We start from the raw sequence: 47,531 nt of genomic DNA, 5'->3' as shown, positions 1-47,531 counted from the left end.
AAAGGGATAAAGAAAAGGGATAAAAAAGGGCAATTTCTTGTTCTAAATCGAACGAGAAATTGCCCTTTTTTTATCTCACCATGTTTACATTTTTAAAAATGCAAGTTTTTCAGTGCCCTCAGTTTCTGCCGGGTTTATTTCACATTTGAAGGTGAAAAAAGGTTCTTTCTATTAAGAAACTATTTCTGACTTTTCATTTACGAGAATAGGTGTTTCCTCTTCAGATACTGCAGATACAGATTCTGATTTCTTAAGAACTTCAACGTAACGAATGTGGTGTTCTTCCATTTCTTTTATGATAAAAGAATAGGTGTCATATTCTAAAATATCACCTTGTTTAGCTTCGTAGTTTTCAGTTAGGATCCATCCACCAATTGTATCGATGTCCTCATCGTCAATGTCTGTTCCTAGCAGGTCGTTCACCTGACTGATAAGAACTTTTGCATCAAATAGGAAATGGTTATCAGCCAATTTTCGTACTTCTGCAATTTCATCGAGATCGAATTCATCACGGATTTCCCCAACAATTTCTTCAAGTATATCTTCAACTGTTACTAATCCTGATGTTCCACCATACTCATCCATTAGAATGGCCATATGAATTCTTTCTTTTTGCATTTTTAACAGTAGATCATGGATGGGCACAGTATCAATAATTCGAATAATAGGACGAATATATGGCTCAATAGGTTGTGAATTGAAGGATTGGTTTGTAAGCATATCAGTGAATAGTTCCTTCACATTGATCATGCCCACTACATGGTCCTTATCTCCATCAATGATCGGATAACGTGTGAACTTTTCTTCCTTTAAAACAGTAAAGAAAGTTTCCATGGTATCTTCTTTTGAAAGAGTTACGATTTCAGTTCGCGGTACCATGATTTCTTTTGCGATACGATCATCGAATTCAAATATTTTATTTACATACTTGAATTCAGATTGGTTAATTTCACCACTTTTATAGCTTTCTGAAAGTATTATTCGTAGCTCTTCTTCAGAATGGGCGATATCATGCTCTGAAGCTGGTTTCAACCCAAACATTCTTGTCACAATTCTAGCTGATCCGTTTAAAACGAAGATAAATGGATACATGATTTTATAAAAAATCATTAATGGCTTAGCCGTCATAAGACTGACTGTTTCCGCTTTTTGAATTGCTAGTGTTTTTGGAGCTAATTCACCAACGACTACATGAATGAATGTAATGAACGCGAATGCGATTGCGAATGTTAGAACGTGCGATACCGATTCAGGGATGTCAAAATTATTGAATACTGGTCTAAGCATGCTTTCGACAGTTGGTTCTCCCAACCACCCCAAGCCTAATGCTGTTATGGTAATACCTAGTTGGCAAGCAGATAAATACTCATCCAAATGTGTGGTTACAATTCTAGCAGACATTGCGCCAGAACGACCTTCTTCAATCAACTGATCAATCCTTGACGATCTAATCTTCACAATGGCAAATTCTGCAGCTACGAAAAATGCCGTAAAAGCAATTAAAATGGCTACAATAACCAAGTTTAATATGTCCAAATAGCTTCCTTATCCCGCACGCTGCGAGAAAGGAGTCACCTCCTGAGGGTTTAAAATCTTATTTGTGTTTTTATTTATATATAAACGTTTTTTTACAGCCCCACTTACATCACCTCTACAAGATTGTAAGATAAAGATAATTATAGAAAATCTTAAACTTTCAGTCAAACATCATAGCCTTGTTGTTTGTCAAGATTACTTCATATATATGGATGAATTTTCATGATTATTAAAGGTTTTTCTAACTATGAAGAGGAATTTATAGATGGGTGAAAATTTTTTGGAAGATAGCTGGTAGCATAAATACGATTTTTAATTTTTACTCAACATAAACTTCATTCATTCTTCACAATTTATGGGTAGAATGTATTTATCAAGTTTAGAAATACAGGAGAGTAAGCATGAATAAACTTTTACTACTATCTATGACATTTTTAGTTATTTTAACTGGATGCAATGGAATAGGAGACAAGAAAGATTCAGAAACAAAAGAACAAGTTGATAAATCTGCCACTCCCATAAAGGCGGAAATACAATTATCAAATCAAGCTAAAACTGGTGAGAAAACAAAAATTGTCGTTGAGGTTTCTCAAAATGATCAGCCGGTAAATGCAAGCGAAGTAGTCTTTGAGATTGTAAAGACAGGGGAAAATACAAAACAAATGATTGACACGAAAAATACCAAGCAGGGAAATTATGAGGCAGAATATATCTTCCAAACTGCAGGTACATATCGAATCACAGCACATGTTACTGCTTCTAATATGCATACTATGCCAGAAGATGAAATAACGGTTGTACAAGCAGGTAATGTTAGTTCCAGTAAAAAGAATACCACTTCAGAGCATCACCATTCACATGTAGAGTTCGAATTCAATCCAAAAGCTGTTCAATCTATAGGAAAGCAAGAACTATTGGTGTCCATCAAAAATGAACATCATCCTTTGGAGAAATCAGAAGTTCAATTCGAAGTTTGGCTGGAGGGTACAGATAAACATCTGTATATTCCTGCTAATGAAATAAAACCTGGATCATATATGGCTGAAATCACTTTTAGTGAAACAGGCATACATAACATTCAAATCCACGTTGTTAAAGATGAAATACACGATCACTCTAAATACCAAGTTAACATTCAAAATTAATAAGAAAATATAGTTTAGTCATTTCAAGAGCTGGGAATAAAAGAAATATCAATTGAAACGTTCGATAAAAAATAAGAGTTTGGGGGATGGAAGCAATGGTTACTGATATTATTTCTAAGTTTCAAAATAAAGGAATCAAAATTGAAAAGACTAAATCACGTCGAGAAGTTTTTCAGCGTGTTTTCCAAACTGACCCTGCTCTAGTCGTTTCAAAGATTAATGAAGCTTGTTCAAATAAGCTTGGAGGCAGTACGATCAACCTAAGTAAAGTTTAATACCCCTTTATATTTTTATTAAAAGGACAGGCCAATGGTTTGTCCTTTTTTTATGCTTTTATTAGTATTCTATATATCCATAGAGTTTATGGTTCTTGTACCTATCGTTCTTGTGTATAATAAATACGGGCTTGTACATAATAAGATCTTTTTTAAGGAGTGCTATATGAAAGATATTATTTTTAACATCTTAATGTTTTTGTCCGATTTAGGATACTTTGGTATAGCAATTGGACTCATGATAGAAATCATCCCGAGTGAGATTGTACTTGGATACGGTGGATTTATGATTTCAACTGGTAAAATTGGTTTCCTTGGAGCCGTAATAGCAGGAACTATTGGCGGAACTTTTGCCCAATTATTCCTGTATTGGGCTGGTTATTTAGGTGGTAGACCATTTCTTGAAAAATATGGGAAATATGTCCTGATTCAGAAAAAACACATTGATGTTTCAGAGCAGTGGTTTGAAAAATATGGGGCAGGTGTCATTTTTAGTGCCCGATTCATCCCGGTAGTCAGACATGCAATTTCCATCCCAGCCGGAATTGCTAGAATGTCAGCATGGAAATTTACAGTGTATACAGTTGCTGCTATCATTCCTTGGACGATTTTCTTCCTATACCTTGGGATGGTCTTAGGTGAAAACTGGGCAACTATTAAAGAAGTTGCAGCTCCTTACGTATTACCTTTGGTTGGAGTTGCGATTGTAATTGCTGGGTTATACTTCTTTTGGAAAAAGAAAAAAACCCCTCCAATTGTGACAGTTAAAAAGTTTCAAGGGAACGAAAAGCGATGATAGCTTTTCGTTTTTTTTTTTGAATATTGAAGGTCATGAGTGAGTGTTTTTCGTACTTGTTTAACGGATATCATTTTGAGTCTTCACCTAAAAAATAAGAATCTTGGATCATTCTATGTTGTGGATTTAACAATAGGTGAGATAACAACTGTTGTGGTAATTGCGGTGTTGGTGAGCATTGGGACGGCAGGGGTGCCTGGTGTGGGGTTAATCATGCTTGCGATGGTTCTTTCATCCGTCCAGCTTCCAGTTGAGGAATTGATTTGATTCTCGGTATTGATCGATTATTAGACAAGTCCCGCACAGCTGTAAATATAGCAGGTGATACCGCATGTTCTCTAATAGTAAATGAGCAAGAATCGAAAATAACAGATAAATTAGAGCGAACTCTTTAAACATATTTCTTCTATATGTGGTCCTTGTAGTAACAAAAGGGCCTTTCATAACATATAGCTTGTCTATATACGATAGAATTAAGAATTGAATATTAGTTCCATTTTTTTCGCAGACTAATAGAACTGTATTTTTTTCCACTTCCTTTGCATACTGGACATTTACGCTTAATAATCCAAAAGGTAGTGACAAAGCCTGTACCTCTGCAATTAATGCAGATTTTTGCTAACTTCATGTCCAACTCCTCCCAACATAATGGTCTACTTACAATATATGAATTTTCACTGTGAAGGATATCAATTTTATTAATGTTATTGAATTGAAATACATAAAATGGAACGGGAACTTTAGCGATTATATTTAATAAAAACACTTCTTTATTAGTTGGGGAAAATGTTATGTTCTTCGATATCCTTATCCTAGGGAGGGAGTATTCGTTTTCGGTTGGGGCATTGGGTACATTTCAGAATTTAGTTGAGGAAGGTTTATTATGAAAGAAATACTTTAGAAAGCTAATAAAAAAGTCTTCCAGTTCCTATGCTGGAAGACTTTTTTATTGATGTACTGGTAACGTTATGGTAAACGTTGTAACCGATTCTGATGACGTACAGCTTAGTGTACCGAAATGTTTAGATATAATTTCTTTACAAACGAAAAGACCCAAACCTGTACCTACCTTTTTCGAAGTGTAAAACGGTTCAAAAATTACATTTATTTGTGCTTTCGGGATCTCTGCTCCATTGTTAGAGAGCTGAATGATAAATTGTTGATTATCATTTTGTAAAGCATTAATCGTTAAGACAGGTTGGTTCACACCGCTAAGAGCGTCTAAGGCATTCAAGATGATATTTAATAGCACTTGTCTAATTTCATCGGAGAAGCCGAATAGCCTAACATCCGGATCTACGTTATGACGGATCAAAACATTACTATCAACGATACTTGGATACAAGAAATCGATGACTTCATCAAATAGATTTTTGAATAGAAAGACTTTCTTTTCTTTTTCCACACTTTCCTTTTTGGATAGCATTAAAAATTGTGAGATTCTGAAATTAAGTTGGTCAACTTCATTTCCAATGATATCTAAATATTTTAAATCAGGATATTCGGACTTTAATAACTGGACAAACCCTTTAATAGAAGTAAGAGGGTTTCGGACTTCATGCACGAAACTGGAAGTCATCTGGCCTAATAAGGTCAATCGATCTTGGTGAGTTTGATTAATCACCTGATTCTGATTAATAATCACCGAGTTCTGTAATTCTGTATAGTGACTTGCAGAATGATGAAGAAAATGATCAAAACAGTCATTCAGTATTTTAATATGCTTTTGAATTTCAGGGTTATAAACATTAAGAGCTACGATTTTGTTAAACACAAGAGTGCGGCCAATACATACATTGTAAATAAAATCGCCAATGTTAACATTAGCTTCAACCCGTTCTGCAGCAATTGTAAAGGCTAGCTGCTTAATATCGTTCATATGTTCTTCCTTAGGATCACGCATCATATTAATGAATAATTTGAACATGCTAAGTCCATTCAAAGGAATTTTTTCCTGTAAAGGGTCCTGTTGGGAGACGATAATGTGTTGACTCCATTCCTCTAGTAACTCTTTTTTGTTGTGAATCAAAAAATCTGCAACAGAATCCTTAATTCCTAGCATAGAATCCTCCAGAATTTTTTCTACTTCCGTAGAACAATTTTATATATCTACTTTCCGCTAAGTACAACAATTCTAATGGTCATATAGTTGTTGTATTCGGTAAATAGAATAGGAAATCCTTCATGAAAAATAGATTTTCTTAAAATTTGATAAGGAAGTATGAAGGAAATTCTTTTGAAAGTAACAAAATCCGACAAAAGATATAAGGATTCGATAAGAAAGCGCACTGAAATTATGCGACTTTCGGTTTAATAAAAGGTTTGTTGTTAATCACTTTTACCCATGTCGTATGGTTCTATATGCAAGATGGCATGTTGAATTTGATGGAGGGTTGAAAGCCTTTCTTCAACATGATCTGTAATATTATGACTCTCGACCACATTTAAATCCTTATCGACTAGGATGGTAGCTTCAAGCAAAATATCGTTACCATGCATTCTAGCTTTCACATCGGTTGTCATCTGCACTCCATCGGTAGTATCGATGGTTTTTTTAATATCCTGAAGCAACTGTTCATCAAAGCCATCTGTCAATGTATGGGAAGCATCTGAAAAAATTTCCCACGCTGTCTTACAGATAATGAATCCAACAGAGAAAGCAGCTGCAATATCCAACCAATCAATGCCAATATAAGTACCAACAATCCCGACGAATGCACCGATACTGACGAGAGCATCTGAACGATTATCTTGAGCGACTGCAAGCAAGGATGCATTTTTGGTCTTCCTGCTTAAAGATAAGTTGTAACGGTATATTATGAACATGAAAGCAGCTGCGATTATAGCCACGACTGCTGTAAGTAGTTCAGGCTTTTCGGTTTCATTATTGAAGTAAGACATAAACGATTGATAAATAACCTGTAAACCAACGCTCATCATAATTAAAGCTGCAACTAGTGAAGAAATGGTCTGTGCTCTTGTATGACCATATCTATGGTTATGATCAGGTGGTATATTAGAGATTTTTAAGCCAATCAGAACAGCGACCGAGGCAATAATATCAGTCGTGTTATTTAATCCATCTGCCCAAAGTCCTTGAGACTGCCCGTAAAATCCGGCTATCAGTTTAACGGCTGAAAGGACCATATAGGAAGCAATGCTGATCCAAGCCCCTTTTTGAGCTAACGTTGTAGAGTTTTGTTCATTCATATTTATGTACCTCCATACACATCATAGCCAAATTAAGATACCAAATGCAAGGTGAGTGGGTCTATAGAAAAATTGTGCTCTAAACCCATTAATATTGGGGTTTGTCATAGTTATTGGTAGTGTATAAAGAAGTTGGGTTAGGTAAAAATAAGGAATTTGAATTTGATATTTTTATTCATTTCATAGTATAATAGTCATTGAAAATTACATTAGTTCCACAGGGGGAGCCTATTGGCTGAGAGTGAACGTAAAAGTTCAGACCCTATGAACCTGTTAGTTAATGCTAGCGTAGGGATGTGGTGATTGGATAATGCGATGCCAGGCAGCCAACACGTCCTTGTATCGTTTTTTTGTTGTCAAAAAATATACAAGAGGCATGATTTTATCCACTTCCATAATCTTTCGACCTTACTTTAACGGGGCAATGGAGCTTTAAAAAGAAAGGAAGATCGATGTTGCAAAACAAAACATTATTTATAGTTGAAGTAGCAGTATTTTCGGCGATGGCATTATTGCTGGACCTAGTTTCAGGCTTTATTTTCTCTAGAATATGGCCGCAAGGTGGATCGGTATCCATTGCGATGGTGCCAATTTTCCTAATGGCTTTCCGTTGGGGATGGAAAGGTGGAGCGTTGACTGGTCTACTACTAGGACTTTTACAAATCATTTCAGGTCAAGCGTGGATTGGCCATCCTGTTCAAGGATTCATTGATTACTTTTTAGCATTTGCCGTTGTTGGGGTTGCTGGTGTCTTTGCTAAACAAATACAAGAAAGTTTCCGATCCGATGATAAAGCAAAAGGCATTCGTCTAAGTGTTATAGCTGTATTACTAGGCAGCTTCCTACGATTCCTATGTCATTTTGTTTCTGGAATTGTATTCTTCGGCTCAAGTGCACCTGAAGGTCAACCTGTAGCACTGTTCTCGGTTATTTACAACGGAACCTACATGCTGCCAAGCTTCATTTTGTCAGCAGTTTTAATCGGAGTTCTATATTCATCGGCATATAGAGTGTTAATTCGAAAGCCAGCTACATTATAATAAAAAAGTAAGCTTGTAGAATATTGATTCTACAGGCTTTTTTAATTAAAAATTAATGGCTGTTTTCGTATACTGTACTCTAGTTACTGGAATTTTTTATCAACCTGAATTAATCTATTATTACTAAATTGTAAGATTATAAGTTAGGGGAGAGAACATGAATCGGGTCGATGTTGTATACACACTTTTACATAATGAAGAAAAGAATGAAGTATTGATTGTTCTTAACAGTAAAAACGGTTTATGGAGTTTGCCTGGAGGAGCTGTAGAACGAGGAGAGACATTAAAGCAAGCAGCTGCTCGTGAAACTCTGGAGGAAACAGGTCACATTGTTGAGATAAAGGACTTAATCACCTTAAATGAAGCGTTCATTGATAAGGATCACGTGTATTTTATGACTTTTAAAGGGAGTATTATTGAAGCTCCGGAGACGATTCCTTATGAATTAAATATAGTGGAAGTACGTTGGGTAAGCATTGAGGAAGCGGATGAGAAAATGATGTACTTACCAGTTCCGGTATCAAAAATGGTAACGGGGGAAGCTAAGAGATATAGTTTACAAGGATAATAAAAAAGGTGCCCAAAAAATATTTGAGCACCTTTTGGTCATTTTGCAATCAAAACACTGCAGTTTGCGTTTTTGGTGATTTTAGAGCTAGTACTACCAAGGAATAGCCTTTCAAGTCCGCTTTTACCACTGTTTCCCACAATAATTAAATCTGCTTGATGCTGGTTAATATAATCACTGATGCTAGTTGCTGCGTTTCCTTCTAGTATCTCAAAATGATGATCTACCCCCTGTCCTTGAAGGAAAGTCCGAACCTTTGCCTGTGCTTTATCAATACTACTTTGAATGATGCTATGAGTACTTGTTTCATTTTGATATTGTTTCAATTCAGATGAAACTGGTGTTACTTGTGTTGGATCGACAAACATTCCATCTGCGGAATATGTGGTGAACCGTGGGGAAGGTGTGACCACACTATTTTCAACCGGTTCGTAATAATCCTCATGAAACACATGTAGAACAGACAATTTTGCTCTTGGAAATGCTCTTACCATTGATGCCCCCCATTCTAGAGCTTTCATTGATTCCTCATTATCATCAAAACCAACAATTATATGATTGATTGCCTGCACCATTGAAACCAGCCCCTTCCTATTTAATTTTTAGCTTTAGTACCCTTTACCCAAATTACATGGATAGAAATCATTAAATTTTTCAAATAGTAAAAAGGACCCCCGGAAATATTCGGAAAAAATCGAATTTAGTATTAGCAATATAAGCTATAAAATATGTAGAATTTTCTAAAAATTTATCGAATTGTGACTATAGTCTAATGTTATCTGTTTCCATATCTTATATGATAAGAAGAAAGAGGTGATTAGTATGCTTCATAAACAACATGATGCAAGAAGACACCCTACAATCGATCGCTGTTTAAAACATCTTGAGGTTTTAGGCACTGATGATAAAACGAAACAAATTGTTTACATGTACATGAAAAATCTTCATCAGGAACTTTTGAAGAGAGATGAAGTAAAATCTACTGGACAAGGACAGCATTTTTAATGATTGTTAAACTATGTTTCTATAGAGCAATGAATTGTTTAAGGCCACTTGCATAAATACTCGGACCATACTTCAGGTTCAAGTGTATGCAAGTGGCCTTTTTAGTTTGTATCCATTTATCTTATGATCAAGGTGAATTTCTAAAGCTCCATAGGTGTAATATGTAGGGTTTCTGGGTATATGAAGAAGGAACTATTCTACTATTACATATTATAAAGAGGGGATTCAATTTGGATCAAATAAAAATCTTGAAAATCGGAGTAGTGTTGTTTTCAGGAATGGCGTTGGCTATTGCTGGGTTTTTTCATTTTTTTAAGCCAGAAACGAACATTGATAATCTAGAAAGTATGCTACAACAACCGACAGTTATCTATGATCAAAATAGTGAAGTGGCTAGTAAAATTTCAGCTAATAAAACAGAGGGTGTACCCATTGAAGATATTCCTGAACATGTAAAGAATGCAGTGATTGCGATTGAAGACCATCGTTTTTACGAGCATAACGGGGTAGATTACCAAGGAATTGCAAGAGCGTTTGTTACTAACCTTATAGCTGGTGATGTTGTCCAGGGGGGAAGTACTATTACCCAACAGCTTACAAAGAACGCATTATTGGATATGGACCGTACTTATAAAAGAAAAGTAGAAGAATTTTTTCTTGCAAGAGAAGTAGAAAAGAGATTCAGCAAGGGCGAGATTTTGGAAATGTATATGAACCAAATATATTTTGGACATGGTGCATGGGGAATAAATAATGCGTCCATGGCGTACTTTGGGAAAAATGTTAAGGATATCACTCCATCCGAAGCTGCTCTATTGGCAGGTTTGATTAAAGCGCCTTCTAGTTTAGATCCTTATAAAAACTATGAAAATGCTATAAAGAGACGAAATATTGTATTAAATGCAATGAAACAACATGGATTATTGGATAACGCACAATATGAGGAAGCGGTTAACCAAGAAATTATCATGGACGAGAAAAAGAGTGGCGATCCATTAAAAGGAAAATATCCTTATTATGTCGACCATGTAATTATGGAAGCAATTCAAAAATATAAAATGAATCAGGATGAGCTTCTGACAGGCGGATATAAAATCTATACAACATTGGATCAAAATATGCAAAAAGCTGCTGAAGAAGTCTATCAGGATGATTCTTTATTTCCAAAAGGAAGTACCGAACAAGAGCTAGTTCAGAGCGGATCCATATTGATGGATCCAAAGACTGGCGGAATCAAGGCGTTGGTTGGAGGTCGTGGTGAGCATACGTTTCTTGCATATAATCGCGCAACAATGTTAAAAAAACAACCTGGATCGACAATGAAGCCTTTGGCTGTATATACTCCTGCTTTGGAAGCTGGTTTTAAGCCAAATGATATGTTGAAGGATGATGAGAAATTAAGTTTTGGGGAGTATAAACCTTCTAATCTTTCAGGAGAATATGCTGGAGAAGTTCCAATGTATGAAGCACTAATGAAATCAATAAATGTACCAACCGTTTGGTTATTAAATGAAATCGGCATCCAAAAAGGAATGGATGCTGCAAAACGCTTTGGAATACCTTTAGATGCAAAGGAAGACCGGGTTCTTGGTTTAGGTCTAGGAGGGTTATCACAGGGAGTTTCCCCTAAAATCATGGCGGAAGCTTTCTCAGCTTTCCCTAATAACGGGGTACGTATAGAAGCTCATGCAATAGTGAAAATTGTGGATCGCGAAGGAAATGAAGTAGTGGCATGGAAGGAAGAGAAAACGAAAGTCATGGGTAAGAAGATTTCTGATGGAATGACGAGTATGCTTTTAGGTGTAGTGAAGCACGGAACAGGAAAAAATGCAGCGGTTAATGGATGGGAGCTAGCGGGGAAGACCGGTTCTACTCAACATGATCAAGTTGAGGGGGCGGTAAAAGACCAATGGTTCGTTGGGTATACACCGACCTTGGTAGGTGCAGTCTGGGCAGGCTATGATCAACCAAATAAAGATAGGTATTTAACGACCCATAGTAGTCAAGGTGCAGCCATCATCTTCCAACGAATGATGACTAAGGCATTAGTCGGAATGGAACCAGTAGATTTTAATGTGGAAGACATAGATACTATAATTGCAAAACAAAAACAGCTAGATGAAGAGCGAGCCCGGCGTGAATTCTGGGAAAACTCCAAGAGTAAACTTCAATATGAATGGAAAAGATGGAAAGAATCATTCAGCGGTAAAAAAGGGAAGGAAGAAGAAAAATCGGAAGCACAAGAAGGAAAAGAAGAAATAAAAAAAGAAAAGAAGGAAGAAGAAGCTGAAAATAAGGAAAACCACAATACAACTGATTCAGACTTAGAAGATAAGGAAACGACTACAACTCCAGTGGAAAATGAAGATAATGGAACAGGAGATGCTGGCGGTGCTGGAAGTGGAGATGATTCGGGATCAGAAAATGATTCAGGCTCCGAAGATGATGGAGAGGATAATGGCTCTGATCCAGGTGCAAATGACTCTGGAACGGATGAAAGTACACCATAAATAAATGAAGAGGGTGCTCATTAGATGTTTTAAGACAATCTAATGAGTACCTTTTTTTATAAAGCAGATTATGTCATTCGAAAGTATTTTTTACGGTTAAGAAAGTATTTTTGGTTTTTCGAAAGTATTTTCAGGTTTTTCGATTGTATTTTTTGTATTTCGAAAGTATTTTTTAATTTTAGATTGTGTTTAATTTGGAAGTATTTAATGGATTTTGAAAATCCACTAACCTAATTGCTTCTAAAAGCAAAAAACCAGCTTTTTGCTGGTTATCAGAATCTAGGTAAAATATAATTAATTAGTAACCATATTATTCCAATAAAGATGATAATATAAGAAAGATACTTAATCAACGTTGCACCGATTAGTCCAGAATTAGTTTTTTCTTCCCTTTGAACTTCAACACGTTTTTCTTTATCCATCTAAGATCACCTCGGGATGCTGTGTTTTTAAAAAAGAAAGTAATCCATAAAGGTGGATTACTTCTTCTTAATTAGAACAGTAAATTAACAATGATTCCGATAACTACAATTGCTCCAACTACCATAAGAATAGTACGTAACATGCCATCACCACCTATTTTGACTGTAAAAAAGATTTATACTTGGACGGAATCTGTTGGGTTTATGAAATAAGCAAGCTTCTGGGATCTTTCAAATGCATGCTCACAAACGGTTTCTAATTGCAGCAGTTTTGCTTGAACATCCTTACCCTCAACTATAATTTTAATGTTGGAGTTTTGTTCAGCCATCATTAAAAAAGTAACCAGCTTAGATAGTTTTTGAGCATTGATAATTTTGTGTTTGTGAAGTAAATATACGTTTCCGTTGAAATTTTTAGTTTCTTGATAAAATGACATGATGTTTTTCATAGTGAACTTATTCGTTAATTTTACATCTGTCGATAGAATCTCATACATAATATATTCTCCTTTTTGAAAGGTTTTGTTAGTTGTTTGATGCTATATATTTACCCGAGTTGAAATGGATAAAACCTATTAATCATAAAAATATCATTATATCGATATATTAATCTAGGTATCGGCGTAAATGTGGATTCCTTCTATTACTGTAATGCTTCTCCGTCTAAAGGATGAGGGAAATACCATCAACAGGCGCTTATGGAAGAAAGAGGAAGGACGTAAGATAAAAACTAATAAAGGATTTGAAATGAGGGAAACACGTTGAAAAAAATGATTAGTGTATTCAAGAATAGGAATTATGCAAGGCTATTCTTTGCTCACTTTACCTCTCAAATGGGAAGTACGATTGGTTTAACTGCTTTTATGTTTTATCTACTTGATCGTTTTACAGATCAACCAACTTACGCCACAGTTACAGAATTAATGTATTCTCTTCCGACTTTAGCTGTATTCTTCTTAGTTGGCGTAGTGGCAGATCGTTTTGATCGACAAAAAGTGGCTATGTATAGTGATTGGATTTGTGGCTTTTTATCGGTGTTGATTATTGGGGCAATCATCATAGATATTATTCCGATTGTTTTTGCCCTGCTGTTCATAAGAAGTGCAGTACAAAAGTTCTTCTATCCAGCGGAATCTTCCATTGTACAAGGGATTCTATCAAAAGATGAATATACAACGGCAGCAGGATTGAACCAATTGGTCATGAGTTTGTTTATGTTGTTTGGTAATGCTCTTGGAATTTTCTTTTATTGGACACTTGGTATCCATGGGGCCATTTTGATTGATGCTGCTACTTTTATCATCAGTGGGATTTTAATCAAATCATGCGTACTTGAAGAGTCCACCATTCTTCCAAACGGTCGTACAAAATGGAAGGAAGTCAATATTGCATTTGTCTTAAAAGATTTCAAGAATGGATTATCATACATCTTGAATAATAAGTTACTCCTTACCTTATTATCTGGGTTTGTTTTATTCGGTATTGTTAACGGAGGTTTTTCCGTGATGCCAGTTTTCATGTTGAAATATAAGCTTCAACCGAATAATTATGAGGAATATTCGATTATAATGGGGATTGTCATCGGGGCGGGTGTCATGATAGGTTCTGTTATTGCATCTATGCTGGCCCAAAAAATAAAATTATATAAACTATTAATTCTTGGGCTAGCTTTATCTGGATTTTTCACTGCGATTTCATCGATGGCATCCAATACGATTATATTTTTTGCCCTATTTTTCATTGGTGGTTTGTTCTTGCCTTTAGTCAATGTCTCAATTGGGGGATGGATGCCTAGTATAGTCGATCCTAAAATGATGGGTCGGGTTCAAGGTTGGATTAGCCCGCTAATGATGTTAGCTCAATCTATTACATTAGGATTTATCGCTTTTGCTTATCCAACGATTATAAAAGTGGAAGGATTGTATTGGATGGTAGGGGGATGTTTAATGATTGTAAGTATGATCTATCTGATCTCCATACCAAGAATTCTTAAAAAAGACGAAACCAAAGCAGTTCCGGTGAAAAGTGTCCAAGAAACAGCTCTGTAATACAACTGAAGAGCTGATGTTTAAGCATAGGTCTGATTCAGAAAGCCTCTCAATTGAGGGGCTTTTTTAAGTTTTTATATTTTTAAATGAACTTTTTTATGAGTAGCACGTCTAATGTGTAAAATTGAATAGGAGATGGAAGAAAGAGAGGATGCAGCCATGGATGAAAAAGACCTAATTGCTAATGCAAGGAAGGGCGACCAGATGGCTTTCGCAATGTTGTTTCAACAAAATTACTCCATATTGGTTAAATATTTGATTAAAATTACGTTTAGTCCAGATACAGCAGAAGACCTAGCTCAAGAAACAATGGCTAAATCTATAGAAAAATTGGCAAGTTACAATGGCAAATCGAAGTTCTTAACTTGGTTGATTACCATTGCCACTAATCTATATATCGACCAGACAAGGAAAAAGAAGCGAGAGCAAAACTGGAAAATATCAGAACAGCATTTAAGGAAAATGAAGTGGTCATTTGAATCAAGAAACGAGGATTGGAATGATTGCATAGAAGCTTTAGGAAAGTTAAGTGACGAGATCAGGGTTCCCATAATTCTTAAGCATTATTATGGATACTCATACGAGGAAATCAGCACAATCATGGGCATCGCTGAAGGCACAGTCAAATCTAGAATTCATAATGGAATCAATACAGTCAGAAAGGAGTTGAAGTTGGATGAAAAAGGAAAAAATCGTACCACTTCCTTCACAATTTGAACAAGAACATGATGAAACCATTCATCAAATAAAGGATAGTCTTCAAAAAATGGATGAGATGTTTGAAGTATATACACCTGATTTGAGGTGGTTTGAAGAGCAGGTTCAACTTCAAAAAGAAATGGCTAGGAAAAAGTGGGTTCGTGAAATAACCATTTTCTCGATTGTTGCATGTCTGATCCTATCTACGGTACTGTTTACTTTGGTTGCAATGCCAATCATGTTCGGGATTCTTCAAGTAGCTACAAGCTTATTAATTATTGGCTATTTTGCATATACAAACATCAAGGAACGGGTGAATGAGTCATGACGCAGGCAGAGTGGGTTATATTGCCGTTTGTTATCATCATCCTTTTAGCACAAAGCATCTTTTTGTTCATTGATGCAAGGAAGCATGGACATAATTATTGGTTTTGGGGAATTGTGGGCCTTATTCAAGCGCCAATGCCTATATTGATTTATATGTTGCTGATTCGAAAAGTCTATAAAAAAGGCCAAGAGTAAGGAGCAATTTTATGCAGGGGATAAAACTTTTCATGATCGCTTTGATTATCATCGGGCAATTAGTAGGTTTAGTATTGCTTTTTATCAATATGCAATGGGCCATTACTTTATATACAATATATGGGATAGCTCTGATACTATTATTCATAATCATGTTTTTTGAAAGAAAAAAAGAGAAACGAGAGGAAGATCCAAATGATTATCGTAACTACTGATTACGTACCTGGAAAAGAAATAAGAGAGTTAAAAGGCTATGTCAGAGGTAATACTGTTCAATCCAAACACATCGGGAAAGACTTGATGGCAGGATTCAAAACAATCGTCGGTGGAGAAATAAAGGAATATACTGAGATGATGGATGAAGCAAGAAGCATGGCGATTTCAAGGATGGTTGCTGATGCCGAGTCAAAAGGTGCAAACGCAATAGTGGGCATGAGATTGCAAGCAGCAGCGGTTATGCAAAATACAGCAGAAATCATAGCATATGGAACAGCTGTATTAGTTGACTGATTTTTTAGAAAAAATGGATTGACATTTTTATCCTACGAGTAGTAAGATAACAAAGAATAAATAACAAAGGAGGGCTTATCATGGTTTTGGTTAGAACAATCACTAATGAAATTGTAACAGATCAACCAAAACTAAATATGATGCAGCCCACCGCTATAATGGATCATTTCCATTCTTTATTTGGATTTTAATGAAATTATTGCGCATGCTGCATTATTGTTGCATGCGCATTTGTTTTTAATGGGATTCGTGTCTACACGTATCCATTAGAAGGCATCTGCTTTTATGCGGATGCCTTTTTTATTTGAGTAATAAGGGTCCAATAGACCTTATTCAATAAAATATATAGGAGGAGATTTAAATGATAAAGGGTGTAGTTTTTCTAGTACCATTACCGGAGCTAGAAAGTGGCTAGTAAAGGAAGTTCATTTGACTAAAAAGGAGGAACTTATGTGTTTTCGATATACAAGAAATTGAGTTGGTTTTTTAAAGAGAATTGGAAACGGTATACCATTGCGCTCCTATTTTTAACGATTGTAAACGTTTTGGATATGATTCCACCTAAATTGGTTGGGATGTCCATTGATGCGATTCACAATGGAACACTAACTGGTGCCAAATTGGTACAGTACTTATTCATTCTAGTAGGGACTGCTTTAGCACTTTATATTTTAAGTTACAATTGGTTTTACAAATTATTTGGAGGAGCTTTTTTACTCGAAAGAAAGCTACGTTCGCGATTTATGGGTCATTTATTAAAGATGACGCCTACGTTTTATGAGAAGAACCGTACGGGAGATTTGATGGCTCGTGCGACAAATGATTTAAAAGCCATATCTACTACTGCTGGGTTCGGTATATTGACTTTTGCCGATTCCTTCCTATATACGTTTGCCATTTTGTTTACGATGGGCTTTTTCATCAGTTGGGAATTAACGATCGTTTCAGTTCTTCCCCTTCCGTTCATGGCCCTTCTTATGAACATTTATGGGAAGAAAATTCACAAACGTTTCATGGCTGCACAGGATGCGTTTGGAGACATGAATGACAGTGTTTTAGAATCGGTTGCAGGTGTACGTGTCATTCGTGCATATGTGCAGGAAAGACGGGATGAAAATCGGTTTGCTGAAATGACTGAGGATGTATTTAAGAAAAACTTATCCGTTGCAAAGATTGATTCTTTATTTGATCCTACCATTAAAATTTTAGTAGGGATGAGTTATTTAATTGGATTAGGTTATGGGGCTAAACTTGTATTTCAACAGGCCATTACATTAGGAGACCTTGTTTCATTTAACGTTTACCTTGGTATGTTGATTTGGCCAATGTTCGCGATTGGCGAATTAATTAACATTCTTCAGCGAGGAAATGCATCATTGGATCGTGTTCAAGAAACCTTATCATACGAAGAAGACGTGAAAAACATCGAGAAACCAGCAGAAGGATTAGTTCCTTCTAATATTTCCTATAAAGAAGTATCCTTCACGTATCCATCCTCTACACGGAAAAACTTAGAGGATATAAAGGTTCACATTGGAGCAGGAGAAACACTAGGAATTGTCGGGAAAACCGGAAGTGGGAAAACGACATTTATTAAACAATTACTGCGTGAATATCCAGTTGAAGATCAAAAATTGTATGTATCTGAGTCAAAGATTGAAGACATAAAGCTAGAAGATATTCGAAGTTGGATTGGATACGTGCCACAAGACCAATTCTTATTCTCGAAAACCGTAAAAGAAAACATCCTATTCGGTAAACCGGAAGCTTCAAATGATGAGCTTCAAGAAGCCATTAAACTTGCTGATTTTAAAAAAGATTTGGATATGCTTCCTGAGGGTCTAGAGACATTGGTTGGCGAAAAGGGTGTAGCTTTATCTGGAGGACAGAAGCAAAGGATTTCGATTGCACGCGCATTGATCCGAAACCCTGAGATATTGATTTTAGACGATTCATTATCTGCGGTAGATGCCAAAACGGAGAAGAACATTATTGAAAATATTCAAGGGGAGCGTAGTGGAAAGACGACCTTGATTACCACACATAGATTGTCTGCCGTACAGCATGCCAACTGGATTATTGTGCTCGATGAGGGCAAAATCGTCGAAGAAGGTACGCATGAAGAACTTCTTAGCTTAGGTGGCTGGTATATGGAACAATTTGAAAGACAACAGGTCGAAGAAGAAGCGGAGGTGACATTATGAGTACAGGAAAAAGATTGTACCAGTATGCATTAAATTTTAAAGGGATTATCATAGCCGCATTGGTGATGCTGACAATAGGTGTGGCGGCGGATCTGGCGGGACCTTTCGTTGCGAAAAGAATCATTGATTCACATATTATGGGAATCGAATCTAAATGGTACGAAACGACAAAAGGTGAAAACGCTGTACCATACGATGGAAATTGGTATAAACGAGAAGCCTATGTAACTGATGTTGAAAGGAAGGGGGAGAATGCTGTCCTCCTTCAGGAAGGTCTGAAGTTTGTTTTTTCTAAGGAAAATGTCCCATTGGATGGACAAAGAAGCCTTGAAGGAAATATACTGACCGTTGATGGAGAGTCGTATGAAGTAAAAATCCTTGATAGCCAAGAATTAATGAAGTTTTATCAACCAGAGATTTCTAAAATCATCCAATTAATAGCTGTGTATTTTGGGTTATTAGTTGTAGCGTCTTTCTTTTCCTATGGGCAACGTTATTTCTTACAAAAAGCGGCCAATCGAGTCATTCAAAAAATGAGAAACGATGTGTTCAAACAAATTTCCAGACTGCCGATATCATATTTTGATAATTTGCCTGCCGGTAAAGTGGTCGCAAGAATCACAAACGATACAGAAGCAATCAAAGAATTGTATGTTACGGTTTTAGCGAATTTCTTTTCGAGTTTCATTTATCTTATTGGTATTTATATCGCATTGAGCATATTGAATGTAAAGCTCGCATTACTTTGCTTGGTCTTAGTACCAATATTAATTGTGTGGACCATACTGTATCGAAAATACGCTTCCACCTACAATAAAGTCATTCGTGCTCGTGTAAGTGATATCAATGGAATGATCAATGAATCGATTCAAGGGATGCCGATTATCCAAGCTTTCGGAAGGGAAAAAGAAACAGCTAAATCCTTCAAAGTATTAAATGATGAGCATTTCCAATTTCAAAACAAAATGCTTCGCTTGAATTCCTTGACCTCACATAACTTGGTGGGGATTCTGCGCAACTTTACATTTGTCGCCTTCATTTGGTACTTTGGGAATCTATCCCTTAATGTAGAATCCGTAGTCTCATTAGGGATGCTTTACGCGATTGTTGATTATATAAACCGTTTATTCCACCCGGTTCAGAATATCGTGAATCAGTTTGCCAATCTTGAACAGGCATTAGTAGCTGGAGAAAGAGTTTTTGAATTGTTGGATGAACAAGGGTCAGATGTCAGTGAAGAACATATTTCCAGATATGAGGGAAATGTAGAATTTCAGAACGTTTCCTTTGGATATAAGGAAGGGGAAAATGTCCTTAAGAACTTAACGTTCAGTGCCAAACATGGAGAAACGGTCGCGCTAGTTGGCCATACTGGCTCTGGAAAAAGTTCCATCATGAATCTTTTGTTCCGTTTTTATGACACGAACGAAGGGAGAATTCTTGTTGATGGTACTGATATAAAAACAATTTCTCGTCAAACGTTACGAGAACATATGGGAATCGTCTTGCAAGATCCTTACTTATTCACAGGTACGATCGCTTCTAACGTTAGTTTAAACGACCCGAAAATTGCTCGTAAAGTAATCGAAAAGGCATTGAAAGATGTTGGAGCAGATACTGTGTTGTCCCACTTGGAAAAGGGTATTGATTCAGAAGTGATTGAAAAAGGGAGCACTCTTTCTTCTGGTCAAAGGCAACTGATTTCCTTTGCAAGGGCACTTGCCTTCAATCCTGCTATCCTGATTTTAGATGAGGCGACCTCTAGCATCGATACTGAGACTGAAGCGATCATCCAGGAAGCAATGGATGTTTTGAAAAAGGGAAGAACCACATTTATCATTGCACATCGTCTATCCACTATCAAAAATGCTGACCAAATACTTGTCCTTGATAAAGGAAGAATTGTTGAGCGTGGAAACCATGATGAATTAATGGCTGCAAAAGGTAAGTACTATAATATGTATGAGCTCCAATTAGGTGTCGGAAAAGGCATTGCTTAACAAAAATCTTGTTCAAAGAATGTTCACCCTCCTGTCATAGAATGTTCTGGTTTTCTCCTGTTAGGATAACGTTCCTATGGTAATTTAACAGTAGAATCAATTAGGGAGGCATATTGATGGAGGAATTTTCTGTAACCCTTGCAATCGCAAGCATAATGACACTCGTTTTTTTTATGGGGTATACGTTATTTACAGCAGAATGAATAAAAGAACGGTAAGCCAGTCGCCTGTCATGAGAATTCGTGAACAAAGGCGATTGGCTTTTTTTATATGAATACGTTATGAATGGAAAAAGAAGGGGAATAAATTAATATATAAGAAAGCATAGACTTATGAAGTTAGACCAATGTCTACCTTCGACTTACTGGTGTATTCAATGTCGACTAGACATGCGCGTGGCTATTGTCGACCAGCCTCGGCAACTAATAGAAGGGAGTTGGATGTATGAAGACAAGAATTGAAAGGGATTCTCTTGGCGAAATCGAAGTGCAGGATGAAAAATATTGGGGTGCCCAAACCGAAAGAAGTAGACGTAACTTTGTCATTGGATCTGAAAAAATGCCTTTAGATTTTATTTATGCGTATGCGATGTTAAAGAAAGCGGCAGCTTCGGTCAATCGAGAGTTAGGAAAGTTATCGAGTGATCAAGAAGAAGCCATAAGTACAGTTTGCGATAGTATTGTAAATCAAGACCTGAATGAACATTTTCCGTTATCTGTATGGCAAACCGGGAGTGGCACTCAGACGAATATGAATTTAAATGAAGTTATCGCAAATAAAGGAAATGAGTGGTTAGTAGATAAAGGAAGTAAAGAACGTTTACATCCCAACGATGATGTAAATATGGGACAAAGTTCAAATGACTCGTTTCCTACTGCAATGCATATTGCAGCTTACCTCGCCATTCAACAAAAATTAGTACCAGCTATCCAACAATCTATTGCTGTCTTTAAAGAAAAAGAGAAACAATTTGCTGGTATCGTAAAAATTGGCCGTACACACTTACAAGATGCTACACCATTGACTGTGAGTCAGGAGGTGAGTGGATGGAGGGCGATGCTTGAAAAATCTATGGGTATGATTGAAGAGAGTTCAAAACAATTGCTTCAATTGGCAATCGGAGGAACTGCAGTCGGTACTGGAATTAATGCTCATCCAGAATTCGGTGAGAAGGTTTCAAAAGAGCTGGAAAGCATGACATCCTATCCTTTTAACAGTTCATCCAATAAATTTCATGCGTTGACGAGCCACGATGAAATGGTATATTCTCATGGTGCGATTAAGGCTTTGGCAATGGATGTAATGAAGATAGCCAATGATGTTAGATGGTTAGCTAGCGGACCAAGAAGTGGTATTGGAGAGTTAAGTATTCCAGCAAACGAACCAGGAAGCTCCATTATGCCTGGTAAGGTCAATCCTACACAAAGCGAAGCGATTACAATGGTAGCAACTCAGATTTTTGGGAATGATGCAACAATCTCATTTGCAGCCTCTCAAGGGAATTTCCAATTGAATGTCTTTAAGCCAGTGATTATTTATAATTTCTTACAATCCGTTATTTTACTGGCCGACGCTTTAGACTCATTCCGAAAAAACTGCATAGAAGGTTTGGATGTCATCGCGTCCAAAATACAAGAAAATCTAGAAAAATCCCTTATGCTAGTAACTGCCTTAAATCCTCATATTGGTTATGAAAAAGCTGCAGAAATAGCTAAGTTAGCTTTCAAAAAAGGTAGTACACTAAAAGAAGCGGCATTGGAACTACAGTATGTTACGGATGCCCAATTCAATGAATGGGTCGATGCTAAGAAAATGGTAAATGAAAAATGATTGAAGCCCCCGCCATTTAGACGGGGGCTTTGCCATGTTATTAAGTTTTAACAATTAATGAATTGGGTGTTGATTACTTGGAGTAGCCGCCAAGTTGAGATTCAGCCATTTGTACAAGACGTTTTGTGATTTCTCCACCAACAGATCCGTTTGCACGAGATGTTGAGTCTGCACCAAGTTGTACTCCAAACTCAGTTGCGATTTCGTACTTCATTTGATCGATTGCAGCTTGTGCACCTGGTGCTACTAGGTTGTTTGAGCTTCTAGATTGGTTTGGCATAGGTTTACAGCTCCTCATAAAATTTTTTTGGGTGGGTTAGCTGGACTTGCACCAGCAATCTGAAGGATTCGTAATCTCATACTTTACTCATCGTCTTTATAAAGGGAATATCGTCAAGTGAAACTATGAACTTCAGTTGCCCTACCTACTGGCTTAACCCATTGTTAGGAAGGGAGTTTGTCCCTCAGCTGCTTTGTTGTGCTGCTGTATTTCTATTATGTTAAAAGAACGATTTACTATGCTTCTTTTTCAACTAGTAAATATTGGATATTATTTGAGGGGTCTTACATATTTTCAGCCTAAGTTTCTAACTATACTAGTATGACTTTAATTGATGATTTCACTCTTCTAGAAAAGGAATGAATAGCAATGGCGATGTGTCCTTTGTGCAACGGGTTTAGTGACCAAACCATTCAGTGCACTCAATGTTCAGCTACCATGGTGGATGCGGGCAAAACAACAGATTATTTGGATGATTATAGTGCCTATGAGGATATAGAAGTATTGAAGCTAGTGGATGGGATGGCGCATTCTGTAGCTTCAGGAATCTGTATTCATTTATTCTCTTGTGTACAGTGTGGGACAATGAAGACGGTTGAAGTAAAGGAATAAGAGTATGTATGGTGTCATTCTGACTATAAATGAAGCAAAATAAAATGTTTTATTAAAGTTATGGACCTGTAATTTAATAAATATACCTTATTTGTCTTGAAACTAGTTTAGATGATGGTCTCCAACAGGGGAACTTGTAAAATACTTTCGAAATTGGAAGGATACTTTCGATTATCTAAAAATACAATCGAAAAGGGAAAAAATATTTTCGAAGACGGAAAATACAATCGAAAATTCATATTTATCGATTTTTCGACAAATAAACTATCCCACAGAAAATCATATGAATAATAACAACTAAGGCACGACCATCTATGGGTCGTGCCTTAGTAATTTACTTATTTTTCGCCAGTTGGACGAATGCGATATTCTGTATCTTTATCAAAGAAGTGAGCTTTATTCATTGCAATGGCAAGATCGATTGTGTCACCAGGCTTAACAATGGAGCGAGCGTCAACACGAGCAACGAATTCTTGGCCACCAATTGTGGAGTATAGCATGAATTCAGCACCCATCAATTCAGCAACTTCGATATGAGCAGCAATTTTCGTTTCTGGAGAAGATTCGATGAATACAGGCTCATCGTGGAAATCTTCTGGACGTATACCCAGGATAATTTCTTTGCCAATGTAGTTTTGGTCACGAAGAACTTTCATTTTCCCTTCTGGAACAGCCACTTTTACATCAGAAACCACGAAGTATCCATCTTCTAATTTGCCATGGATGAAGTTCATAGCTGGTGAACCGATAAATCCACCTACGAACACATTCTCAGGTTTTTCATAGACGTCTTTTGGAGCACCTACTTGTTGGATGACACCGTCTTTCATTACAACTAATCGGGTTGCCATTGTCATAGCTTCCGTTTGGTCATGCGTTACGTAGATTGTAGTCGTATTTAAGCGCTTGTGAAGCTTCGCAATTTCAGCACGCATTTGAACACGTAATTTTGCATCCAGGTTGGAAAGCGGTTCGTCCATTAGGAAGACTTTAGCATCACGAACGATTGCACGTCCAAGGGCCACACGTTGACGTTGACCACCTGAAAGTGCTTTAGGCTTACGATCTAAGTATGTCTCAAGGCCAAGAATCTTAGCAGCGTCTTTAACTCGACGATCGATTTCGTCTTTAGGCATTTTACGTAATTTCAAACCGAATGCCATGTTATCGTACACAGACATATGAGGGTAAAGAGCATAGTTTTGGAATACCATTGCAATGTCACGATCTTTTGGAGGAGTATCATTTACACGTTTGTTATCGATGTAGAAATCACCTTTAGAAATCTCTTCAAGTCCAGCAATCATTCGAAGAGTTGTGGATTTACCACATCCAGATGGACCAACGAAAACGATAAATTCTTTATCTTCAATATGAAGATTAAAGTCTTCGACAGCAGTAACTTTATTATCATAAATTTTATAAATATGATCTAAACGAATTTCAGCCATGTTTAAAAACCTCCAAGTTTTATTATTACTTGTAGTTTAATAAACAAGGATTAAAATGAAAATGTTCACCTTGCACAAAAATAAAAACGCTTTATTAGGCATGTTGCCATACTATTAATTAAATTTTTCGAAGAGAATGATGGCAAGATAGGCAACCATTGCATCTTGGAAGGATTTAATATCCAAATCGGTTTTCTCAATAAATTTTTCTATTCTATATTGAAGACTATTACGATGAATAAATAATTTTTTTGCCGCCATTGAGGCATTGGAATTAGATTCAATATAGGTTTTAATCGTCTTTATTAATTCTTGGTCGAATGTTGTATCATATAAAAGCTCTTGAATGAAAAAGTCAATCATGTCAGCTTTTATACCTTTCAGTGCTAGGTATGGGAAAACATCTACTAAAGAAAGGAAGCTCTTATTTAGGAAGGTCCTACCTATATCGAAACATGTTTGTTCATACTTATATATGGTAGGCGTGTTGTGATCGATGGGATGAACTTTTCCAACATACAATTGGATTTTTATATAAAAATCTGCTTCAATAGTGGAAATCATATCCTGAAGTAATGTATGGATGGTATCTTCCTCTTGAAAAAGTACAATACAGACTTTTTGGTAAGACTCCCATAGTATCCAATGTTCTACGTCTAAGAACGACGAAATGGCTTCTTCTAATTGATTCTTATCAAATGAAGGAGAATGAATAAAACATTGGATCAACCGTATTTGTTTACTATTAGTGATGGGTGGATTCATCTTATGGCCATGCAAAAAGTCCATCCACTCTTTTTTTAAAGTTGATGTATATGGTTGGGTATCAGTAAACTTCTGTTGCTTGAAAAGGACGGAAAGTAGATCTATTTCCTGCTTTGTAAGATCTTCAAAAGGGATGCCTAGAGTTGAATCTGCCGAAACTTCAATCCAAAAATATTCCTCATGATTTGAAACGTAATCATTCCATTCAATACTTCTTGGGTATCTTTGTTTAAGATTATGTATCATATGTACCCCCATCATTAATTTATCCTGTATCAAGTTTCTTTTAAATTGCTTTAGTGGTCAAGTTGTTGCAATTATCTTTTGATATTTATTAGTATTTTGCATAAAATAGGGGGTAGTGTATGTGAGGTGAAAGGGATGGATTATTCACAAGAGATGAAGAACAGGCTTCGTCGAATGGAAGGTCAAGTTCGTGGTGTACTGAAAATGATGGAAGAAGATAAAGATTGTAGAGATGTCATCACGCAACTTTCTGCTGTGCGTTCCGCTGTGGACCGAGCAATAGGATATATTGTTGCAAAAAACTTGGAATCCTGTATACGTGAAGCAGAAGCGAATGGCCAGAATGCAGATGATGCAATTAAGGAAGCTGTGAACATGATTGTAAAGAGTCGTTAAAAATCCTCATCCCTCAAAAAGGGTGAGGATTTTTTTGAATAGACATGCATGTATGCTTCATTGAAGTTAGAGCAGCGTTAAGGTTGTGGCATTTTTGTCGTCCAGTTCACAGCGATAATGTACTTAAGCTATTCTTATTTTAGGTGTGAATAGTCAGCTGGTGGTTCTTCTTCAATTAAATCCATTGCCTCTGGGATATTAGGGTCTGTTTCATATCTTGAAACGTAGCCTCCACTCATTCCCTCATTGATCATTCTGTCGACATCCATAAAGGCTTTTTCTCTTCCTTCATGGCCACAGTCAGCGCAAAACGTTGAGTTTTCCTTTTTTGGATCGCCCATTCCAATCGCCCCTCTTTCCAAAATAGAGGAAGGAAGAATCCTTCCTACCTATCAGTTTGTGTCGCGAATGAGAGGCTTATGCTGAAAAACTTCTTTTTCAGAATATAAGGATCTATTTATCATAAACATGAAAGAGCATAAGCTCCTGGATTTGCGCTTGTACTTGTTTTAAATCCTCCTGTGCAGGAGAAGGTCCTATCCACTCAATACTACCATTTTGGTGATATATGGCTTGGTAGGATTGTTTTTTGAAAAAGAAAGACAACTTCCAACCAGGAATTTGTTCATCTCCATATAGATTTTTCCATTGAAAATGTGAAATCATATTTTACCCCCATCTGTTGTTTCGTCTGCATTCAATTTTATCAGAATTATTTTTCCTTAGAAAGAATATGGCTGTCTTTAACTTCATAGTGTTGAATGGATGGAATATAGAAAGGGGAGTTTTTTAATGACTTTTTTGGAAAAATTGCAGGACTCCATAAATAATGAATGGACGGCATTTGAATTTTATACTAAATTAATGAGTGAAACGAGCAATCCACTGTATATAGATTTTATTAAGCATGCTAGAGATGACGAAAAAAAACACTATGAGTCGTTCCAGTACCTTCATTATCTAATTACGGGTAAATACCATGATGTTAAGCCTGGGAAAGTGGAATACAAGTCATTTGAAGAGGCTATTATTATCGCTCTAAAAGATGAATTGGAAGCAGCGGAAACCTATAGGGATATGCTTTTCGAACTGCCGAATCAGCAAGCTTACCAACCATTGTTCGTAGCGATGACAGATGAAATGGAACATGCCACAAGGTTTTCGACCATTTATGGATCTTTAATGTAGACCGATTCCTTCGGTCTTTTTATATTTATCGAAAAATCTATAATGTTACACAAAATATATTAGGGAGAGAATCATCCCTAATATTATTTAGAAAGTGTTCGGAATAATGAGTTTAACTGTTCAAATCGTATTCGCTCGATGCTTCGTTCAGTAAATTGCATGGGTTTGCAGTTCACTTCAAAAATGTGCAATTGATCGTGGTCATCCTCACCGACATCAATGGTGAACTCCCCGAAAAAACCTATTCGTTTTGAAAGTTGTGTTCCTATTTCCGAAGCTATTGTATTAAATTGATTGTCGAGATTAGAATTCTTCACACGATTGTAAGAAATGACTTTGCCGCCTAAATGGTTATGAGTTGTGATTTGTTGCTCCATAGCCATTCTGACGGAGACTGCACTTACTTTAAATCCGTTTTGGGACTTCGAATTTACAAGTACTCGATAATCATATCGGTTACCTCTTAACCGTTTGGGTTCTATCGCTTTCTGGAGAATATATCTTTGATTTGTTAAATATTCTGAATCGGTTACAAATTGTCCAATAGAGAGATAGGTTCTAATTTGTGTATAATCTTGATAAACGATGTTACCATTCATTTCTTCCAAAGTAAAAATCCCTTCTCCCCTTTTTCCGAATACGGGTTTAACGTAAATTTTTCTCCATTCATTCAGACTTTCAAGTAAGTCATGCTCTGTTTTATAAAGTAAGGTTTGGGGTAAATAAGGTGTCAATATAGGAGAGTCGTTCAACAGCTCATTCATTTCATATTTATCGACAAACCTTGGATTGAAAAAGGGTATATCCATATCCATACAAAAATTAACTACCTCAGTAAATTCTTTTGATTTTTCATAGTTTCTAGAAGGTACACGGTTATATACAACATTTGGGAACGGAAAATTGGACTTGATCCAACGATTATCAGAGCGATAGAAACCTTTAATACCCTTTTCATGAATACCCTCAGCCATAAATACATAACAGATGATTCCCTGATATCTTAAAAAATGGATAATCTCAGAGAAAAAATCTTTATTACCAGCAAATGGAAGGTGCGCATGATTACTGGGGCAGGTGAAAATCCCAACGGTGGGTTGGAATTCTTTATCATCAAAAAAAGGAGAAGGCGGCTTAAGCAGAGGAGAGGGATAATTGATAGCCTGATTCGCTTTCCGGTTCCTCATGACAAACCCTCCCCATTCCTAATGAATATCTTTTCTGATAAAAATATTCCATAATCAAAACAATACTCTGCTGGAACATTTAATTGTTGAGCCAATTTCGGATGGTGGAATATGATTTCACCCGGTTTAGAGTTGGCTTCGAACATCCAAACATGGCCTTTCTTATCCATTCCAAGATCAAACCCTATTTCCGCAATGACGCCTTGCATAGATCGTTCAAGTCCTCTACTCAATGCTAATGCTGCATCAGTCAAAGAAGATACAATCTTTTCCTGCTCAGAGAGTTGAAAGGATTCTTCAAGGGTCTTAACTTCCCCCCCTGTATGGACATGTGTGGTCACACTTCCATTTCCTGCTACCTTGACTGCGATGATTGAAACAAGCCATTCTCCATTTTGATTTTTATTAGTGTGGACCCTGAAATCGAGCTTTCTTCCTTCAAATGTGAGTAGCCCAATTCCTTGTTGAACAATTTTATCTTGAAATGCTCCCAAACCAATTACATTATCAACTAGAGCTTCAATAGTAGTAAATCGTTGGAGCTTGTTTTCTCCCTTTGAATTTCTATATCTACAATAGTAATGATTACTTTTACGGTCATACATTAGAAAAAAAATGTTTGAACCCATGCTCCCGTTAATAGGTTTTATAATGGCTTTTCCGAATTTGGAAAGTAAGTATTCTATTTGAGAATAAGATTGCAATGGGTAAGTTTCAGGTAAAAAGGAGGCTGCCTCTTCTAAATCCATCAGGCAATGATGAACATCCAGTTTATTAAAGAAACCAGGATTATACCAAGGAATGGTGAGTTCATCTTGAAATCTCTTTTTCACCTCTAACAAAGATTGTTTTTCTTCGTCACGTCTACTTTGCACACGATCGTAGACGACATTTGGAAATGGAAAAGTAGATGGAAAAAAGTTTTTGCCGTCAAAGGAGTATCCCTTGACGATTTTCTTTTCCCAATCGATGCAACTGGAATCAAATAAGTATCCAATGCATCCGGATTTTCTTGCTGCCAGTAGAATTCTGGCAAAATATGATCGATTTCTTTTTTCATCACGTTTGTGCAAAAAATTTAATTCCGTTGTGAAAATGCCTATTAAGGGTCCAATGTATACGGTGTTACCAATACCAAATACATGAATTTCATAAGGGTACAAGGGAATCCCTAGCTCTTTTGCCAATGCAGACGAAATGATGATTTCTGTAGAAGGATGAGAGGTGATAGCAACATCAATTGTCCTTCCTCCAAAACAAAGTTTCTTAGGAGTTGTATCAGGAGTCGTAATTCCAAAAGGGATGGTCAATAACAAATCCTTCGACTGCCTAATTTTCATCATCGCTTTTTGTTTCAATATCATCACATCCCAACAGATGAGAATTCATCGTATTACTGTCGATTGCTATGAATCAAGACTACTTTTATAATAGGAACTAGTCTATAAGAGTGAATTAAAGATAAGGCTAGATAAAAATAAAAGGTGAGTAACTGCTCTTTGAAAATAAAGTCAACCTAACTAGAGGAATCACGATCAGGCTATATCAGTTCAGCTGTCCTGGTTACACAACTTGTTGAATGGTCGTAGAATATTTATTGACTTAAGAGAGTATTCAACAAAAGTTTATTCATGAATCATTTAGAAAAGACATGAATCTATTGGTGGGACAAGAGTTATCGTTAAAATGGTTGATAATATTCAAGGGTAATTACCAAGGTTTTAGCCAATCCCGTACCGAACCTCTTTTAGCCGAATTAATCATGAAAGAATGGAATAAAGTGAAAGAGTGGGAACTTCACTTTGTGGGATTATTGGTTTGATCCAAAGAATCATTGTGGTCATGCTTTAAAAGTGTGATTCTTTCCACATGGTTTGGTATAGTGAGAGAGTACAAAGGAGGAGATAATCATGAGTGTGAATCTATATGATGTAGCGTACGAAATGGAACGCGCAATTCGACAAAGTAAGGAATATAAAGAACTGAAAGGTCTTTACGATCAAGTGAACGCAGACCCGTCCGCTAGTAAGATGTTCGAAAACTTCCGTAACATTCAAATGAACCTACAACAAAAACAAATGATGGGCCAAGAAATCACGCAGGAAGAAATTGAGCAAGCTCAAAAAATGGTTGCCCTTGTTCAACAACACCCTTCAATTTCTAAGTTAATGGAATCAGAACAACGCATGAGCATGCTAATTGCTGAAATGAACAAAATTATTATGAAGCCGTTAGAAGAATTATACGGCCCAATGCAAAGATAAAACGGTAAAAGGCACAAAACTCATTCATAGAGATTTTGTGTCTTTTTTTCTGTAAATAAAACAAAAATAAATATAATATCCTCCTATATGTTCTATGCCATTTTCACCCTTCATAAAAATGGAATAGGACACTACAGATAGGGGAGATCATCATGGTTTATAAACTGCTAGCTGTTAATATAGACGGAACTCTCGTCCAATCCAATGGACGATTAAATAAAGTGACTAAAGAAGCTATTACTTATGTACATGACAAAGGAGTTCATGTAGCCTTGGTTACTTCGAAGAATTACCTTTATGCGAAAAAGATTGCAAAGTCGTTGAAGATTAATCCGAGGCTAGTGGCTTTACAAGGAGCTTTTGTCGGTACTTCAATTGAAAAGCCTCTGTTTGTAAAACAGCTTTCAGAAGAATTATCATTTGAAATTGTAAAAGTCATTGATAAGTTAGATTGCCAAATCCAGCTTCAACATGAAGACCATCTTGTGGGGAACCGTGTGAACCTACCTGAGAATATCGTGGGGAAAACTGTATTGTACGACAACGAATCGAGTGTGTATGCTCATCACTATGCAGATGACCTTTGTGAATATTTACAAGAGAATCCAGGCACGCCTTCTAAAATAGATCTTATTTTCAATTCTCTTAGAGAACTGCGGGATGCAAAAGAGATTGTGCAAAAATTGTTTCCTGAAGTTAAAGCCATTCAATGCAGTGAGTCAAAACTAAGTATTGTCTCTAAAGGGGTTTCAAAATGGAAGGGATTGTTATACTTGGCCGAACACCTAGATGTTAAAAAATCTGAAATTGTTTCTATTGGTGATAGTCTTGACGATTTAGATATGATTTTGGGATCTGGACTAGGGGTGGCTATGGCAAATGCTCATCCAGAAGTGAAAAAGGCGGCAGATTGGATTACCCGTACCAATGATGAAAATGGAGTTGCCTATATGCTGAAGGAATTTTTCCGGAAACAGCATCCGATTGAGTTCCTTTCCAAGATGAATCTGTTGAAATAGTGACAAGCCCTCCGATATGTTGGAGGGCTTTTTCGAAAATTATTTTAAGCGTTAGAAATAGTAGTTTATTGTAGATTTGGCACTATGGTGATTAGAGTGAAAGAAGTGAGACTCTTGAGGTAAATCAGGCTGCAGCCTCCCACGGAAAGGGAGTGCCTCTAGATGCGATCAACAGGCTAGTGTAACAGCAATTGTTAAAAAGGGATTCTTTGCCCCAGAATGCTAGTTGTTTTTTATAACTTTTTCCATTATATTGACCATGAAATATTCATTATGTACACTAATAGAAGTTTATTTTTACGAATAATCCTAGAAAATTAATATAGAACAGGTGATATTACGTGCATATAGAGATTCATGGTCTAAATGATGAACGGTTTCATCGCCCCCTTCAATTAATCACTAATTTGTTTTTTGAAGAGTCCGATGTGGATTTTATTCCAAATGAAGAATCAGATGTCATGGTAACAATGAAGCTTCATACTGACAATCAAATCCAAGTTGAAGCAAAGCTGTTCAACAAGGATACTTTACAAACATTCACGTATCGATATGAGAAAGAATGGAATGTAACAGAGAATGAAAAAGAAAATTTTAAGCAAATCAAAAAAGCAGTTTCTTATGCCTATTTGAATGTTCTTCAAGACATGACGGGGATGAAACAAAAATGGGGAATCCTTACAGGAGTACGCCCTACTAAGCTTCTTCATAAAGCACTACTAGCTGGTGAGAGGCCAGAAGAGGCACATCAAAGACTTCAGGATGAATATATGATTTCAGAAGAAAAAGTCGATTTAATGCAGCGGATTGTAGATCGCCAATTAGCGATAGTCCCTGACTTGTATCGATTACAAAAAGAAGTCAGCATCTATATTGGCATTCCTTTTTGCCCGACAAAATGTGCGTATTGTACGTTCCCTGCTTATGCCATTAATGGTCGTCAAGGGTCAGTGGACTCTTTCCTTGGAGGGCTACATTATGAGATACGAGAAATGGGAAAATGGTTAAAGGACAATAGAATTAAGATCACTACCGTCTATTATGGAGGAGGTACCCCAACTTCTATTACGGCAGAAGAAATGGACATGCTCTATGAGGAAATGAATCAATCATTTCCTGATGTAGAAAATATCCGTGAAATTACTGTAGAAGCGGGGCGTCCAGATACCATCACGCCTGCAAAGCTAGAAGTGTTGAAAAAGTGGAAAATTGACCGTATTAGTGTGAACCCTCAATCCTATACGCAAGAGACATTAAAAGCAATTGGCCGACATCATACTGTCGATGAAACGATTGAAAAATATCACCTTGCAAGAAGCATGGGCATGAACAATATCAACATGGATCTTATCATAGGCTTACCAGGTGAGGGAGTTAAGGAGTTCCAGCATTCATTGGATGAATCGAAAAAACTGATGCCTGAGTCATTGACTGTCCATACTCTTTCCTTCAAACGTGCATCTGAGATGACGAAGAATAAAGAAAAGTATAAAGTCGCTCCTCGAGAAGAAGTGGAAAGTATGATGCATATGGCAGAAGAATGGACAAAGGACAACGGCTATGTCCCTTATTACTTGTACCGTCAAAAGAACATTCTTGGAAACTTAGAAAATGTAGGTTATTCGTTCCCAGGTCAAGAAAGCATCTATAATATTATGATCATGGAGGAACAACAAACGATCATTGGTTTGGGATGTGGGGCTTCAAGTAAGTTTGTCCACCCTGTTACGGGTAAGATTACGCAATTTGCAAACCCGAAGGACCCTAAGTCTTACAATGATAGCTTCCAAAAGTATACGGATGAAAAAATTGCGATATTAAATGAATTATTCGCTGTAGAAACAACACAGAAGTAATAAAAAAACCAGATTCTTTTTTATAGAGTCTGGTTTTTATTATAGTTCGGAGTATTCCATATGTTGGGGATATTTGAAAAAACTATCAAAATACTATAACCTTACTCTGAAACTTCAAAAGCTACTAGTCCCAATTATTCCAAAACTCCAAAGTATAATTAAAACTCCATTTGCATGGTATATTTCAAGAATACCTCCATAATTTGTATAATAAAGAGAGCTTGTCAGATAAAGGCTGTGATTATTATGAATGTGTATTTGTATTTTATACTGTCTTATTTCATTGGAAATCTCATGACGGGATATACCCTTGTAAAATTAAGCTGGAATAAAGATATTCGTGATTTGGGATCTGGAAATGTAGGAGCAAGAAATGCGGGTAGATTATTCGGGAAGAAGTTCTTTGTTCTGACTTTTTTAGGAGATGCATTAAAAGGCAGCCTTGTCATTTTTATTGGTCAATCTTTAGATTACTCAACTAGCGCCCAACTTGTTGGATTGGAACTTGCAGTGATAGGCCATATTTTACCGGTCCTCTTGCGTTTTAGTGGGGGGAAGGGGGTTTCAACATTCATTGGAGGAATGTTGGCGTTCAATCCAATTGTTGCCGTTGTTATCATTGTTGGGTTTCTCATAATCTCTCCCCTCACAAAAAGTTTTACTATTGCTGGGCTTGTGTCATTATTAATGATCCCTCTTTATTTCTATTTATACGAAAATACACACGATCTTGCGTTCCTAGTTTTAGGAATGGTCATTATTATCATAGTAGCGCATTCAAAAGACATTTTAGAAAGGATGAAGCGCGATGAGAGATAATCATGAGTATATTTTTAAGATAGCTAATCATGATCATGAATTTAATCAGATACATAGACTCAATTATGAAACTTTTGTTGAAGAAATTCCTCAGCATCAAAGAAATCAAGAGGGAATACTTGTAGATCTTTTTCATCATGAAAATACATACCTTATTTGTATAAAAAATAAGAAAATCATTGGCATGATTGCGGTGCGTAATAAAAGGCCATTTTCTTTAGATAAAAAAATTGGACGGGTTGAAGACAGTTTACCCGTAAAGTTTGAAAGCTTATGTGAAATAAGGCTTCTTTCGGTCCAGAAGGAATATAGAAAAGGTAGAGTATTTTTAGGATTAGCACAACTTTTATCTACATATTGTTTACAAAAAGGATACGATGCAGCAGTCATATCCGGAACAATTAGAGAAGCCAAACTTTATAAACATCTCGGTTTTAAACCTTTTGCGGGACTTACTGGAAGAGAAGATGCTCTGTTTCAACCAATGTACTTAGATAAAGCGACATTTGAGGAAATATTGGGAGAAAAATTTACTAGAAATTTTATTAGTTTTCTTCCTGGCCCTGTGGCAGTTTCGGATACTGTTTCACAAGCAATGGGACAACTCTCGATATCCCATCGGTCTAAAGCATTTCAATCGATACTTGATCAGGTAAAAACGATTCTTTGTCATATGACAAATTCTAAATTTGTTCAGGTGTTAATGGGCACGGGGACTTTAGCGAATGATGTCATTGGAGGCCAGTTATCGTTACTTGATGGAAAAGGACTTATTCTGGTGAACGGTGAATTCGGGAAGAGATTGCAAGAGCAGGGAGACAGATGGGGCTTGAACTACGGCCTTTTAGAAAAAGAGTGGGGCCAACCATTTTCAGAAGAAGAGATTAGGCATCATATAAGTGGGGATACGAAGTGGATTTGGGCAGTCCATTCCGAAACTTCTACAGGAATGTTAAATGACATGGAAATGCTTAAAAGGATAGGAAGAGAACTTCAACTTAAGCTTTGTATGGATTGTATTAGCTCTATTGGAGCAGTGCCACTTGATTTAGATGAAGTGTACTTAGCATCTGGAGTCAGTGGGAAAGCTATTGGGTCATATACTGGCCTTTCTTTTGTGTTTCATAATCATATTGTTTATACAAACAAGAGAATACCGAAGTATTTGGATTTAGGTATCTATCAAGAAAATGAAAGTATTCCATTTTCTCACTCTTCCAATCTTGTAGAAGCATTGCTTGTTGCACTTAACAGTATGAATGTTGATAAGTACACTAGAGTAGTAAATATGTATAAAGAAGTAAGACAAGCGATTGAATCCATTGGTTTAGAAGTGATTTCGGTTGAAATGCATTCTTCCCCTGTGATTATGACCATTGAGTTACCCCTTTCGCTTTCGTCCATTACAATTGGGAAATCATTGAAGTTTCAAGGGTACCAGCTCCATTATGAAAGTGCCTATTTACTAGAGAAGAATTGGCTTCAAATCGCATGTATCGGAGAATTGGATGCAAACCATGTGACTAAGATGATCGTGTTGCTTAAGCAAGTAATTGATTATGAATCCTCCCTCACAAACTATTAAAATATCGAATTTTTTGAAAAATTCATTTTTATCGATTCCACTAAAAGGTATAATGATATAAGAATAAACTGAGGGAGGGCTATTATTGAGTACAGAATCTATGTCACTTGCAAAACCAGTACTAGTGGAAAAAGTCGGCCGGGTTGCTCATGTGGAGTTGAACCGTCCAGAGGCACTGAATGCATTAAATAAAGAGATGCTGTTAGAATTGGCAAAAGAACTTCGTTTGTTATCAATGGATGATGATGTTGACGTCGTTTTATTAAAGGGAAAAGGGAAAGCGTTTTCTTCAGGTGGAGACATTAAAACGATGCTTGCCTCTTCAGATGAAAGTGACTTCCATTCGATCATGGATAGCATTAGTGAAGTGGCGCTCAATCTCTATTCCATGCCTAAGTTGACCATTTGTGCAATTAATGGTGCTGCAGCAGGATTAGGACTTAGCATTGCACTGGCATGTGATTATTCAATTGCAGCAGATGATGCGAAGGTTGCCATGAATTTTATTGGAATCGCCCTCATACCAGATGGAGGCTCTCATTTCTTCCTAGAAAGAAGAATTGGGGAAGTGAAGGCTAAAGAACTTATTTGGGAAGGTAAGGTTCTAACTGCAGTTGAGGCATTTGAGAAGAATTTAGTTCATGAAGTGACACAAAATCTAGAAGCAGCAGTAAGTCATAAAGTTCAACAGTGGTTGAACAGCCCGGTTCAAGCGATGGTGAAGACGAAAAAAATCTTAGCTGATATGAGCCGTCCACAGCTACAGAAGATCCTTGAATTAGAAAAGCATGGCCAACTTAAAATGAGACAAACCGAAGACCACGCTGAAGGTATTAAAGCATTCGTGGAAAAAAGACGCCCAAATTTCCAAGGTAAATAAATATTAAGAGCGGCTGCAAGAACAGTGACTCATGGTCCTTGCAGCCGCTCTTATGTTTACTATCAACTGCGCAACGCTCAAAGCCGTAGAGCCGGAAAACTACTAAGAATACTTTTCGCCGGAAAATCTGGTTTTTTAATTGTTCCGAGGAAAATTACCTTTTCCATTTAACGATGAAACAGTATTAGCTTTCCACTTGGAGATGTGCATCGATGTGTTTTCTCAATCAAATCTTTTTCTTGTAATAGTTTTTCTCCTAAGCCTTTTGCTTGGTCATCGTTTTCAGCTTGAAAAGACTCATCAAGGAGTTTTTCCCCAGCCGGATCAAAGGCAGTGAGTTTATACGTTTTCATAGATACACCTACTTTTTTAATTTTTCTGATACTTGTTACTATTTTTGCATAATATTATGAATCTTGTAAAGCGGTTCCATTAAACAATGGCTTGATTAAAGTTCTCAATCATATTACGATGAATTATTTGGAAAAATATTCTATAAATAAAACTTTTTATTGTTTCATACGTATAGAGATTAAGGGGGGATATTGTGTGTCATTAATTATAGAGAATGTGACAAAAAAGTTCGGGAATTTTACAGCTGTTAACGCAGTGAATTTTTCGATACCTGAGAGTGAAATGTTCGGCTTTTTAGGTGCAAATGGAGCTGGTAAAACAACTACGTTCCGTATGATATTGGGGTTACTCGATCCTACAGAAGGAAAAATTTCGTGGAATGGGAAGAAGATTGATTATTCCACTAGCCCAATCATTGGATATTTGCCAGAAGAGCGTGGACTGTATCCTAAATTAAAAGTCCAAGAGCAAATTGTATATTTGGCTAGATTAAGAGGAATGAAAAAGGCAGATGCGATTAGGGAACTGGATGTTTGGCTTGAGCGTTTCAAAGTACCAGAATACAAGAATAAAAGAGTGGAAGAATTATCTAAAGGTAATCAACAAAAAATCCAGTTCATTGCTTCAGTCATCCATAAGCCGAAACTTCTAATTTTAGATGAACCATTTAGCGGACTGGACCCCGTGAATGTTGAGATGTTGAAAAAAGCAGTATTGGATTTAAAGGACCAAGGAACGACAATTGTCTTCTCCAGCCATAGAATGGAACATGTTGAGGAATTGTGTGAGCACCTTTGTATTATGCATATAGGCCAACCTGTCGTCCATGGGAAGTTGAAGGAAATCAAACGTTCTTTCGGTAAGAAAAATGTGATTATCCATGCCGATTTTGATTTGTCAATTTTGGAAGATTTCACTGGAGTAACAAAATATAAGAAGATTACAGAAGGTGCACATCTTCAAGTCACGGGTGAGGAAGTAGCCGAACGGTTATTAAAGGAAATAGTTTCGAAAGGATTTGTGCGCAAATTCGAATTAGAGGAACCATCCTTAAATGATATTTTCATTGAGAAGGTAGGTGCTTCACTTGAGTAAATTTTGGCTAGTATTATCCCATACATACTTATCAAAAGTGAAGGCAAAATCATTCCTTATTTCTACTGCTATCATGCTAGTCATTGTGTTAGGGTTTACAAACTTAAGTAAAATCATTGACTTATTTAACAAGGATACTCAGAAGGTCATTGCTGTCTTGGATGAAAGCAATAAATTCGAAGAACAATTTACAGGGGTATTTAAGGCGCAAAATGAAGAGATTGAGCTTCAAAGCATCGAGACAGAAGAAGAGGGTAAGATACTCGTTGAAGATGAAAAGGTGAAAGGCTATTTAGTCATTCAAGAAGATGAAAAAGGTATGCCAAAAGGAATCTATAAATCAAATTCCATCTCAGATAATACGATGAATACGCAGCTGTCTACGGCTTTGACCCAAGTAAAGAGCATGCTTGTAACTAGTAAGTTGAACCTTTCTACTGAACAAGTCCAATCGCTATATGAACCTGCTGGATTTGAAAAAGAAGCGTTACAGGATAGTGCGAAGACAGAAGAAGAATTAAATCAAGCTCGAGGTCTCGTATATATTCTATTATTTGTGATTTATTTCGGCGTCATTATGTATGCCAATATGATTGCGGCTGAAGTTGCTCAAGAAAAGACATCCCGTGTCATGGAGATACTTGTATCGAGTGTTCCACCTATCCAACAAATGTTTGCCAAGATTTTCGGAATTGCCCTATTAAGCATCACTCAGATGTCACTGTTCTTATTGGTGGGGTATACTTCCATTAAAAGAAATCTTGAAAATATGGAAGGAGGGATATTCTCCTTTCTAGGATTCGGTGGTACATCGCTTAATACCATCGTTTATGCGTTTATTTTCTCTTTATTGGGATATTTCCTTTATGCAACATTAGCGGCATTCTTAGGCTCGTTAGTAAGCCGTGTGGAAGATCTTCAACCGACTATCACTCCGATGATTATGTTAGTCGTGGTTGGCTTTATGTTGGCGATGTTCGGATTGAATAATCCTGAAGCAGGCTTTGTCCAAGTGACATCATTCATTCCATTCTTTGCACCAATGTTAATGTTCCTTCGAATCGGGATGTTGGAAGTTCCTTTCTGGGAAATTGCAACCAGCATCGGACTATTAATCCTCACTATTGTACTTCTTGCGATAGTTGGTGCTCGAATTTATCGAGGTGGAGTGTTGATGTATGAGAGTGCGAACTTTTGGAAAAACATTAAAAGGGCACTGCAATTAAAATAACTGGTTTAAAGGGTACCCCTTATGTGGGTGCCCTTATTTAATTTAGGCTGTTTTCGTAAAGTTTGTTGCTTTATTATCACCCGTTTGAATAAAAACCTTCTGTATTTTTGAGATATCGTAATTTCCAAAGGGAAAGTATGTTCTGTTTGTGGTAAAATGATGCAAATGAGAGGTGATAATCTTGGGTAATGTAAAGTTCATTCATGCGGCTGATTTGCACTTAGATAGCCCTTTTAAAGGTTTACAGAATGTTCCAGAGACTATTTTTCATAGATTACAAAATAGTCCTTTCCTTGCATTTCAAAGAATCGTATTAACTGCAATTAAGGAAAAAGTAGATTTTGTTTTGTTAAGTGGAGACTTGTATGATGGGGAAAACCGTATTCTGTCAACGCAAATCAAACTTCGAAAAGAATTTGAAAAGCTAAAAGGTCATGGAATCCAGGTTTATATCATCCACGGTAATCATGATCACTTAGGGGGGAATTGGATAAAGATCGACTATCCGGAAAACGTACACATTTTCTCTGATAAAGGGGAAGTTAAATTATTTGAAAAACAAGATGGAACTAAGGTACATATTTATGGATTCAGCTATCCGAAAAGGCATGTGATGGATCGTGCCATAACTTACTATACAAAGGCAGAGGGGGCTGATTTTCATATTGGGATGCTACATGGATCGGTTGAAGGAAATACTGATCATAGTCCTTACCTTTCCTTCTCATTACAAGAATTAATGGATATGAATTTTTCCTATTGGGCTTTAGGGCATATTCATAAACAAGAACAGCTCTCTTTAGATCCTCCCATCATTTATGCTGGGAATCCTCAAGGGAGAAATCGGAAAGAGCAAGGTGAAAAAGGGTGTTTTTTAGTATCACTTGAAGATAGGGTAACTGACATCATCTTCATCCCTACTTGTGATATATATTGGGAGAAAGCAAAGCTTTTGCAAAAAGACATTCAGAGCTTCGATGATTTATTGGAAACCTGCCGCGAGCAATTGGAATCTTTACGAAAAGAAGATTGCGCTGTCATGGCGGAACTACATATTCAAGCCATGTCTTTTCCAGAAGATTTAGTGGTCAAACAAGCAGAACTGTTAGAAATCCTTCAAGAGGAAGAAGAATATAGAAAGGACTTTGTGTGGCCCTACGCTTTAACATTGCTAATGCCGGATACCTTCCATCTTGATTCCTCCAATCCCTTATTCCAGATGATTAAAAGGCAGTCTATGAAAGAGGAGTTAATAAATAATGCTGTGAAGCCTTTGTTTAGTCATGTAATAGCAAGAAAATATTTGGACGATGCATTAGAAGAAAAACATTTATTGTTAGAAGAAGCGGAGACCCTCCTTTTCCAGCTAATCAATGCTAAAGGAGGTGTGCTGAAATGAGGATAGTCGGGATTGAACTGTATGGTTATGGGAAAATGGAAAATATCCGTTTTGCTTTAAACTCTGATTTAATCGTGTTTTACGGCGAAAATGAAGCAGGAAAATCAACATTGATGTCTTTTATCCATAGTATCCTATTTGGTTTTCCAACAAAGCAACAAATTGAAAATCGTTATGAACCTAAGAACCAATCCAAATATGGGGGGAAATTAACGATTCAGTCCGAACAGCACGGACAGGTTATTGTAGAAAGAATTAGAGGGAAAGCCAAAGGAGATGTGACAGTTACTTTTCCGGATGGGCGGATCGGTCAGGAAGAGGTACTTGTTGAATTGCTGCAAGGTATGGATAAATTGACGTTCCAATCCATCTTTTCCTTTAATTTGGATGGTATCAGTGCTTTAAGGAATATGAAGAAAGATGAAATTGGTAAATATTTATTATCTGCAGGTCTCGTTGGAAGCGATCGGTTGTTGCAGGTTCAATCGGAGCTACAGAAGGAAATGGACCAAAGATATAAGCCTGCAGGGAAAAATCCGCCAATCAATAAAGCCATTAAGGAGTTGCAATCCCTACAGCTGCTGACGAAGAAGGCTGATGAAGCTCAAAGTGAGTATATGATTTTGAAGGATGAATACGTCCAGCTTCAACGGGAATTGGCAGAGACTGAGACTATCATCAAAAGTCTTGATCAAGAGCTTCAGTTCCTTGCAGAATGGAAAAGTATTAAGCCTATCATGGATGAACATGATGAAGTGAATAAAAGGTTAGAAGAGATAGGAGATTTTCCTTTTCCAATTGACGGTAAAAAGCGACTAGAACAATTAATTCAAGCTAGGATTCCATTAGAAGCCCAAAAACTTACGATGGCATCTAGAAGAAAAGAGATAGAAGACCTTCTAAAGAATGGATTGATGATTTCCCCTGAAATTGAAGCAGAGATTCAGCTTTCCGTGGAAAATGCAACGTCCATCCATGAATGGACGAAGCAAGAAAGCGAATATCTATTAGAGATAAAGAGGCTTGAAGGTACCATTTCAGATCGCTTACAGGACCTCCACCTCGAACTAAGACCAGAACAAATTCATAAAATCGATACTAGTGAATGGGTTAAGCAACAATCAATTGAGCTAGATCAGGCATCTGAAAAAATGAAGAATGAAAAAATACAACTAGACCAACAATTCCAATTTGAAAAAGATAAGTTAGAAACATCCGAAAAGAAAATCCGTGAACTTACCTCTCAGTTATTATCGAAAGAAAAACGTGACCAATTGTTAATGGTAAAGAAAGAATTTGGTCAAGCTGGGCAGGACTACTTAAAAAGAGTATGGCTATCTGAACAGATAGAAACATTAGAAAAAAAGATTCATAATGCTAAGAAACAAGAAGAGCAAGCCCATAAAAAGCAGAATTTAATTTCGTTGTTTCTTGCGACTATATGTGGTGGAGGAGTGTTTTATAGCTTAATAGTGAATCAATGGGTCTTATCTGTCGTTTTTCTCTTATTGCTCCTTATGTCATTATCCGCCACAAAGTTGATACGTAAGACGCCAGTATCAGTGGAACTGATGAGCGAAAAACAGCAACTAATTGAACAATTAGAGCTACTTGGCGGACTAAACCCGATTCAAAGAAACCTGGCAGAGGAAGAACTTATTGCAAAGGATGATGAGATCCAAAAACGGGTCCAGGAAGAAAAAATCCGAAAGCAAGAGTACGAACATATTTTTAACCACATAGTCGATCGGTTTGAAAAATGGGAAAGAGAGTCAGAACAATTACAGGTAATGAAAGCGAAGCTTTTACAAAAATGGGGATTGCCTGCTCATTTTGGAAAGCTAAAATTAGAGTCTATTTATCAAACCCTTCAAATCATAAAATTGACTTGTAGGGAACTTGAAACACTCAATCAAAAAAACCTGACATTTATGACGCGAACCTCGAAAGTAAAAGAGAATCTCCTAACTTATGCAGAAGGGTTAAAGTTACCTGTACTGACTTGGCAAGATGCATTTTTTGGGTTAAAACAAGCACTTACAAATCTTCAAGAAGAGAAAATAGGTAGAAGTCATATAAACCAGGAGAGACTGCGAATAGATGAACAGGTTACCTACTTGTTGAATGAAATCGGCCTGATTGATCAAGAAATTATGGGACTATACGGATTAGCAGAATGCAAGGAAGAAGAACAATTTAGGCACCTTGCCAACCTGAATGAAGAAAAACTTCATTTACTTCAAAAGAAAGCGCCACTACAGGAGTCATTAAGGGGCCTCTCTAAAGAATTTTTAGAATGGTTAGGTCGTGTTGGTCAAAGGAACATCCATACTGCCAATTATGAAATAAAACAAACTGAACGAGAGAAGTCGCTGGATAAGCAACATGAACTCTATGCTAAATTAACAGAGCATAGGCATAAAATCAGCCTATTAGAAGAAGGTGGAACTTATGAACAAACAATTCACCACTTCCTTAATCAAAAATCATCTTTTCAGGCTTCTGCTAAAGAATGGGCAAAATTTGCTCTTGCTAAAGAAATGTTAGGCCAGGCCATTGCTAGTTATCGAAATGAAAAATTGCCTAAAATCATGACTACCGCTGAACAATATGTAAATGTTTTAACGAATGGAGAGTATACAAAGCTTTCCTGGTCAATAGAGGAAGAACAATTGATTCTCCAAAGAAAAGATGGAGTTTGGTTTGAAGCAACAGAAGTAAGCAGGGGTACAAGCGAACAAGTATATATGGCCTTGCGTTTTTCATTAGCGGAGCATACCAGTAAGGAAGAAAGATTACCAATCATCATAGACGATAGCTTCGTGAATTTTGATGATAAAAGGACTAGCAGAGCGATCGAACTTCTCCAAAAGGTTAAAGAAAAACATCAAATTCTATTTTTCACTTGTCATCAACATGTTGCCAATAAATTTAATAAGAAGCATGTCATTCATTTACAAACCAACTATGAGCAGACTCTAGTTTAATTTATATTCATGTCAAGACTACAGAGGCCAAATGGCCCTGTAGTTTTCATTTGAACTTAAAGAAAGTATGATATGGCAGCATGGAAGAAAATCGACGTAGTGGACCAAAAGTATTAGGGCAACGAACAACTCTTTCTTCGACTGAGGGCTCGCTAATCGACGAGTTTTGTAATCAGCGCATGATCGAATTATTTGGACAGTCAACATATGGTATACTTAAATAACCATTTAACCGGGGGGATTATTTTGGACAAAGGTGTTACTTATTATGGAGTTGGAGAGGTCTTCGAGGCTTATTTATATATTAAATCGAGTACGAAGGGTACTGCAAGTAACGGAAAACCATTCCTATCACTTGTTCTTTCCGATAAATCAGGTGAGATTGAAGGGAAGCTTTGGGATATCAATGAAGATTTTGAGAGAATGTATGTAGCGGAACAAACGGTCAAGATTCATGGGGAAATCCAAAATTATCGTGGTCGCAATCAATTAAAAATCCGTCAAATCCGTCCAACGAATGAATCAGATCCTGTCACAATGGCTAGTTTGATTCAAATTGCACCGATACCGAAGGATGAAATGGCTGACACAATCAACCAATTCATCTTCGAAATGAGGAATCCTAATATCCAACGGATTACCCGCTATCTATTGAAAAAACATCAACAGGAATTTATGACATTCCCAGCCGCGACAAAAAACCACCATGAATTTATGTCTGGCCTTGCTTATCATGTCGTAGGTATGTTAAATCTTGCAAAAGCAATCGTAGGACTATATCCAAATCTGGATAAGGATTTACTTTATGCGGGCATTATTTTGCATGATTTAGGAAAAGTCATCGAACTTTCTGGTCCGGTATCAACTGTGTATACTGTAGAAGGCAATCTGCTTGGTCATATTACAATCATGGTAAATGAAATAGGTAAGGCGGCTGAATCGCTAGAGATTGATGGGGAAGAAGTCATGATCCTACAACATTTGGTTTTAAGCCATCACGGAAAAGCAGAATGGGGAAGCCCGAAGCCTCCAATGATCAAGGAAGCTGAAATCTTACACTATATCGATAACATTGATGCGAAAATCAATATGTTAGACCGCGCATTGGATAAAGTGAAGCCTGGAGAATATACCGAACGAATTTTTGCTCTAGACAATCGCTCTTTTTACAAACCAGGTTTTCATGAATGATGATATGCTCTCCTTTTGGAGGGCATATTTTTTTTCATCCTATCATAGGATTTAGAAAGAATGGACAAACCCTAGTTGGAAGGCGGGAAAGAGATGGAGATTTGGATTTATTTTGTTATTGCTGGAATCATTGTCAGTGGGTTTATGGCCGTAAGAGCCGCCCGTCAAGAAAAGCAAATTGAAGATCAATGGATTGAACAAGAAGGGGAAAAATTTATTGCTAGAATGAATGAAGAAAAGGAAAAAAGAAAACAAATTAGTACAGGTGTTTAAATTAAAACAAAAAAATAAAAGAACCCCTCTCAATTAGACGGGGTTCTCTTTGTTTAGAAAAAATATAACTTTTTGAAATTATAGAAGTGTCTAGCTGCGACGCACAGGACGTCCTAGTGTCGACCATGCCATAGGACGTGGCGGTCCTTAGCTGACGTTCCTTTAAACGAGGCGCTTCTGCTTTTCTACTTATTGAGCATCCGCTGCAGGAGCCTTTAATGCATCTTTCAAATCTTTATCTTTAATCTCAACGTCAGCATCTTTCAATTCTAGGTCCATCACTTTTTGGACTTTTTCGCTGTCTAATTTGGAAATCTTAATTTCATATTCGATTTCTTTCTTCATGTCTTCGAAAGATTTCTTTTCTTTTTTATCAAGAAGTTGGATGATGTGGAAACCATGTTCTGTTTTCACTACATCACTAATCTCATTTTTCTCTAGAGCATATGCAGCTGTTTCAAATGGTGCAACCATTGTACCTGTACCAAACCAACCTAGGTCTCCACCTTTTTCAGCTGAACCTGGATCTTTGGAATATTCTTTAGCAAGATCTTCAAATTTAGCACCAGTATCAAGCTTTTTCTTCACTTCTTGTGCTGTTTTTTCATCATCCACTAAAATATGGCGAGCATGAATCTCTGGCTTGATGTTTTCGTAATACTCTTTCATTTCTTTTTCAGTAACTTTGATGTCCTTGATAGCAGCTTTTTCTTGAAGCATGCCAATCTTAAAGGATCTTTTTAAATCTTCTTCGTTTTTATAGCCATATTGTGCTAGAGCCATTTCGAAGTTATCGCCAAGGTCTTTCTTCAGCTTGTCCACTTTTTCGTTAAGTTCCTTATCTGTCACTTTGTATTTATCAGATAGGACTTTTTCATACACAAGCTCTTGAAGAACTTGATTACCATAACGTTCTTTCAGTGCTTGATATAATTCATCCTGTGAAATTTCCCCTGCTTTAGTTTTAACAACTACTTCAGAATTTCCACTATCTGCGTTATTACAAGCCGTCAAACCTACGATGCTAGCAGTTAATGCCAGGGATAAAGCCCACTTTTTCATGTGTTAACAACTCCCGTAAGAATATTCTTTATTAAAAACCATATCACCTACTATAACACAAAAAGGGATGATGGCAAAAAATTAGGGTGGACAACTAGGAAATTTCACCAAAACTGGGCTATTTGCCTATTCCTTTTGCCTTCTTTTACATATGATACTTCGAAGAGTAAAAAGGAGGTATGAAAAATGAGCCAAAGCTTTCACCATAATGGATTTGCGTTGGTAGTTGTATTGTTCATTTTGTTAATTATCGTAGGTGCTGCCTTCATCTGCTAATTTCTTCGCATTTGGGATAGGAGCCTACTCTTATTGAATGTAGATTGAATAAGATAAGGTAACACTTAAAAAGGAGGTGTTACAATGGGTCAGGGCCACCACCAAAGCGGATTCGCTTTAATCGTTGTATTGTTCATCTTATTGATAATAGTAGGTGCATCATGGTGCTGCTAAAATGTCTGAACGAAAAACGTTCGGGTAGTTCTATATAGGTAGAACATTATGTAAGGAGGAAATGGAATGTCAGGTGGACACAGTGGAGGCTTTGCATTAGTAGTGGTGTTGTTCATTCTTTTGATCATCATCGGAGCTGCATGGCTATAATATAAATGAGTACGTGTAAAAGGATGATCCGATTGCAGTACACACAAAAAGGTGAAGCAAAGACTTCACCTTTTCTACATAGATTATGTAAAAGATATTTCGACGTATGAAGAAAGAAGCAAAATAGTTATCAATATATTGATGGTGCGGAAAATTCCTGGTTGCTTTTCTTCTGGTATTTCTTTTTGTTGGCAGAGGCTATTAGTCAAATTGTTAATGTTGAAAAGTATAACTGCCGCGAAGAGAATGAATAATAAAGACAGAAGTGAGAACACGTTTGCATTCCCTCCTTAAACCTAATTTCTATAGGGTTTATTAATTAAACCATATTTTTACGAAGAATTCTGTACAATTACGATATCAAATTATCTGTAAAAAAGATAGTCCGAAAGTTTATAAGATTAAAAAGGGACAAGTTATTTATTACACCTGTGTTTCAAAAGGGGTTTGGGTATGGAATGGATGAAAAAA

Annotated in this window: 50 protein-coding genes, 1 pseudogene and 1 riboswitch; of the genes and pseudogenes, 35 read left to right on the top strand and 16 right to left on the bottom strand. The window is 36.8% G+C overall.

Going from position 1 to position 47,531, the window contains the following annotated elements; translation table 11 throughout:
* Nucleotides 1-171: 171 nt before the first annotated feature.
* Nucleotides 172-1,536, bottom strand: a complete 1,365-nt coding sequence (locus G3O09_RS12110) for a hemolysin family protein (protein ID WP_163101746.1) — start codon at nt 1,534-1,536, stop codon at nt 172-174.
* A gap of 401 nt (nt 1,537-1,937) precedes the next feature.
* Between G3O09_RS12110 and G3O09_RS12105 the strand changes: the two genes are divergently transcribed.
* The 4 genes and pseudogenes from G3O09_RS12105 to G3O09_RS12090 form a co-directional block, all read left to right on the top strand.
* Complete coding sequence (locus tag G3O09_RS12105) at nt 1,938-2,681, top strand: FixH family protein (protein ID WP_163101745.1); 744 nt, start codon at nt 1,938-1,940, stop codon at nt 2,679-2,681.
* Nucleotides 2,682-2,776: 95 nt separating this feature from the next.
* Nucleotides 2,777-2,956, top strand: coding sequence for an Lmo0850 family protein (locus tag G3O09_RS12100; protein WP_163101744.1), 180 nt, complete (start codon nt 2,777-2,779; stop codon nt 2,954-2,956).
* Nucleotides 2,957-3,122: 166 nt separating this feature from the next.
* A complete protein-coding gene (gene uptA, locus G3O09_RS12095) occupies nt 3,123-3,752 on the top strand; it encodes an undecaprenyl phosphate transporter UptA (RefSeq protein WP_163101743.1) in 630 nt (209 codons plus the stop codon).
* 114 nt (nt 3,753-3,866) lie between these two features.
* Nucleotides 3,867-4,147 (top strand): annotated as a pseudogene (locus G3O09_RS12090) (cation:dicarboxylate symporter family transporter); the annotation flags it as partial.
* A 92-nt stretch (nt 4,148-4,239) separates the two neighbouring features.
* Here the strand turns inward: G3O09_RS12090 and G3O09_RS12085 are convergent.
* The 3 genes from G3O09_RS12085 to G3O09_RS12075 form a co-directional block, all read right to left on the bottom strand.
* Nucleotides 4,240-4,380, bottom strand: coding sequence for a hypothetical protein (locus tag G3O09_RS12085; RefSeq protein ID WP_163101742.1), 141 nt, complete (start codon nt 4,378-4,380; stop codon nt 4,240-4,242).
* Nucleotides 4,381-4,698: 318 nt separating this feature from the next.
* Nucleotides 4,699-5,814, bottom strand: a complete 1,116-nt coding sequence (locus G3O09_RS12080) for a histidine kinase N-terminal domain-containing protein (protein WP_163101741.1) — start codon at nt 5,812-5,814, stop codon at nt 4,699-4,701.
* Nucleotides 5,815-6,080: 266 nt separating this feature from the next.
* Nucleotides 6,081-6,962: a cation diffusion facilitator family transporter gene (locus tag G3O09_RS12075; RefSeq protein WP_163101740.1), complete on the bottom strand. Its 882-nt coding sequence runs from the start codon at nt 6,960-6,962 to the stop codon at nt 6,081-6,083.
* Nucleotides 6,963-7,172: 210 nt separating this feature from the next.
* Nucleotides 7,173-7,274: riboswitch (TPP riboswitch) on the top strand.
* Nucleotides 7,275-7,414: 140 nt separating this feature from the next.
* Between G3O09_RS12075 and thiT the strand changes: the two genes are divergently transcribed.
* Nucleotides 7,415-8,002, top strand: a complete 588-nt coding sequence (gene thiT, locus G3O09_RS12070) for an energy-coupled thiamine transporter ThiT (protein WP_163101739.1) — start codon at nt 7,415-7,417, stop codon at nt 8,000-8,002.
* A 157-nt stretch (nt 8,003-8,159) separates the two neighbouring features.
* A complete protein-coding gene (locus G3O09_RS12065) occupies nt 8,160-8,570 on the top strand; it encodes an NUDIX domain-containing protein (protein ID WP_163101738.1) in 411 nt (136 codons plus the stop codon).
* 38 nt (nt 8,571-8,608) lie between these two features.
* On the opposite strand, the gene G3O09_RS12060 is transcribed toward G3O09_RS12065, so the two are convergent.
* The gene (locus G3O09_RS12060) at nt 8,609-9,145 is read right to left on the bottom strand and encodes a universal stress protein (protein ID WP_163101737.1); all 537 of its coding nucleotides are present in this window, start codon (nt 9,143-9,145) and stop codon (nt 8,609-8,611) included.
* A 247-nt stretch (nt 9,146-9,392) separates the two neighbouring features.
* On the opposite strand from G3O09_RS12060, the gene G3O09_RS12055 reads away from it, so the two are divergent.
* Together G3O09_RS12055 and G3O09_RS12050 are read left to right on the top strand one after the other, a co-directional pair.
* Nucleotides 9,393-9,575, top strand: a complete 183-nt coding sequence (locus G3O09_RS12055; protein ID WP_163101736.1) for a hypothetical protein — start codon at nt 9,393-9,395, stop codon at nt 9,573-9,575.
* Nucleotides 9,576-9,805: 230 nt separating this feature from the next.
* A complete protein-coding gene (locus G3O09_RS12050) occupies nt 9,806-12,085 on the top strand; it encodes a transglycosylase domain-containing protein (protein WP_240338419.1) in 2,280 nt (759 codons plus the stop codon).
* A 598-nt stretch (nt 12,086-12,683) separates the two neighbouring features.
* Here the strand turns inward: G3O09_RS12050 and G3O09_RS12045 are convergent.
* Nucleotides 12,684-13,004, bottom strand: coding sequence for an HPr family phosphocarrier protein (locus G3O09_RS12045; protein ID WP_163101735.1), 321 nt, complete (start codon nt 13,002-13,004; stop codon nt 12,684-12,686).
* A 264-nt stretch (nt 13,005-13,268) separates the two neighbouring features.
* Between G3O09_RS12045 and G3O09_RS12040 the strand changes: the two genes are divergently transcribed.
* The 9 genes from G3O09_RS12040 (at nt 13,269) to fumC (ending at nt 22,320) form a co-directional block, all read left to right on the top strand.
* Complete coding sequence (locus G3O09_RS12040) at nt 13,269-14,555, top strand: MFS transporter (RefSeq protein ID WP_163101734.1); 1,287 nt, start codon at nt 13,269-13,271, stop codon at nt 14,553-14,555.
* A gap of 159 nt (nt 14,556-14,714) precedes the next feature.
* Entirely contained in the window at nt 14,715-15,272 is a 558-nt protein-coding gene (gene sigY / locus G3O09_RS12035; protein WP_163101733.1) for an RNA polymerase sigma factor SigY, read from the top strand.
* The gene (locus G3O09_RS12030) at nt 15,232-15,582 is read left to right on the top strand and encodes a YxlC family protein (RefSeq protein ID WP_163101732.1); all 351 of its coding nucleotides are present in this window, start codon (nt 15,232-15,234) and stop codon (nt 15,580-15,582) included. The genes sigY and G3O09_RS12030 overlap by 41 nt, the downstream gene beginning before the upstream one ends.
* Nucleotides 15,579-15,776, top strand: coding sequence for a sigma-Y antisigma factor component (locus G3O09_RS12025; RefSeq protein ID WP_163101731.1), 198 nt, complete (start codon nt 15,579-15,581; stop codon nt 15,774-15,776). The genes G3O09_RS12030 and G3O09_RS12025 overlap by 4 nt, the downstream gene beginning before the upstream one ends.
* Nucleotides 15,777-15,787: 11 nt before the next feature.
* The gene (locus G3O09_RS12020; protein ID WP_163101730.1) at nt 15,788-15,991 is read left to right on the top strand and encodes a hypothetical protein; all 204 of its coding nucleotides are present in this window, start codon (nt 15,788-15,790) and stop codon (nt 15,989-15,991) included.
* Nucleotides 15,972-16,286: a YbjQ family protein gene (locus tag G3O09_RS12015; protein WP_163101729.1), complete on the top strand. Its 315-nt coding sequence runs from the start codon at nt 15,972-15,974 to the stop codon at nt 16,284-16,286. Before G3O09_RS12020 ends, G3O09_RS12015 begins: the two co-directional genes overlap by 20 nt.
* A 452-nt stretch (nt 16,287-16,738) precedes the next feature.
* Nucleotides 16,739-18,490, top strand: a complete 1,752-nt coding sequence (locus tag G3O09_RS12010; protein ID WP_163101728.1) for an ABC transporter ATP-binding protein — start codon at nt 16,739-16,741, stop codon at nt 18,488-18,490.
* Entirely contained in the window at nt 18,487-20,490 is a 2,004-nt protein-coding gene (locus tag G3O09_RS12005; RefSeq protein ID WP_163101727.1) for an ABC transporter ATP-binding protein, read from the top strand. The genes G3O09_RS12010 and G3O09_RS12005 overlap by 4 nt, the downstream gene beginning before the upstream one ends.
* A gap of 444 nt (nt 20,491-20,934) precedes the next feature.
* Entirely contained in the window at nt 20,935-22,320 is a 1,386-nt protein-coding gene (fumC, locus tag G3O09_RS12000) for a class II fumarate hydratase (RefSeq protein WP_163101726.1), read from the top strand.
* A 73-nt stretch (nt 22,321-22,393) separates the two neighbouring features.
* On the opposite strand, the gene G3O09_RS11995 is transcribed toward fumC, so the two are convergent.
* Nucleotides 22,394-22,600, bottom strand: coding sequence for an alpha/beta-type small acid-soluble spore protein (locus G3O09_RS11995; protein ID WP_163101725.1), 207 nt, complete (start codon nt 22,598-22,600; stop codon nt 22,394-22,396).
* A 369-nt stretch (nt 22,601-22,969) separates the two neighbouring features.
* On the opposite strand from G3O09_RS11995, the gene G3O09_RS11990 reads away from it, so the two are divergent.
* Nucleotides 22,970-23,212, top strand: coding sequence for a hypothetical protein (locus tag G3O09_RS11990; protein WP_163101724.1), 243 nt, complete (start codon nt 22,970-22,972; stop codon nt 23,210-23,212).
* 338 nt (nt 23,213-23,550) lie between these two features.
* On the opposite strand, the gene G3O09_RS11985 is transcribed toward G3O09_RS11990, so the two are convergent.
* Nucleotides 23,551-24,663 carry an ABC transporter ATP-binding protein gene (locus G3O09_RS11985; protein WP_163101723.1) on the bottom strand — a complete coding sequence of 371 codons (1,113 nt, stop codon included), beginning with the start codon at nt 24,661-24,663 and terminating at the stop codon, nt 23,551-23,553.
* 114 nt (nt 24,664-24,777) lie between these two features.
* A complete protein-coding gene (locus G3O09_RS11980) occupies nt 24,778-25,674 on the bottom strand; it encodes a PucR family transcriptional regulator (protein ID WP_163101722.1) in 897 nt (298 codons plus the stop codon).
* Nucleotides 25,675-25,809: 135 nt separating this feature from the next.
* Here G3O09_RS11980 and G3O09_RS11975 point away from each other — a divergent pair, with 135 nt between their 5' ends.
* Nucleotides 25,810-26,070, top strand: coding sequence for a metal-sensitive transcriptional regulator (locus G3O09_RS11975; RefSeq protein WP_163101721.1), 261 nt, complete (start codon nt 25,810-25,812; stop codon nt 26,068-26,070).
* Between the two features lie 134 nt (nt 26,071-26,204).
* Here G3O09_RS11975 and G3O09_RS11970 read toward each other — a convergent pair whose 3' ends face one another.
* Together G3O09_RS11970 and G3O09_RS11965 are read right to left on the bottom strand one after the other, a co-directional pair.
* Nucleotides 26,205-26,411, bottom strand: coding sequence for a hypothetical protein (locus G3O09_RS11970; protein WP_163101720.1), 207 nt, complete (start codon nt 26,409-26,411; stop codon nt 26,205-26,207).
* A 112-nt stretch (nt 26,412-26,523) separates the two neighbouring features.
* A complete protein-coding gene (locus tag G3O09_RS11965; protein ID WP_163101719.1) occupies nt 26,524-26,736 on the bottom strand; it encodes a YheE family protein in 213 nt (70 codons plus the stop codon).
* Between the two features lie 126 nt (nt 26,737-26,862).
* Between G3O09_RS11965 and G3O09_RS11960 the strand changes: the two genes are divergently transcribed.
* Nucleotides 26,863-27,258: a ferritin-like domain-containing protein gene (locus G3O09_RS11960; RefSeq protein WP_163101718.1), complete on the top strand. Its 396-nt coding sequence runs from the start codon at nt 26,863-26,865 to the stop codon at nt 27,256-27,258.
* An 83-nt stretch (nt 27,259-27,341) separates the two neighbouring features.
* On the opposite strand, the gene G3O09_RS11955 is transcribed toward G3O09_RS11960, so the two are convergent.
* Together G3O09_RS11955 and G3O09_RS11950 are read right to left on the bottom strand one after the other, a co-directional pair.
* Entirely contained in the window at nt 27,342-28,445 is a 1,104-nt protein-coding gene (locus G3O09_RS11955; RefSeq protein WP_163101717.1) for a YheC/YheD family endospore coat-associated protein, read from the bottom strand.
* Nucleotides 28,442-29,803 carry a YheC/YheD family endospore coat-associated protein gene (locus G3O09_RS11950; protein ID WP_163101716.1) on the bottom strand — a complete coding sequence of 454 codons (1,362 nt, stop codon included), beginning with the start codon at nt 29,801-29,803 and terminating at the stop codon, nt 28,442-28,444. Before G3O09_RS11950 ends, G3O09_RS11955 begins: the two co-directional genes overlap by 4 nt.
* A 552-nt stretch (nt 29,804-30,355) precedes the next feature.
* Between G3O09_RS11950 and G3O09_RS11945 the strand changes: the two genes are divergently transcribed.
* From G3O09_RS11945 to G3O09_RS11920, 6 genes are all read left to right on the top strand, one after another.
* Nucleotides 30,356-30,709, top strand: a complete 354-nt coding sequence (locus tag G3O09_RS11945; protein WP_163101715.1) for a YlbF/YmcA family competence regulator — start codon at nt 30,356-30,358, stop codon at nt 30,707-30,709.
* A gap of 152 nt (nt 30,710-30,861) precedes the next feature.
* Nucleotides 30,862-31,728, top strand: a complete 867-nt coding sequence (locus tag G3O09_RS11940) for a Cof-type HAD-IIB family hydrolase (protein ID WP_163101714.1) — start codon at nt 30,862-30,864, stop codon at nt 31,726-31,728.
* A gap of 341 nt (nt 31,729-32,069) precedes the next feature.
* On the top strand, nt 32,070-33,584 hold the full coding sequence (locus G3O09_RS11935) for a coproporphyrinogen III oxidase (RefSeq protein WP_163101713.1): 1,515 nt from the start codon (nt 32,070-32,072) through the stop codon (nt 33,582-33,584).
* Between the two features lie 174 nt (nt 33,585-33,758).
* Nucleotides 33,759-34,403 (top strand): glycerol-3-phosphate acyltransferase, encoded by a 645-nt coding sequence (locus tag G3O09_RS11930; protein ID WP_338048409.1) that lies wholly within the window; start codon nt 33,759-33,761, stop codon nt 34,401-34,403.
* On the top strand, nt 34,393-35,988 hold the full coding sequence (locus G3O09_RS11925; RefSeq protein ID WP_163101711.1) for an aminotransferase class V-fold PLP-dependent enzyme: 1,596 nt from the start codon (nt 34,393-34,395) through the stop codon (nt 35,986-35,988). The genes G3O09_RS11930 and G3O09_RS11925 overlap by 11 nt, the downstream gene beginning before the upstream one ends.
* A 100-nt stretch (nt 35,989-36,088) precedes the next feature.
* Nucleotides 36,089-36,868, top strand: a complete 780-nt coding sequence (locus tag G3O09_RS11920; RefSeq protein ID WP_205439649.1) for an enoyl-CoA hydratase — start codon at nt 36,089-36,091, stop codon at nt 36,866-36,868.
* Nucleotides 36,869-37,035: 167 nt separating this feature from the next.
* On the opposite strand, the gene G3O09_RS11915 is transcribed toward G3O09_RS11920, so the two are convergent.
* Nucleotides 37,036-37,221 carry a YhzD family protein gene (locus G3O09_RS11915; protein ID WP_163101709.1) on the bottom strand — a complete coding sequence of 62 codons (186 nt, stop codon included), beginning with the start codon at nt 37,219-37,221 and terminating at the stop codon, nt 37,036-37,038.
* Nucleotides 37,222-37,417: 196 nt separating this feature from the next.
* Here G3O09_RS11915 and G3O09_RS11910 point away from each other — a divergent pair, with 196 nt between their 5' ends.
* From G3O09_RS11910 to G3O09_RS11885, 6 genes are all read left to right on the top strand, one after another.
* Nucleotides 37,418-38,317, top strand: a complete 900-nt coding sequence (locus G3O09_RS11910) for an ABC transporter ATP-binding protein (protein WP_163101708.1) — start codon at nt 37,418-37,420, stop codon at nt 38,315-38,317.
* Nucleotides 38,310-39,548, top strand: a complete 1,239-nt coding sequence (locus G3O09_RS11905) for an ABC transporter permease (RefSeq protein WP_163101707.1) — start codon at nt 38,310-38,312, stop codon at nt 39,546-39,548. Before G3O09_RS11910 ends, G3O09_RS11905 begins: the two co-directional genes overlap by 8 nt.
* A 181-nt stretch (nt 39,549-39,729) precedes the next feature.
* Complete coding sequence (locus tag G3O09_RS11900; RefSeq protein ID WP_163101706.1) at nt 39,730-40,947, top strand: metallophosphoesterase family protein; 1,218 nt, start codon at nt 39,730-39,732, stop codon at nt 40,945-40,947.
* Nucleotides 40,944-43,934 (top strand): ATP-binding protein, encoded by a 2,991-nt coding sequence (locus tag G3O09_RS11895; protein WP_163101705.1) that lies wholly within the window; start codon nt 40,944-40,946, stop codon nt 43,932-43,934. Before G3O09_RS11900 ends, G3O09_RS11895 begins: the two co-directional genes overlap by 4 nt.
* A 246-nt stretch (nt 43,935-44,180) precedes the next feature.
* On the top strand, nt 44,181-45,125 hold the full coding sequence (yhaM, locus tag G3O09_RS11890; RefSeq protein ID WP_163101704.1) for a 3'-5' exoribonuclease YhaM: 945 nt from the start codon (nt 44,181-44,183) through the stop codon (nt 45,123-45,125).
* A 93-nt stretch (nt 45,126-45,218) separates the two neighbouring features.
* Nucleotides 45,219-45,398, top strand: coding sequence for a sporulation YhaL family protein (locus G3O09_RS11885; protein ID WP_163101703.1), 180 nt, complete (start codon nt 45,219-45,221; stop codon nt 45,396-45,398).
* Nucleotides 45,399-45,587: 189 nt separating this feature from the next.
* Here the strand turns inward: G3O09_RS11885 and G3O09_RS11880 are convergent, their stop codons facing one another.
* A complete protein-coding gene (locus G3O09_RS11880; RefSeq protein WP_163101702.1) occupies nt 45,588-46,460 on the bottom strand; it encodes a peptidylprolyl isomerase in 873 nt (290 codons plus the stop codon).
* A 186-nt stretch (nt 46,461-46,646) separates the two neighbouring features.
* Between G3O09_RS11880 and G3O09_RS11875 the strand changes: the two genes are divergently transcribed.
* From G3O09_RS11875 to G3O09_RS22900, 3 genes are all read left to right on the top strand, one after another.
* Nucleotides 46,647-46,736, top strand: a complete 90-nt coding sequence (locus tag G3O09_RS11875; protein WP_163101701.1) for a YjcZ family sporulation protein — start codon at nt 46,647-46,649, stop codon at nt 46,734-46,736.
* An 84-nt stretch (nt 46,737-46,820) separates the two neighbouring features.
* Nucleotides 46,821-46,910: a YjcZ family sporulation protein gene (locus tag G3O09_RS11870; protein WP_163101700.1), complete on the top strand. Its 90-nt coding sequence runs from the start codon at nt 46,821-46,823 to the stop codon at nt 46,908-46,910.
* A 66-nt stretch (nt 46,911-46,976) separates the two neighbouring features.
* Nucleotides 46,977-47,060 carry a YjcZ family sporulation protein gene (locus G3O09_RS22900; RefSeq protein ID WP_163101756.1) on the top strand — a complete coding sequence of 28 codons (84 nt, stop codon included), beginning with the start codon at nt 46,977-46,979 and terminating at the stop codon, nt 47,058-47,060.
* Between the two features lie 83 nt (nt 47,061-47,143).
* Here G3O09_RS22900 and G3O09_RS22510 read toward each other — a convergent pair whose 3' ends face one another.
* The gene (locus G3O09_RS22510; RefSeq protein ID WP_163101755.1) at nt 47,144-47,323 is read right to left on the bottom strand and encodes a hypothetical protein; all 180 of its coding nucleotides are present in this window, start codon (nt 47,321-47,323) and stop codon (nt 47,144-47,146) included.
* Between the last annotated feature and the right edge of the window lie 208 nt (nt 47,324-47,531).

Source organism: Peribacillus alkalitolerans, assembly GCF_010882125.1.
Taxonomy (GTDB): Bacteria; Bacillota; Bacilli; order Bacillales; family DSM-1321; genus Bacillus_BN; species Bacillus_BN alkalitolerans.
Note: the sequence above shows the minus strand (reverse complement) of the source record. Positions and strands in the feature narration are given on the sequence as shown.

Coding starts and splice junctions, on each gene's coding strand:
- G3O09_RS12105 (WP_163101745.1), top strand. CDS start 1,938: ATGAATAAACTTTTACTACTATCTATGACATTTTTAGTTATTTTAACT.
- G3O09_RS12100 (WP_163101744.1), top strand. CDS start 2,777: ATGGTTACTGATATTATTTCTAAGTTTCAAAATAAAGGAATCAAAATT.
- uptA (WP_163101743.1), top strand. CDS start 3,123: ATGAAAGATATTATTTTTAACATCTTAATGTTTTTGTCCGATTTAGGA.
- G3O09_RS12085 (WP_163101742.1), bottom strand. CDS start 4,380: ATGAAGTTAGCAAAAATCTGCATTAATTGCAGAGGTACAGGCTTTGTC.
- G3O09_RS12080 (WP_163101741.1), bottom strand. CDS start 5,814: ATGCTAGGAATTAAGGATTCTGTTGCAGATTTTTTGATTCACAACAAA.
- G3O09_RS12075 (WP_163101740.1), bottom strand. CDS start 6,962: ATGAATGAACAAAACTCTACAACGTTAGCTCAAAAAGGGGCTTGGATC.
- thiT (WP_163101739.1), top strand. CDS start 7,415: ATGTTGCAAAACAAAACATTATTTATAGTTGAAGTAGCAGTATTTTCG.
- G3O09_RS12065 (WP_163101738.1), top strand. CDS start 8,160: ATGAATCGGGTCGATGTTGTATACACACTTTTACATAATGAAGAAAAG.
- G3O09_RS12060 (WP_163101737.1), bottom strand. CDS start 9,145: ATGGTGCAGGCAATCAATCATATAATTGTTGGTTTTGATGATAATGAG.
- G3O09_RS12055 (WP_163101736.1), top strand. CDS start 9,393: ATGCTTCATAAACAACATGATGCAAGAAGACACCCTACAATCGATCGC.
- G3O09_RS12045 (WP_163101735.1), bottom strand. CDS start 13,004: ATGTATGAGATTCTATCGACAGATGTAAAATTAACGAATAAGTTCACT.
- sigY (WP_163101733.1), top strand. CDS start 14,715: ATGGATGAAAAAGACCTAATTGCTAATGCAAGGAAGGGCGACCAGATG.
- G3O09_RS12030 (WP_163101732.1), top strand. CDS start 15,232: ATGAAAAAGGAAAAAATCGTACCACTTCCTTCACAATTTGAACAAGAA.
- G3O09_RS12025 (WP_163101731.1), top strand. CDS start 15,579: ATGACGCAGGCAGAGTGGGTTATATTGCCGTTTGTTATCATCATCCTT.
- G3O09_RS12020 (WP_163101730.1), top strand. CDS start 15,788: ATGCAGGGGATAAAACTTTTCATGATCGCTTTGATTATCATCGGGCAA.
- G3O09_RS12015 (WP_163101729.1), top strand. CDS start 15,972: ATGATTATCGTAACTACTGATTACGTACCTGGAAAAGAAATAAGAGAG.
- G3O09_RS12005 (WP_163101727.1), top strand. CDS start 18,487: ATGAGTACAGGAAAAAGATTGTACCAGTATGCATTAAATTTTAAAGGG.
- fumC (WP_163101726.1), top strand. CDS start 20,935: ATGAAGACAAGAATTGAAAGGGATTCTCTTGGCGAAATCGAAGTGCAG.
- G3O09_RS11995 (WP_163101725.1), bottom strand. CDS start 22,600: ATGCCAAACCAATCTAGAAGCTCAAACAACCTAGTAGCACCAGGTGCA.
- G3O09_RS11990 (WP_163101724.1), top strand. CDS start 22,970: ATGGCGATGTGTCCTTTGTGCAACGGGTTTAGTGACCAAACCATTCAG.
- G3O09_RS11985 (WP_163101723.1), bottom strand. CDS start 24,663: ATGGCTGAAATTCGTTTAGATCATATTTATAAAATTTATGATAATAAA.
- G3O09_RS11980 (WP_163101722.1), bottom strand. CDS start 25,674: ATGATACATAATCTTAAACAAAGATACCCAAGAAGTATTGAATGGAAT.
- G3O09_RS11975 (WP_163101721.1), top strand. CDS start 25,810: ATGGATTATTCACAAGAGATGAAGAACAGGCTTCGTCGAATGGAAGGT.
- G3O09_RS11970 (WP_163101720.1), bottom strand. CDS start 26,411: ATGGGCGATCCAAAAAAGGAAAACTCAACGTTTTGCGCTGACTGTGGC.
- G3O09_RS11965 (WP_163101719.1), bottom strand. CDS start 26,736: ATGATTTCACATTTTCAATGGAAAAATCTATATGGAGATGAACAAATT.
- G3O09_RS11960 (WP_163101718.1), top strand. CDS start 26,863: ATGACTTTTTTGGAAAAATTGCAGGACTCCATAAATAATGAATGGACG.
- G3O09_RS11955 (WP_163101717.1), bottom strand. CDS start 28,445: ATGAGGAACCGGAAAGCGAATCAGGCTATCAATTATCCCTCTCCTCTG.
- G3O09_RS11945 (WP_163101715.1), top strand. CDS start 30,356: ATGAGTGTGAATCTATATGATGTAGCGTACGAAATGGAACGCGCAATT.
- G3O09_RS11940 (WP_163101714.1), top strand. CDS start 30,862: ATGGTTTATAAACTGCTAGCTGTTAATATAGACGGAACTCTCGTCCAA.
- G3O09_RS11930 (WP_338048409.1), top strand. CDS start 33,759: ATGGTATATTTCAAGAATACCTCCATAATTTGTATAATAAAGAGAGCT.
- G3O09_RS11925 (WP_163101711.1), top strand. CDS start 34,393: ATGAGAGATAATCATGAGTATATTTTTAAGATAGCTAATCATGATCAT.
- G3O09_RS11920 (WP_205439649.1), top strand. CDS start 36,089: ATGTCACTTGCAAAACCAGTACTAGTGGAAAAAGTCGGCCGGGTTGCT.
- G3O09_RS11915 (WP_163101709.1), bottom strand. CDS start 37,221: ATGAAAACGTATAAACTCACTGCCTTTGATCCGGCTGGGGAAAAACTC.
- G3O09_RS11895 (WP_163101705.1), top strand. CDS start 40,944: ATGAGGATAGTCGGGATTGAACTGTATGGTTATGGGAAAATGGAAAAT.
- G3O09_RS11885 (WP_163101703.1), top strand. CDS start 45,219: ATGGAGATTTGGATTTATTTTGTTATTGCTGGAATCATTGTCAGTGGG.
- G3O09_RS11880 (WP_163101702.1), bottom strand. CDS start 46,460: ATGAAAAAGTGGGCTTTATCCCTGGCATTAACTGCTAGCATCGTAGGT.
- G3O09_RS11875 (WP_163101701.1), top strand. CDS start 46,647: ATGAGCCAAAGCTTTCACCATAATGGATTTGCGTTGGTAGTTGTATTG.
- G3O09_RS11870 (WP_163101700.1), top strand. CDS start 46,821: ATGGGTCAGGGCCACCACCAAAGCGGATTCGCTTTAATCGTTGTATTG.
- G3O09_RS22900 (WP_163101756.1), top strand. CDS start 46,977: ATGTCAGGTGGACACAGTGGAGGCTTTGCATTAGTAGTGGTGTTGTTC.